53 protein-coding genes, 3 tRNA genes, 1 other RNA gene and 1 pseudogene (2 of these 58 only partly in view) are annotated in these 56,637 nt (G+C 64.0%); 23 read left to right on the top strand and 35 right to left on the bottom strand.

Annotation, left to right across the window (positions count from 1 at the left end; all coding sequences use genetic code 11):
* A protein-coding gene (gene def / locus IWX78_RS05865; protein WP_196832556.1) for a peptide deformylase crosses the window boundary here: on the bottom strand, positions 1–506 show its 5' portion. The gene continues 61 nt to the left of window position 1, outside the view; 506 of the gene's 567 nt are visible here — the first part of the coding sequence; the start codon lies at positions 504–506; its stop codon lies beyond the left edge, outside the window.
* 45 nt (positions 507–551) lie between these two features.
* On the opposite strand from def, the gene IWX78_RS05860 reads away from it, so the two are divergent.
* The 3 genes from IWX78_RS05860 (at position 552) to IWX78_RS05850 (ending at position 2,965) form a co-directional block, all read left to right on the top strand.
* The gene (locus IWX78_RS05860; protein ID WP_196832746.1) at positions 552–1,472 is read left to right on the top strand and encodes a DMT family transporter; all 921 of its coding nucleotides are present in this window, start codon (positions 552–554) and stop codon (positions 1,470–1,472) included.
* A 222-nt stretch (positions 1,473–1,694) separates the two neighbouring features.
* The gene (locus tag IWX78_RS05855) at positions 1,695–2,879 is read left to right on the top strand and encodes a glycosyltransferase (RefSeq protein ID WP_196832745.1); all 1,185 of its coding nucleotides are present in this window, start codon (positions 1,695–1,697) and stop codon (positions 2,877–2,879) included.
* A 9-nt stretch (positions 2,880–2,888) separates the two neighbouring features.
* Positions 2,889–2,965, top strand: a tRNA-Ile gene (locus tag IWX78_RS05850).
* A 74-nt stretch (positions 2,966–3,039) separates the two neighbouring features.
* Here IWX78_RS05850 and IWX78_RS05845 read toward each other — a convergent pair.
* The 11 genes from IWX78_RS05845 to IWX78_RS05795 form a co-directional block, all read right to left on the bottom strand.
* Positions 3,040–3,669, bottom strand: coding sequence for a DUF4145 domain-containing protein (locus IWX78_RS05845; RefSeq protein ID WP_196832555.1), 630 nt, complete (start codon positions 3,667–3,669; stop codon positions 3,040–3,042).
* A gap of 664 nt (positions 3,670–4,333) precedes the next feature.
* Positions 4,334–5,467: a tyrosine-type recombinase/integrase gene (locus IWX78_RS05840; RefSeq protein ID WP_196832554.1), complete on the bottom strand. Its 1,134-nt coding sequence runs from the start codon at positions 5,465–5,467 to the stop codon at positions 4,334–4,336.
* Positions 5,467–5,700: a hypothetical protein gene (locus IWX78_RS05835; RefSeq protein WP_196832553.1), complete on the bottom strand. Its 234-nt coding sequence runs from the start codon at positions 5,698–5,700 to the stop codon at positions 5,467–5,469. The genes IWX78_RS05840 and IWX78_RS05835 overlap by 1 nt, the downstream gene beginning before the upstream one ends.
* Positions 5,697–6,389, bottom strand: coding sequence for a recombinase family protein (locus IWX78_RS05830; RefSeq protein WP_334684581.1), 693 nt, complete (start codon positions 6,387–6,389; stop codon positions 5,697–5,699). The genes IWX78_RS05835 and IWX78_RS05830 overlap by 4 nt, the downstream gene beginning before the upstream one ends.
* 93 nt (positions 6,390–6,482) lie before the next feature.
* On the bottom strand, positions 6,483–6,698 hold the full coding sequence (locus IWX78_RS05825) for a hypothetical protein (RefSeq protein WP_196832552.1): 216 nt from the start codon (positions 6,696–6,698) through the stop codon (positions 6,483–6,485).
* Between the two features lie 3 nt (positions 6,699–6,701).
* Positions 6,702–7,223, bottom strand: a complete 522-nt coding sequence (locus tag IWX78_RS05820; RefSeq protein ID WP_196832551.1) for a hypothetical protein — start codon at positions 7,221–7,223, stop codon at positions 6,702–6,704.
* Positions 7,224–7,544: 321 nt separating this feature from the next.
* Positions 7,545–9,647, bottom strand: a complete 2,103-nt coding sequence (locus IWX78_RS05815) for an AAA family ATPase (RefSeq protein WP_196832550.1) — start codon at positions 9,645–9,647, stop codon at positions 7,545–7,547.
* 14 nt (positions 9,648–9,661) lie between these two features.
* Entirely contained in the window at positions 9,662–9,871 is a 210-nt protein-coding gene (locus IWX78_RS05810; protein ID WP_196832549.1) for a helix-turn-helix domain-containing protein, read from the bottom strand.
* A 335-nt stretch (positions 9,872–10,206) separates the two neighbouring features.
* Positions 10,207–10,707 carry a hypothetical protein gene (locus tag IWX78_RS05805; RefSeq protein ID WP_196832548.1) on the bottom strand — a complete coding sequence of 167 codons (501 nt, stop codon included), beginning with the start codon at positions 10,705–10,707 and terminating at the stop codon, positions 10,207–10,209.
* Between the two features lie 64 nt (positions 10,708–10,771).
* Positions 10,772–11,224, bottom strand: coding sequence for a hypothetical protein (locus IWX78_RS05800; RefSeq protein WP_196832547.1), 453 nt, complete (start codon positions 11,222–11,224; stop codon positions 10,772–10,774).
* Between the two features lie 15 nt (positions 11,225–11,239).
* Complete coding sequence (locus tag IWX78_RS05795; protein ID WP_196832546.1) at positions 11,240–11,473, bottom strand: hypothetical protein; 234 nt, start codon at positions 11,471–11,473, stop codon at positions 11,240–11,242.
* A gap of 864 nt (positions 11,474–12,337) precedes the next feature.
* Between IWX78_RS05795 and IWX78_RS05790 the strand changes: the two genes are divergently transcribed.
* Positions 12,338–12,414 (top strand) — tRNA-Leu (locus IWX78_RS05790).
* Positions 12,415–12,533: 119 nt separating this feature from the next.
* Here the strand turns inward: IWX78_RS05790 and IWX78_RS05785 are convergent.
* The gene (locus IWX78_RS05785; RefSeq protein WP_196832545.1) at positions 12,534–12,860 is read right to left on the bottom strand and encodes a hypothetical protein; all 327 of its coding nucleotides are present in this window, start codon (positions 12,858–12,860) and stop codon (positions 12,534–12,536) included.
* Positions 12,861–13,039: 179 nt separating this feature from the next.
* Here IWX78_RS05785 and IWX78_RS05780 point away from each other — a divergent pair, with 179 nt between their 5' ends.
* A complete protein-coding gene (locus tag IWX78_RS05780) occupies positions 13,040–13,933 on the top strand; it encodes a DUF808 domain-containing protein (RefSeq protein ID WP_196832743.1) in 894 nt (297 codons plus the stop codon).
* 14 nt (positions 13,934–13,947) lie between these two features.
* Here IWX78_RS05780 and IWX78_RS05775 read toward each other — a convergent pair whose 3' ends face one another.
* Positions 13,948–14,979, bottom strand: a complete 1,032-nt coding sequence (locus tag IWX78_RS05775; protein WP_196832544.1) for a LacI family DNA-binding transcriptional regulator — start codon at positions 14,977–14,979, stop codon at positions 13,948–13,950.
* A 213-nt stretch (positions 14,980–15,192) separates the two neighbouring features.
* Between IWX78_RS05775 and IWX78_RS05770 the strand changes: the two genes are divergently transcribed.
* Positions 15,193–15,891: a ThuA domain-containing protein gene (locus IWX78_RS05770; RefSeq protein ID WP_196832543.1), complete on the top strand. Its 699-nt coding sequence runs from the start codon at positions 15,193–15,195 to the stop codon at positions 15,889–15,891.
* A complete protein-coding gene (locus IWX78_RS05765; RefSeq protein WP_196832542.1) occupies positions 15,876–16,982 on the top strand; it encodes a Gfo/Idh/MocA family protein in 1,107 nt (368 codons plus the stop codon). The genes IWX78_RS05770 and IWX78_RS05765 overlap by 16 nt, the downstream gene beginning before the upstream one ends.
* A gap of 3 nt (positions 16,983–16,985) precedes the next feature.
* On the opposite strand, the gene IWX78_RS05760 is transcribed toward IWX78_RS05765, so the two are convergent.
* The 5 genes from IWX78_RS05760 to IWX78_RS05740 all read right to left on the bottom strand — a co-directional run bounded on the left by IWX78_RS05760 (position 16,986) and on the right by IWX78_RS05740 (position 21,972).
* On the bottom strand, positions 16,986–17,546 hold the full coding sequence (locus tag IWX78_RS05760) for a GIY-YIG nuclease family protein (protein ID WP_196832541.1): 561 nt from the start codon (positions 17,544–17,546) through the stop codon (positions 16,986–16,988).
* 42 nt (positions 17,547–17,588) lie between these two features.
* Positions 17,589–17,774, bottom strand: a complete 186-nt coding sequence (locus IWX78_RS05755) for a hypothetical protein (RefSeq protein ID WP_196832540.1) — start codon at positions 17,772–17,774, stop codon at positions 17,589–17,591.
* A 127-nt stretch (positions 17,775–17,901) separates the two neighbouring features.
* The gene (locus IWX78_RS05750; RefSeq protein ID WP_196832539.1) at positions 17,902–18,753 is read right to left on the bottom strand and encodes a DNA/RNA non-specific endonuclease; all 852 of its coding nucleotides are present in this window, start codon (positions 18,751–18,753) and stop codon (positions 17,902–17,904) included.
* A gap of 67 nt (positions 18,754–18,820) precedes the next feature.
* A complete protein-coding gene (locus IWX78_RS05745) occupies positions 18,821–21,316 on the bottom strand; it encodes an ATP-dependent DNA ligase (RefSeq protein WP_196832538.1) in 2,496 nt (831 codons plus the stop codon).
* 86 nt (positions 21,317–21,402) lie between these two features.
* A complete protein-coding gene (locus IWX78_RS05740) occupies positions 21,403–21,972 on the bottom strand; it encodes a PadR family transcriptional regulator (protein WP_196832537.1) in 570 nt (189 codons plus the stop codon).
* Positions 21,973–22,216: 244 nt separating this feature from the next.
* On the opposite strand from IWX78_RS05740, the gene IWX78_RS05735 reads away from it, so the two are divergent.
* Positions 22,217–22,720 carry a DUF3145 domain-containing protein gene (locus IWX78_RS05735; protein WP_196832536.1) on the top strand — a complete coding sequence of 168 codons (504 nt, stop codon included), beginning with the start codon at positions 22,217–22,219 and terminating at the stop codon, positions 22,718–22,720.
* A gap of 148 nt (positions 22,721–22,868) precedes the next feature.
* Here IWX78_RS05735 and IWX78_RS05730 read toward each other — a convergent pair whose 3' ends face one another.
* From IWX78_RS05730 to aceE, 6 genes are all read right to left on the bottom strand, one after another.
* Complete coding sequence (locus IWX78_RS05730) at positions 22,869–24,104, bottom strand: beta-ketoacyl-[acyl-carrier-protein] synthase family protein (RefSeq protein ID WP_196832535.1); 1,236 nt, start codon at positions 24,102–24,104, stop codon at positions 22,869–22,871.
* Between the two features lie 116 nt (positions 24,105–24,220).
* Positions 24,221–24,469: an acyl carrier protein gene (locus tag IWX78_RS05725; protein WP_090711896.1), complete on the bottom strand. Its 249-nt coding sequence runs from the start codon at positions 24,467–24,469 to the stop codon at positions 24,221–24,223.
* An 85-nt stretch (positions 24,470–24,554) separates the two neighbouring features.
* The gene (locus tag IWX78_RS05720; protein ID WP_196832534.1) at positions 24,555–25,559 is read right to left on the bottom strand and encodes a beta-ketoacyl-ACP synthase III; all 1,005 of its coding nucleotides are present in this window, start codon (positions 25,557–25,559) and stop codon (positions 24,555–24,557) included.
* Positions 25,560–25,603: 44 nt separating this feature from the next.
* On the bottom strand, positions 25,604–26,518 hold the full coding sequence (locus IWX78_RS05715) for an ACP S-malonyltransferase (RefSeq protein WP_196832533.1): 915 nt from the start codon (positions 26,516–26,518) through the stop codon (positions 25,604–25,606).
* A gap of 102 nt (positions 26,519–26,620) precedes the next feature.
* Complete coding sequence (locus IWX78_RS05710; RefSeq protein WP_196832532.1) at positions 26,621–27,820, bottom strand: PucR family transcriptional regulator; 1,200 nt, start codon at positions 27,818–27,820, stop codon at positions 26,621–26,623.
* Between the two features lie 18 nt (positions 27,821–27,838).
* A complete protein-coding gene (gene aceE, locus IWX78_RS05705) occupies positions 27,839–30,565 on the bottom strand; it encodes a pyruvate dehydrogenase (acetyl-transferring), homodimeric type (protein WP_196832531.1) in 2,727 nt (908 codons plus the stop codon).
* A gap of 236 nt (positions 30,566–30,801) precedes the next feature.
* On the opposite strand from aceE, the gene IWX78_RS05700 reads away from it, so the two are divergent.
* Together IWX78_RS05700 and IWX78_RS05695 are read left to right on the top strand one after the other, a co-directional pair.
* Positions 30,802–31,275: a peroxiredoxin gene (locus IWX78_RS05700; RefSeq protein ID WP_196832530.1), complete on the top strand. Its 474-nt coding sequence runs from the start codon at positions 30,802–30,804 to the stop codon at positions 31,273–31,275.
* Between the two features lie 64 nt (positions 31,276–31,339).
* Positions 31,340–31,415: transfer RNA gene (locus IWX78_RS05695), tRNA-Val, on the top strand.
* A 30-nt stretch (positions 31,416–31,445) separates the two neighbouring features.
* On the opposite strand, the gene IWX78_RS05690 is transcribed toward IWX78_RS05695, so the two are convergent.
* The gene (locus IWX78_RS05690) at positions 31,446–32,312 is read right to left on the bottom strand and encodes a hypothetical protein (RefSeq protein WP_196832529.1); all 867 of its coding nucleotides are present in this window, start codon (positions 32,310–32,312) and stop codon (positions 31,446–31,448) included.
* Between the two features lie 131 nt (positions 32,313–32,443).
* On the bottom strand, positions 32,444–33,403 hold the full coding sequence (locus tag IWX78_RS05685) for a manganese catalase family protein (RefSeq protein WP_196832528.1): 960 nt from the start codon (positions 33,401–33,403) through the stop codon (positions 32,444–32,446).
* Positions 33,404–33,528: 125 nt separating this feature from the next.
* Here IWX78_RS05685 and IWX78_RS05680 point away from each other — a divergent pair.
* The 6 genes and pseudogenes from IWX78_RS05680 to kynU form a co-directional block, all read left to right on the top strand.
* Positions 33,529–33,921 (top strand): annotated as a pseudogene (locus IWX78_RS05680) (DUF5997 family protein); the annotation flags it as partial.
* 312 nt (positions 33,922–34,233) lie between these two features.
* Positions 34,234–35,010, top strand: a complete 777-nt coding sequence (locus IWX78_RS05675; protein WP_196832526.1) for a hypothetical protein — start codon at positions 34,234–34,236, stop codon at positions 35,008–35,010.
* A gap of 37 nt (positions 35,011–35,047) precedes the next feature.
* Entirely contained in the window at positions 35,048–35,866 is an 819-nt protein-coding gene (locus tag IWX78_RS05670) for a Nif3-like dinuclear metal center hexameric protein (protein ID WP_196832525.1), read from the top strand.
* An 87-nt stretch (positions 35,867–35,953) separates the two neighbouring features.
* Positions 35,954–36,691, top strand: a complete 738-nt coding sequence (locus IWX78_RS05665) for a zinc ribbon domain-containing protein (RefSeq protein ID WP_196832524.1) — start codon at positions 35,954–35,956, stop codon at positions 36,689–36,691.
* Positions 36,692–36,743: 52 nt separating this feature from the next.
* An RNA gene (gene rnpB, locus IWX78_RS05660) (RNase P RNA component class A) lies at positions 36,744–37,107 on the top strand.
* Positions 37,108–37,132: 25 nt separating this feature from the next.
* Positions 37,133–38,380: a kynureninase gene (kynU, locus tag IWX78_RS05655; RefSeq protein WP_196832523.1), complete on the top strand. Its 1,248-nt coding sequence runs from the start codon at positions 37,133–37,135 to the stop codon at positions 38,378–38,380.
* A gap of 101 nt (positions 38,381–38,481) precedes the next feature.
* Here kynU and ppgK read toward each other — a convergent pair whose 3' ends face one another.
* Positions 38,482–39,243: a polyphosphate--glucose phosphotransferase gene (gene ppgK / locus IWX78_RS05650; RefSeq protein ID WP_196832742.1), complete on the bottom strand. Its 762-nt coding sequence runs from the start codon at positions 39,241–39,243 to the stop codon at positions 38,482–38,484.
* Complete coding sequence (map, locus tag IWX78_RS05645; RefSeq protein ID WP_196832522.1) at positions 39,243–40,127, bottom strand: type I methionyl aminopeptidase; 885 nt, start codon at positions 40,125–40,127, stop codon at positions 39,243–39,245. The genes ppgK and map overlap by 1 nt, the downstream gene beginning before the upstream one ends.
* Positions 40,128–40,165: 38 nt before the next feature.
* Between map and IWX78_RS05640 the strand changes: the two genes are divergently transcribed.
* Complete coding sequence (locus IWX78_RS05640) at positions 40,166–40,354, top strand: SPOR domain-containing protein (protein WP_196832521.1); 189 nt, start codon at positions 40,166–40,168, stop codon at positions 40,352–40,354.
* A gap of 5 nt (positions 40,355–40,359) precedes the next feature.
* Here IWX78_RS05640 and panB read toward each other — a convergent pair whose 3' ends face one another.
* Positions 40,360–41,190 (bottom strand): 3-methyl-2-oxobutanoate hydroxymethyltransferase, encoded by an 831-nt coding sequence (panB, locus tag IWX78_RS05635; RefSeq protein WP_196832519.1) that lies wholly within the window; start codon positions 41,188–41,190, stop codon positions 40,360–40,362.
* Between the two features lie 114 nt (positions 41,191–41,304).
* Between panB and IWX78_RS05630 the strand changes: the two genes are divergently transcribed.
* The gene (locus IWX78_RS05630; protein WP_196832517.1) at positions 41,305–42,660 is read left to right on the top strand and encodes a glutamine synthetase family protein; all 1,356 of its coding nucleotides are present in this window, start codon (positions 41,305–41,307) and stop codon (positions 42,658–42,660) included.
* An 11-nt stretch (positions 42,661–42,671) separates the two neighbouring features.
* Positions 42,672–45,689 (top strand): bifunctional [glutamine synthetase] adenylyltransferase/[glutamine synthetase]-adenylyl-L-tyrosine phosphorylase, encoded by a 3,018-nt coding sequence (locus IWX78_RS05625; protein WP_196832516.1) that lies wholly within the window; start codon positions 42,672–42,674, stop codon positions 45,687–45,689.
* A gap of 97 nt (positions 45,690–45,786) precedes the next feature.
* Here IWX78_RS05625 and glnA read toward each other — a convergent pair whose 3' ends face one another.
* A complete protein-coding gene (gene glnA / locus IWX78_RS05620; RefSeq protein ID WP_196832515.1) occupies positions 45,787–47,211 on the bottom strand; it encodes a type I glutamate--ammonia ligase in 1,425 nt (474 codons plus the stop codon).
* A 137-nt stretch (positions 47,212–47,348) separates the two neighbouring features.
* On the opposite strand from glnA, the gene IWX78_RS05615 reads away from it, so the two are divergent.
* Complete coding sequence (locus IWX78_RS05615; protein WP_196832514.1) at positions 47,349–47,792, top strand: RDD family protein; 444 nt, start codon at positions 47,349–47,351, stop codon at positions 47,790–47,792.
* A gap of 89 nt (positions 47,793–47,881) precedes the next feature.
* Here IWX78_RS05615 and IWX78_RS05610 read toward each other — a convergent pair whose 3' ends face one another.
* Positions 47,882–48,592 carry a DUF4191 domain-containing protein gene (locus tag IWX78_RS05610; protein ID WP_196832513.1) on the bottom strand — a complete coding sequence of 237 codons (711 nt, stop codon included), beginning with the start codon at positions 48,590–48,592 and terminating at the stop codon, positions 47,882–47,884.
* Positions 48,593–48,747: 155 nt separating this feature from the next.
* Here IWX78_RS05610 and IWX78_RS05605 point away from each other — a divergent pair, with 155 nt between their 5' ends.
* On the top strand, positions 48,748–50,196 hold the full coding sequence (locus IWX78_RS05605) for a hypothetical protein (RefSeq protein ID WP_196832512.1): 1,449 nt from the start codon (positions 48,748–48,750) through the stop codon (positions 50,194–50,196).
* Here IWX78_RS05605 and sucB read toward each other — a convergent pair.
* The 3 genes from sucB to IWX78_RS05590 form a co-directional block, all read right to left on the bottom strand.
* Positions 50,193–51,683 (bottom strand): 2-oxoglutarate dehydrogenase, E2 component, dihydrolipoamide succinyltransferase, encoded by a 1,491-nt coding sequence (sucB, locus tag IWX78_RS05600; RefSeq protein ID WP_196832511.1) that lies wholly within the window; start codon positions 51,681–51,683, stop codon positions 50,193–50,195. The two genes, IWX78_RS05605 and sucB, sit on opposite strands and share 4 nt — an antisense overlap.
* A gap of 69 nt (positions 51,684–51,752) precedes the next feature.
* The gene (lpdA, locus tag IWX78_RS05595; RefSeq protein ID WP_196832509.1) at positions 51,753–53,126 is read right to left on the bottom strand and encodes a dihydrolipoyl dehydrogenase; all 1,374 of its coding nucleotides are present in this window, start codon (positions 53,124–53,126) and stop codon (positions 51,753–51,755) included.
* 95 nt (positions 53,127–53,221) lie between these two features.
* Entirely contained in the window at positions 53,222–54,727 is a 1,506-nt protein-coding gene (locus IWX78_RS05590; RefSeq protein WP_196832507.1) for a leucyl aminopeptidase, read from the bottom strand.
* Positions 54,728–54,828: 101 nt separating this feature from the next.
* Between IWX78_RS05590 and IWX78_RS05585 the strand changes: the two genes are divergently transcribed.
* Complete coding sequence (locus tag IWX78_RS05585; RefSeq protein ID WP_196832505.1) at positions 54,829–55,767, top strand: proteasome assembly chaperone family protein; 939 nt, start codon at positions 54,829–54,831, stop codon at positions 55,765–55,767.
* 22 nt (positions 55,768–55,789) lie between these two features.
* On the top strand, positions 55,790–56,637 hold the 5' portion of the coding sequence (locus tag IWX78_RS05580; RefSeq protein WP_196832503.1) for an MFS transporter. It continues 472 nt past the right edge of the window; the window shows 848 of its 1,320 coding nt (coding positions 1–848); the start codon lies at positions 55,790–55,792; the stop codon falls past the right edge of the window.

The following is a 56,637-nucleotide window of genomic DNA, read 5'->3' as shown; positions in this document are numbered from 1 at the left end:
TTGCGCGTGACCTTGTGAACGATCTTGCGGTCGTGGCGGCCGAGACGGTCCAGGTAGAGGTAGCCGTCGAGGTGGTCGTACTCGTGCTGCAGTATCCGTGCCCGCCAGCCGTCGACGCGCAGTTCGACCGGGTTCCGGTCGAGGTCGACTCCCGTGATGATCGCCTCATCGGCGCGGCGCAGCGGGAATCGTTCTCCGGGGAAGGACAGGCAGCCCTCCGACTCGAGTTCCTCGTCGGGTTCTCCGGCAGGAGGAGGGGTGATCCACAGCTCGGGGTTGATCACGACGCCGCGCCACGGACCGTATTCGTCGGTGTCGTAGCCGTACACGAAGACCCGCAGTGGGACTCCGACCTGTGGGGCAGCGAGACCGACGCCCGGCGCAGCATCCATTGTGTCGAACAGGTCGGTCACCAACTGCCTGAGGGAGTCATCGAAGTCTGTCACCGGCTCAGCCGGGGAGTGGAGCACCGGGTCACCCGTGATGCGAATGGGGAGAATGGCCATTTCCTGAGCCTAACCAAGACGTGCCCGTTGTAGGCTCGCAAGGTGATGTTTGCGAGCAACGATTTCGGCGACCTGACGGCGGAGTTTGTTCGCAATCCCACCCAGCTGATCGGCATCCCTCTTGCCATCGTCGGGGCGGTATTCCTGTCGCTCGGCGCGCAGTTCCAGCACCGTGGGGTCACCAAGGTCGAATCGTCCAGCGGAGTGGACGCGCGGAGCGGTCTCAACGTCGGTCAGATGAGGTTGCTGCTCGCCCGGCCGTCCTGGGTGCTCGGCACGCTGATGCTCGCTTTCGCCATCGCCTTCCAACTGACCGCTCTCATCTGGTCACCGCTGATCATCGTGCAGCCACTCGGCGCCATCGCCCTGGTCATCACGTCGGTTCTCAACGCCCGCATCAACAAGGTCACACCCAACCGGGCGTCGGTGATCGCGATCTCGGCCTGTGTGGGCGGTGTCGGTCTCTTCGTCACCATCGCGGCCCTGGTCGCAGGGGAGAAGGCCGTCACGACGACGGACCTCCTTACTGTCCTCGTCATGCTTGGCATCGTGCTCGTGATCTTCGCGGCCGGCTTCATCTTCTTCCGCAAACGCTCGAAGGCCCTGTTCTTCATCCTCGCGGCCGGAATCATCTACGGCTTCGTCGCGACACTTGCCAAGGTCGTCATCAACCGGATCGTCAACGAGAACTTCGACTGGCTGACCGTGCTCTGTGTCGTCGCGTTGCTCGTCGCCACCGGAATCGGTGCGTACTTCGTTCAGACGGCATACTCCTCTGGGCCACCGGACCTGGTGATCGCCGGGCTCACGGTGGTCGACCCGATGGTAGCCGTCGCGATCGGGATCGTCGTGCTCGACGAGGCCAGTGGTGCGCCATTGTGGGCGATGATCGGCTTCGTCGTCGCCGGGGTGATCGCGGTCTGGGGAGTGTTCCAACTCGCCCGGCACCACCCCCAGGCCCAGTAAACTGCCCCTCGGGCACGCCGCGATGGGTTCGCCGTGGAGCGGCGGCTGCCCCTTAGAATGGAGCGATCGATCCCCGGAGGCCACCAGCCAAGGGATGTGGCCGGCTGATTCAGCGCCGGCCGATGACGGAGGAAAACCCCCATCTTGCCAGACTCACTCAATTCGACCAGCAGCGGTTCGAACTCGACCCCGAACGATGGAAAGAAGCGGCTGCGCATCATCATCGGCGCTGACACCTTCTCACCGGATGTCAACGGTGCGGCGCGATTCGCCGAGCGCCTTGCGGCAGGAATGGTCGCACGCGGGCATGAGGTCCACGTCGTTGCTCCAGCCGCCTCACGCAAGCGCGGGACCTGGACCGAGACGCACGAAGGCCAGCAGATGACGGTGCACCGCCTGCGCTCCTGGCGCTGGTACCCGCATGACTGGCTGCGATTCGCCCTTCCCTGGACGATCAACCGCAACGCCGCCCGAATCATCGACGCTGTGAAGCCCGACGTGATCCACTCACAGTCCTACCTCGTCGTCGGACGCGGCCTCTCGAACGCCGCGACGAAGCGTGGCATCCGGATCGTCGCCACCAACCACCTGATGCCTGAGAATGCCCTCGAGTTCACGCTGCTTCCTGAGCGATTCCGCGAGCGGCTGGTCCGATTCGCCTGGAAGCTTGCCAGGGGCAACCTCGGCCTCGCCGAATCCGTCACGACGCCGACACGGCGGGCGGCCGACTTCCTCGAGAAGTACACCGGCCTCAACGGGGTCCACGCCATCTCTTGTGGAATCGACGCGCACATGTACACGCCGAGCTTCGAACCACGCACCGAAAACAGGATCATCTTCGTCGGACGGGTGACCGGTGAGAAGCAGATCGACGTGCTGATCAACGCATTCGCACGACTTGATCCGTCGCTCGACGCCAAGCTCGAGATCGTCGGAGGGGGCGACCAGAAGCGCAACCTCGAGAATCTCGCGGCCCAGCTCGGCCTCGGCGACCGCGTCACCTTTACCGGCTATGTGAGCGACGAGGAGTTGCGCGCGAGCTATACCCGTGCCACCCTGCTCGCCATGCCGTCGATCGCTGAGCTGCAGTCGATCGTCACGATGGAGGCGATGGCATCCGCTCTCCCCGTCGTCGCCGCCAACGCGATGGCGTTGCCGCACCTCGTTCACGACGACGCGAACGGCTACCTGTTCGAGCCGGGCAACGTCGATGAACTCGCCGCGCGGTTGACGGATGTTCTCACCGCGTCGCCGGAGAAGCTCACGGCCATGAAACGCGAGTCGCTCCAGATGATCAAGGCGCACGACATCCAGCGGACGCTCGCCATCTTCGAGAGCATGTATCGTGGGGAATCGGTGACGGATCCGGTCACCGAGGCGATTCCCATCCAGGTGTCAGACGATTAGACGCCGCTCGGGGCGGTAGCTCAGCTGGTTAGAGCAGCGGACTCATAATCCGTCGGTCACGGGTTCAAGTCCCGTCCGCCCTACCAAGTAAACAAAGGGATCGCGTTGTGCTCTCCCCAAGTGAGGACAGAGCAAACCCGTCCAAAACCCGCCGTCGAATCTATTTCGCATTTCGGCGCGCGCGCATCTTGGCAACCAGTGCTGGTCCCTGAAAGAGCTCATTTAGAAGCTGATCCATGAGTTGCAGTACGTCGGCCGCGTCGTCGCCGTTCGGGTTGTCTTCCAGATCGCCGTGCGCCATCTCGTTGCCAAGGTGGCGGATCTCGTGCGCGGCCTCTGCGATACCCGGGCGGATTAGGTTCAGATCCTTCAGGTTGTCTATTTTTTTGTACAGATCGCCCTTGGTTACGCCGTGGTGCTTCGCCGAAGCCTCCACGACCGTTCGAGCCATCAAAATCGCGGCCATGTGAGCATTGATGCTGGAAGTTTCGTGCGCTTCTTTTGCAGCGTGCGCAATCGTCTCGGGGACGTCCGGAAAATCGGGCGCAATGCCCGAGCGAGGGAGCCAACTCCAGTCCTCATCCTTTCGTTGATCGGTCGCTGAGTCGGGATAATCGAGCTTCTCCCCGGACCGGACTGGTGACGCCCCAATGCTTGCGCGGGTGCAGAAGTCACAGATGAAGGCAGCTTGCAAGTGACGACGGCCACCTTCCTGCGGCGCGGTATATGCCGCCCACCTTCGGGTCATGTTCGAATGGCGGTCGCAATAGGCACATGTGTGTGAAGGCATGGGCCAAGTGTGGCACCAAGAGCCGACACTTGACGCCGCGTCATGGGGTTCCCTCGATATGCCACGATGGGTCCGTGGATACTACTGGCGGGGCGTGGGACTGGGATGCGACTGCGACCATTATTCAGGCGGTCGCGACGCTCGTTGCACTTGGTGGTGTCGCGGCAACCGTAATCCTGACAAGGCGGGGCCACAAGCAAGATTTGGAGAATGCGAGGTCTGCAGAGAAGGCGGCTGAGGCAAGCGCTATACGCTCGGAGAACGCCGCCGCCCTCACAATTGACAACATGTCGCGCATCGCGGAGGCACTCGAAGACATGGCCGCTCGGGCCACACATGACAGTTCAGTTAGTTCGGTACTCGCCGCGCAGCCGCCCCGTAGAGTCTCCTGGTCGCTAAAGCACCATTCCGGGGACAAGTATCTTCTCGAAAACACGGGCGACGCCACTGCATACGGTGTGGCTGTTGGCGCGCACGAATCTTTGATCACACATGGTCTTCCCGAGCGGCAGAACGTGCAACCCGGTGAGGCACTTACCTTCATAGCCGCACGTACGATGGGCACATCCGACTCCACCATTACAGTCGAATGGTCGACGGAATCTGACGCCGAGTCCGAACGTGACACGTGGCGGTACCCGCTACCACCCCGCCCGCCGCGTCGTTAGCCCCGTTGAACAAACGCGTCGAACCGGGCGACGTGCTGTGAGTAGTCGCTTGGATACAGGTGTGCGTAGATACCGTCTGTTGTCGAGACGTTGGCATGTCCGAGCCATCGGCTGACCTCGTAGGGCTTGAAGCCGGCAGCGAGCCAGAGGGACGCGGCGGTGTGGCGGAAGTCGTGAAACCGCATTGCTGGCAACGCGGCGTTGGTGAGCGCGGTCTGTAGATAGTTCCGGCGGAAGCTGCCCATGTCGATAACGCGGCTGTAGTCCAACCGGTTCGACCCAACGTGCCGACCGGGCCAGAACAGCGCGTCCGGGTTGCCAGAGTTCGGGTGCTGCATCTTGTACCGGCGTAGCTCGGCAATCGTGCCGCTGTGCATCAGCGGCACGTCCCTCACCGACCGTCGAGACTTCGGTGTGCCGTACACCCACTCGCCGCCGATGCGCTGCGCGGTCTGACGGACAGAAACGTGACCAGCCACAAGGTCGAGGTCCCGCACTCGCAACCCGGCCATCTCTCCAGCCCGCAGCCCGGTGTACGCGGCGAACCGCACCAGCAGGTCGTACGGAGCGAAGGACGCCAGTTCACGCGCGACAGCCTCCACCTGTGTTGCGTTGAGAAACACTGACTGGAACTGTTCTGCATCGTGGTTCTTCGGCATCTTGATCCCGTCGCAGGGGTTGTAGGTAATCAGCCGGTCGTGCTGTGCATACCGAAACGCCTTCTTCAGCGCGACGTAGTGATGGTGCACCGTCGTCACCGACAGTCCTTCTCCGGCAAGCGCGGTGATCCACGTCTGCACATCGGCACGGGTCACGGTGCCGACGCGGCGGCTTCCGAACGTTGGCAAGATCCGGTTGGCGTAAAGCAACTCGTAAGAGTGGAATGTGCGCGGTTTCAACTCGGGCTTGCTCGCTGCCATCGACGCCGCGATGACCTGGGCGACGGTCTTCGCGTTCTTGACTAAGGGCTCGGTGCTGTTGCCCTCTGCAAGCTCGGTCTCGACCTTCATGGCGAAACGTTCGGCAGTGCGCTTGGCGGTGAAGGTGCGCTGCTTCTTGGTGGTGCCTGCGCGCCAGTGCACCTCGTAGGCGGTGCCGGTCTTGCGCTCTATGGTGCGGACGTGTGCCATCAGATTGCCCTTTCGAGAAGTGCTTCGGGGTGGAAGGTGCCGAGTCGCCATGGTGGCTCGCTGTCGCGTTGCCAGACGTACCGGGCGGAGATGATGCGGTACTTGCTGACGGGGTTGTCGTTGATCTCGACCACCTTGCAGGGGTGCTCGTAGGACTCCATGACGACCTGACCAACGCGGATCAAGCGAGCGGGAACGCCCTTCGTCTTCGGTCGGAAGTCGAGTTCATTCATGCTGCTATCTCCTGCCGCTTGAGGATGCGAGCCACGGTGGTCGGGTGCCACGCCTTCCCGCCATGAGCCGTCGGAACACCCTCGTTGTTGAGGTGAGCAGCCACCTTGGCGAAGGAGAGCCCAGAGGCGCGGAGTTCATGCAGACGTGACTCAGCGGACTTCGACAACGCGGCAGGTCTGCCAACGTGAACGCCGCGAGCTTGTGCCGCCTTCAACGCGACGGACGTGCGCTCACCGATGGTCCGGCGCTCCCACTGTGCAACAGCAGCCATGACGTTGGCGACAAGCTCACCACCACTCGTCGTCGTGTCCACACCAACGTCAAGCGCCGTGATCGACCAGCGTTGCTTCTTCGCTACCTCCAACAGCCCTGCAAAGTCCTGCACCGACCGGCTCAACCGGTCGAGCTTGGCCACGAGGATTGCGTCGGCTTCGTGCCGCTTGAGCATCCGAAGTGCATCCTGGAGTCCGGGTCTGTCGAGCGACTTGGCAGACATGCCCTCGTCCGTGACCCAGACCACCTCCCAGCCCTTGGCGTTGGCGTGTGCAGAGATGGTGGCGCGTTGTGCTTCGAGACCGAGGCCGCTCCGACCCTGTTCCTCAGTACTGACTCTGGTGTATCCGATCACCGTGTTCACGTTGCTGTCCTCCTGTTTGGCGTGCTTGTTCGAGGTCGAATCGAACGCCAAACCGGACGGTTTGGCAACTCCGCACAAAATTGGCGCCTCTGGCACTTTTACGGACCGACCCACACAGGGGTGAGGGGTTGGCCCTCTCTTCGGCTAGCCGCCAATATCTTGTGGCTCCGTGCCAGATGCGTCACGCAGTCCGAACCGTCGTTGATAACCGGCCTCAAAAGCACGCCGCTTTAGGTCTTCTGCCTCCAGCCAAAGGTCGGGATCCTGAGCGGAGTACAGCGCCACCGCGATCTGCGCGCCGAAGTGACAGTCGGGACCGGGACCGGGATGAGGACCGTTCGTGGGGTCGTAGGTGTCCATTGCTCAGCGCCCCCGACGGGCGACACGCTTCTGGCGGCGTTCCAGTTCAACGGCCTTGAGTTCGTCCTCACGGTCGCGTTGGGCGAGAGCCTCGGGATCGTCCTCGACAACCTCAACATCGACAATGCCTTGAGGGAAGAAGTTGTCATCGTCTTCTTCGATGTCAATGAGGATGTCCTCTGCCACCATTTCCCACTTGGGCTTCTCCGAGACACTGATGTCCAGAGCCTGCCTTCCGGAGATCCCAGCACGGTCCAGCAGGTCCTGAGCTACTTTGATCTTGAGCGCCGGTGCAGTCTTCTTGTCGCTCATCATCTCCACGAGGAGCGAGGCAGCCTTGTCAGATGCTTCAAGAATCCGTCTCTCAGCGCGCGCCCGCACCTGTGGAGCAGCACCTCCGTGGGATCGGCAGACGCGACCTCCTCGGATAGCGGACTTCTTGCACTGGTCACCATTCTTCTTATGTGCTGTGCACCTGTTGAAGGGTTCGACCCTCGATAGGTCTTTGCTGCTGTTACTCGACATTGCATTTCTCCTTGTTCTGTATGGGTGTATTCGGCTCTGCAGTTTTTGTGTCTTGGGCACTAGGTACAGCCATTTCCAAGTCGACCCGACTCCCTAAGGAAACCGAGTCGAGTCGGGTTGACCCTCCCGACCTCGGTTTCCCGTGTTCCGGCCTAGCAAGGCGACTCCTAGTCGACTCGGGTCGGAGTCGAGTTGCTTTCGCAGGTAAACACTGGGAAGCATGGGCATTCAGCCGGCAACCCGACTCCAAGTCGACCCCGCTCCGAGTCGGGTTGCGGAGGGCCAATTTCAAGTCGACCCGGCCCGGAGTCGGATTGCCGGTCATTTTGCGCTCCCGCCCGACACAGAAAGCGCCTCCCGGACCACGTCAGACCTGCGCCAGCGGTCGCGGTTTTTGCCCTCGTTGCCGGGTGCCTTCTCACTCACGATCCGGTTGTCCTTTACGAGTGCCTCCCATGCCGCGTTGAACGTTGCGACGCCGACCTGGGCCTGAGCCTTGACGGCTTCGCGGACTTCGGTCTTGGTGTAGACCAACGGTTCCGGTTCGATCAGATTGAGGATGGTCGAAGCGGTGACGTCGGACTTGTACGTGGAAGTCGAAGCCTTGGCACCCCATTCCGTTGCACGCACCGACACAGACAGGTCGCCGACGTGTTCGCCGGAGTCTTCGTCCATGTGACCGATGTTCCAATCCACGACGAACTGCCTCCCGCCCCACTGCCGTGAGCCGAACTGCATGCCAACCGAGAACTGCCCTTCGTCAACGCGGGGAGGGGTGTCGTGGTTTTGGAGAATCCAGCTGTCTGCCCACTGTGCAACGCCGGACTGTGCGATTGAGTCGAGGTCGAGGTCCTTACCACCGGTTTTGCGGAAGTGGTCAGCGAGGACGAACGCACAGCCGGGAGGGATCATCCGCTGCACCTCTGCGAGCATTGCGCCCCGGTCGTAGAGATTCTGAGCCTCTATCCCGGCAGGATGGAAAGCGTAGAACGGGTCCACGATCACCAGCCCCGGCATCTCCTCCTCGATGTGTCGCTTGAACGACGACAGGAACTCTTCGCCGGTGATGTCGCCAGCGTCGTAGACCATGCGCAACGGGAGCGTTGCAAGGTCGAGTTCCATGAACTCTGCGATGGTCTGGAGCCGACGCCGCGTTGGTCCGTCGCCACCTTCTCCGAGGTACATCAACACCGGGCGGGGTTCCGGGACAGGGAACTGTCCGAGGAATGGCTCTCCGCTCGCTACGGCCAACGCCAACGACAAACCGGTGTACGTCTTGAGCGTCTTCTTCTCGCCAGCGAGCGTCCCATAGGAGCCTTCCGGCCACACGCCCTTGACGAGCCACTTCATCGGAGGCACCGGTTCGGCAAGATCCGCAGCGGAGACCGCCTCGAACCGCAGACGTTGTCCCGACCGAAGGCGGTCCATTTCCTTGACGATCGCTTCCGCGGTACCGGCGTACTGCATGAAGCAGTCGGTGATGTCTTCCTTGTCACCCGTCACACCCAACTCACGGATGTCCAGCACGCGTGCCTTGGCCCCAGCGAGGTTGAGCTTGTCGACAATCTTTTGAGCGCCCTTGGCACCGGCGTCGTCGTTGTCGTAGGCCACGAACACTTCGCGATTCTGCAACGGCGAGAGATCGCGCGGTGCATTGCCAGCACCACCGGTGCCGCTAATGGCGACATACAGACCGTTGCTCTCCTGATTCGCGAGGGGCGCATCGAACTCTCCCTCGCACAGGAGGACCGGAGACCTGTCCTCCTTCAAAACCTCCAGAAGGTAGAACGTTATTCGGCCGTGTCCCGTCAGATTCAGGACCTTGTTCTGCTTGGCGTGCGGCTTGTAGCGGCGGACGTTGATCCACTCGCCATAGCTGGGACGGACCGGGATGGTGATCCGCTCGCCATAGCTGGGACGGACCGGGATGGTGATCCGCTCGCCGTCTGTGCCTATGGAGAACCGCTCCAACGTCTCCGTCGTGAGACCGCGCTCGTTGGTCAAGAACTCCAGGAACTTGGGAAACTTCCCGGCCATGAGCATGGCGTGCCACTCATGCGGCTGATCCTGATCTTCCAGCGGCACCTGCTCAACAGGCTTCGCCCGAGGGAGCTTCTTCATGACGGGCTTCTTGCGTCCGCGATGCAGGAGCTTCTGAGTTCCGCCGCCGAAGTACTCGGCAGGGATGTCCAGACCGCGCAGCGCAGGCGAAACGTCCTCCGCGAAGTCGCACTCGCCCATGCACTGGACGACGACGGGTTGTGCGTCGCCCTCCGAGATCTGGAAGGACGGGCGCGAATCGTTGTGGTCCGGCACCGGGCAACGGGCTGTCCATTGCGTCGGACCGGTCTGGGATGCATCATCGAGCACATCGAGGATGGCTTGTATCTCTGGCGTTGGCTCGGGCCAACTGTCCGTGTTCATTGGGTGAACCCGGCTTACTTCGTCGGTTCGACAGTTGAGTCGGCTATGAACTGCTCAAGCTGTTCCTGACTAAACAGCGTGCGCAGTCCGAGCTTCGTGTAGCCGATTTTGTGGTCTGCAACGAGACGCTGCATCGCGCGTCGCGAGATGCCGAGATACTCACTACCACTGTCGTAATCGAACCAGTTTCGCGTTGGGGTGGTCGTGGTCTCTGTGGTCGCCATGATGGCCTCTCTGACAGAGACCGTTAAATGCACAAAGGCGCACGATGAGGGGGTCTCTGTCCAATAAGAACTGGACAAGATGACCACGTCGCCGTACGCCTGGATTGCTAAGAATCGGCTGTAGGCCAGTCCAACTGCTGGTGATGCGGGTTCGCTACAGACCCGGTTCCGGCTTACTCATTGTCCGGAGGCCCACAACGCTTCTCACACCACGGGTGCGACCACAGTTGAATGGTGGTTTGTTGCTTCGTCGCTTCAGTTATGTATGGAGTTCACATCAGTTGCGTATCACCGGCTTGGCCGGGCGTTTCAAGTTTACCGTAATAGTCCGCTTGCTACGGCGTGCTGCCGAGTTGTGCCGCCGCGAGCTCTGCAAGACGCTTGTGCAGTCTTATCCGGCGGTAGTGATTCGGACCATCGGCGGACGGTTCCGCATCAATCCAGACCTCCACACCGTGCTCGTTGCTGGTCAGGTCGATAGCGCGGAGGAGGTCGAGACCGCGCCACGGCTCCCGCGCTGAGTGTGCGTAGGGCCAGTAGAACTCCTGGAGATCCTTCGCGAGTCTCCAGCCGCTCTTGTAGTTGAGCACGCCGCGCTCCTGCCAGATGGCGAGGCGCAACGCGGCTTCGTGCGGCATGCCGGAGCGCGTTGGCTCGGTCAGCCACAACGGACGGGGTCGTACCCGCACGGTGGCAAGCTCGACCTGACCGAGGTAACGCATCGGAGTGGTGTCCGGCGTTTCCATCGAGACTGTGGATTTCTCCATGTTGAGGACGCGTGCCCAGTAGTCGTAGAGCGGCGCAATCGGGTTCGGGGCTAAAGTTAGGGCGTTCATTGGGTTGCCTTTCGGGGTAAGACAGCGGTCTGGGTGGTGTTGACCTAGGCCGCTGTTCCATTGGTCACTGAAGTCGGATGGACGGGCGGAGCGTCGGGTACTTCGACACCAAGGACACATAGCTGCCGTAGGGGTCTTCCACCCGTTGGGCGTGCCAGGCGGCTTCACGGTCGAGCCGTTCGAGAGTCTTGGCCACACGCTCGGCCTGACCTCGCAGTTGCTCGTAGCGTCCGGCAATCGCGTCAACATCCGGGTTGCTGGTGTCGAGGGCATAGACAACGTCCTCCAGGATTGCGTCTGTGAACTCGGACGCGGCGGTCAGGTCGACGGCGCTGTTGGTAATGAATTCCGTCGCATTGGCGAGGATGCCATTCTCAAGAACGCGGACCTTCTCGAAGATCTCCTCGTCGATTCGCTTGATGTTCGCACGCTCCGTTTCGGTGTTGGGATAGGCAAGCGTCCTTGCGGCTGCTCGCATGTCGTCGATGGTCATACCTACGTTGCTCTGGTTGCTCATGGGTCGAGTTCCGTTCTACTTTTTGAGGTTGTCGGCGCGGTTCTTCCGCGCCATTGCTGCGAGTCGAGCTTTTGTCTGATCGCGCTGGTCTCGGTCGGCGAGCACGGCTGCGAATGCGTCTTCCGCCTTGGCGAGTTCCCGGCGCAGTGCGTCACCCGCGATGCGATAGCGCTTGCGCTGGCTCTCCAGCTGGAGCGCCGTGCCGTGTCCGCGCTTCGGGAACTCGGGGAGTTGAATCTGTGTTGCCATGGTCATTTCCTTCTCTGTGTTCTAGCGAGCGAGGTTCGCCCAGCTGTACGGGTTGGTTTCAGGGACTCTGCGACCTCGGGATAAACGAGACCCAACGTGCTGAGCATGTCCAGCAAGGCCTGTCGGACGAACGTTGCCTTTGCAACGCCGCTCAACTCGACAAGCTGGTCTAGCGCCCGGTCGACGTTGGACGAGACAGTGAGGTCAAGTCGTACATCGTTGCCCTGTGGTTGGGGTCCTCGTAGTCCCACGGTGTCCTGCTTCCTGTTGCTGATCGACCCCGGCAAGAAACATATACCGGGTAGATATTTGCCATCTGAATGAAATTTTACCGGGAAAGTTATCGCCGCCGCTTGAACGGTGCTCGAAAACAATTGGCATTAGGAATGCACTCCTGATCTGCACTTCTGTAACCGTGGCTGTCGAGCGCCGAGAGGGTGGGGGAGCGTAGCGTTGAAGGCAACCCCAAACCCAGGAGGACGCTATGTACACCCGAGACGATCTGCATAACCCGAGCAACCGCGACTACGGAGACCACAGCGAGTTCGGTGGTGGTCCGGGACGCAATCTGATCAAGCCGGACTACAGGCCGCGTGATCTGAGTGTGCAGGAGGCGGCTCAGGATCGAAGGCTGAGGAGACACTCATGTGTGCGTACTTCCTATCGCCTGAGGACATTGCGACAGTCGATACGGTTCGCCTTTCAAACTGACGGGGTCCCGGCAAAACCCGTCGAAAACCCGTCCAACCGCGCTGCTCCGGGGCAATCCGCCGCGCTCCATGCCGCTCCGAGTCGGGCTGTCGGGTCTCTGCAACTTCCGCGTAATACCGGGCCAAACCGGGTCATCGCGGAGCGCTCCGGAGTGAGGCGGTGCGCGGCGGAAAAGCTGGGGATACGGACTCATAATCCGTCGGTCACGGGTTCAAGTCCCGTCCGCCCTACTGTGTAAACACTGGGATCGCGACCTGATCTCCCGAGCCGGCGCGTCGGTCCCCGGGGCGGCGACGGCAGACGGAGGCCGATCGTGTGTCACCGTTTGCAGTGGTCATCGCGTACCCGCTCAGACCGGTCGACGGCGCACCGGATACCGCAGGTGAAGGACCCGGTTGCCCTGAACCACCGCGTCGGCATCCCCCAACAGGTGCTGTGCATGAACCGACCCGAAGTAGCGCTTGTCGAAGACGTGGCGGCCGACGGTTGTCACGCCGATCTGGTCCCAGTACGGGCGGGTGTAGTCGAAGGTGCTCTGCGAGACTTTGAGCTCGCCGCTCCCGTCCAATGGGACGTCACCGCTGGACAACCAGTCGAACAGAGGTCCGGGCTGGTCGTTCTCGTCCGCGACGAAGCCGTCCACAGACACCGAGCTGTACATGACCACCTTGCCCACGGGACTCTCCTTTGCTTGGGGTGCCCCATCGTGCCGAGTCGGAGAGCCGCGACCCGGAGTGACCATCCGCCCTACCATGTCCGTTCGCCGATCGCCCGCAGAACCAGACGTCCGCCGCCATCCGCTAGTTTTGTATGGGCACCGACACGACGTCGGCAGCCATGACCAAGGAGAAGCACATGTCTGTCGGCCTGCTCGCTGTCGTCGATGACATCCTCACCGCTGCGCTGAAAGCGAGCGCAAAGACCGCTGGCGTCGTCATCGATGACGCTGCCGTCACTCCGCAGTACGTCCAGGGGCTGACACCGGCCCGTGAGCTGCCCGTGGTATGGAGGATTGCCCTTGGCAGCCTCTTCAACAAGTTCATCATCATCATCCCTGTCGCGCTGTTGCTCTCGGCATTCGCACCGTGGGTGCTACCGTTCCTGCTCATCATCGGAGGCTCCTACCTGTGCTTCGAAGGCGCGGAAAAGGTCACCGAGTGGTTCGGCGTCCATCACGCTGCCGATGAGACAGAAGCACGCGACGAGAAGAAACTCGTGTCTGGCGCTATCCGGACCGACCTCATTCTGAGCACGGAGATCATGCTCATCGCGCTGGCCAGCCTCGATCCTGATTTCGGGATCTGGATGACGTTGGGCGCGCTGGCCGTCATCGGCCTGGCCATGACCGCTGTCGTTTACGGTGCCGTCGCGCTTCTGGTGAAGATCGATGACATCGGTTTGCGCCTGATGAAGAGCGCATCGAAGCAGGTACGACGTACGGGTGCGCGCATCGTGAAGTCGATGCCAGCAGTGTTCCGCGGAATCAGTATTCTGGGCACCGTGGCGATGCTCTGGGTGGGTGGACATCTCGTGATCGTCAACCTTGACGAGACGTTCTGGCACGTGCCTTACGATCTGCTGCACGTGGTGACCCACGCGGTCGAGGCGGCTGGACCCGTCATCGTCTGGCTGGTCGACACCGCGCTGTCCGCAATCTTCGGTCTCGTTCTCGGGCTTCTCATCGCCGGAGTCGTGTTGTTCGTGTCACGCTTTTCCAAGAAGGGCCAGCCGGTCACCGCAGCTCACTAGCGGAGTAGTGGCTGTCAGCGAAGCAATGGGGCGGTCGAATCCCTGACGATGAGTTCGGTCGCAAGCTCGGTGCGGGCTGAGTCGAGCCTTTCGCCACGCGAGAGCGCAAGGACGGCGCGGAGCGCGGCACGCCCCATCTCCTGCAACGGTTGAGCGACCGAGGTCAGCCGGGGGAGCGTCTGGTCGGCGAGCGGTGTCCCGTCGAAACCGACCACGCTGAGATCATCGGGAACCCGGAGTCCGCGCTCCCGTGCCACTTCGAGCACGCCGAGGGCGATGGTGTCACTCGCGGCAAAGATCGCCGTCGGCGGGTTCTCGAGGTCCAGGGCCTGTCGGGCGCAGATGGCTCCGGATCGTTGCGAGAACGGACCGTCGAAAACGTACGGCTGGCGTGCAGGGATTCCCCGACCAGCCAGTGCGGCCAGGTAGCCGTGAAGTCGTGCGACGCTGCACTCCGCAGCCGCAGGGCCCCCGATGAACGCGATGCGGTCATGCCCGAGCCCGAGCAGGTGCTCCGTCGCTGATTTTCCGCCCGCCCAGTTGGTGGCACCGACGCTCGCGTAGCCACCTGGAGGCGGATTGAGCGGGTCGATCACCAGCACGGCAATGTCTCGCTGCTGAAAGGCGCGCAGCTGACCTGCGGTCATTTCGGATGTCACGAAGATCACGCCGCTGCGGCCAGAGTCCGTCATGCGCTGCGCCCAGTCGTGATGGTCGACCCTGGCGAGCTTGTTCGGGGTGTGACTGCTCACGACGATGTCGACCCCCACGGTCTCCGCGTGGTCGAGGATGCCCCGCAGTACCTCCATCGAATACGCGCCGTCGTGATCGGCGATCACGAGGTCGACCATTGCCGGGCCGCCCGAGCGCATCCGGCGTTGCATCGGCGAGGTGTATCCCAGTTCGTCGAGTGCAGCCTGCACGCGTAGCCGAGTCGTCGCGGAGACGTCAGCCCGACCGTTGACCACCTTCGAGACGGTGGGTGCGCTCACCCCGGCCAGTGCGGCGACGGTCGTGAGCAATGGTTTGCTCTTCGGGGCTTTCATGGTCGTGGCGCTCTCCTCGGCATCGAAATATTTCGACTCAGCCTCTAGTGTCGTGTACGGGCGACCAAAAAGCCAGCCGCGCGATGGCATTGCCTTGACAGTGTTTGTCGCCTGCAACTACATTCGACCGAGAGGTGCGAACGCGTCGAAAACTTTCGACAGTGGTTCCCCTCTGAGACCGACAACCCGGCTCTGATCAATGGAGAGAAGCGCATGACACACGACCGAATCGCCCTGGTGGTCCGCGGCGGATGGGACGGGCATCAGCCGGTCGAAGCCACCGAGCTCTTCATCCCGTTCCTAGAAGCGAGCGGTTTCAGCGTTCGGGTCGAAGAGGGTCCGGCTGTCTACGCTGACGCCGAGGTGATGGGAACCGTCGATCTCATCGTGCAGTGCAACACGATGAACACGATTGAGAAAGACGAATTTCTCGGCCTGCGCACGGCGATCGAGGCGGGCACGGGAATGGCGGGATGGCACGGCGGCATCGCCGACTCGTATCGCAACAATTCCGACTACCTGCACCTCATCGGCGGACAGTTCGCCTGCCACCCGGGCAAACATCCTGACGAACGTGTGGGAGATGCGACCGACAACTTCATCGACTACCGGGTCGAGATGACGGATGCAGGCGCCGGCCACCCGATCACCGCAGGCATCGACGACTTCGACCTGACCACCGAGCAGTACTGGGTACTCAACGACGACTACATCGACGTGCTCGCGACGACGACGTTGGCCGCGCGCGACTGGGATGCCTGGACGCGTCCGGTCGTCGCCCCGGCCATCTGGACCCGACAGTGGGGTGCAGGCCGCATCTTCGTGGCGACGCCCGGCCATTCCGTCGACGTGCTCCGAAACGAGAACGTCAAGACCATCATCGAGAGGGGCATGCTGTGGGCAAGCCGCTAGTACCACTGAACATCGGAATCGTCGGGTGCGGCAACATCATCGCTGCTTATCTCGAGACCTTCCCGAAGCTCGACGCCGTTCGGCTCGTCGCGGTCGCCGACCTGGATCGGGCCCGCGCTGAAGCCGTTGCGGCTGAGCACCCTGGAGTTCGGGCGCTCAGCGTCGATGAGCTGATGGCGGATGCCGACGTGCAGCTCGTTCTGAATCTCACCATCCCGGCCGCGCACGCCCCGGTTGCGCTGCAAGCCCTTGCTGCAGGCAAGCACGTTTACGGAGAGAAGCCGCTTGCCGCGAACTCCGAGCAGGCGGCGGCGGTCCTTGAGGCGGCGGCCGAAACCGGCCTCACAGTGGGTTGCGCACCCGACACAGTCCTCGGCACGGGCACGCAGACCGCCCGCCGTGCGATCGACGACGGCCTCATCGGAACCCCGATCTCTGCTACGGCGACGATGGTGACACCCGGGCACGAGCGGTGGCACCCTCACCCCGACTTCTACTATGTCCCCGGTGGTGGACCACTCCTCGACATGGGCCCGTACTATGTCTCGGCTCTCGTCACCCTCCTCGGTCCGGTCGCGTCGGTCATCGGAGCGGCAAGTCATACCCGGGCGTCCCGCACGATAGGTTCGGGGCCGCGCGCTGGGGAGTCCATTCCGGTGACGACGGACACCCACGTCACCGGCGTGCTCGTGCACGAGTCAGGAGCGCTGTCGACGCTTGTGATGAGCTTTGACGCCGTCGCAACGCAGTCGGCGAACATCGAGGTTCATGGCGAGACCGGCTCCCTGATCGTTCCTGACCCCAATCACTTCGCCGGAGACGTCAAATTGCGGTCACTCGGCTCCAGCGACTGGGAGACTCTGCCCGTGTCTGCGGGTTACGTCGGTGCAAGCCGCGGAATCGGCCTGCAGGATTTCGCGCTCACCGGTTCGGATGCGGAGCCTCGGGCAGGGGCCCACCTTGCCTTCCATGCGCTCGACGTGATGGAGTCCATCCTGAAGTCGGCTCACACGGGGCAGGCGGTCGAGATCTCAAGCACCTGCGAGCGCCCAGCAGCAGTGCCGCTGACGGAACTCGTCATTCGGGCCTGACGGTCAGCCGCGCAGTGCCGCCTCCTGGCTCAGCCAGAGGGCGTACTGAGCCCACGGATCGCCGACACCTGCACGCAGGCTCTCCGCGTGCGCGAGGAGCTCATCTGACATGGCGAACCATTCGGTCCGGGCGAATCGTGTGCTCGCGAACTGAACGTGCCGCCGTTGTTCGGTCAGGCGATTGCCGCGCTCGAACGCGAGCAACTCGTCATGACGGATGCTCGCGAGCCGCTGGCGTGGGTTCGCCGAGGTTCCGATTTTGATTCGGTCAGCGAACCGGAGGTAGTAGATGACGTCGACCCTGTTGCGAGCGATCTCCCCATCGGGGATGTCACCAACCCGCCACTCGCAGACGGCGCACAGCCAGCCGGAGGGGTAGCGAACGCCGAGTCGGGATCCACAGGCGAGGCACGCGGACGGAAGCAGATCGGTGACGCCCACGCGGCCGCTCACCCACTCGTATGCGCTGAGAAGGTGGCTCTCGCACAGCGGAAGCGGTGACTCTGCGCCGACGGCCCCGCCACAGGCTGCTCCCGAGTCGAGTGTGATCGAGCATCCGGTCATGCTGCAACGGTACGGCCTACGACCGACACCGCTGCCAGCAGGCTATTGGCGATCCTTATTCTCATCGAGAAGCAGGTTCCGTCCGAGTCCCCAGACGCCGCCCATCGAGTCGAGAACCTTCATTCGACCGCACCGCTTGCACCCGACGTATCGGGGAGCATCCGAGGCGTCCTGCATCACGACCCATTTGTGCATGAGAAGTCGGCATCTGAGAGGGAGTTTCTTCATCACAGAGCCTCCTTTCGCGAAGGCGTCGTAGGGGGGCTCACGCGACTGGTTGCGGCGCCGTTCCTCGTCACCGTACTCCGGCCGTACGGAAGTGACAACGGGGTTTCGCGCCGCCGAGGAGGAGCACTCACAATCGGATGTCGTCGACGGTAGCCAGAGCGATCCAGCCGGTCGACGGCGGACGGATTCCCTGCGTACGCTCCAGTCGGTCTGCGGCCACGAGCGGGCCGAGACCTAATCCGGTCATCCTCGCTATGTCGCGCACCGGAACCTGGAACGTCCGAAAAGGACCCAGGGCCGGGGGAGCGCCGACCGTGCTCAGGCGCTGTCGTGCTCCGGGGAGATCGATCTCGTCGAGTTGGGGGCTCTGGTCGAGGAGATAGGCGGTGGAAGCCAATTCAGGCCCATCGGCTCGTTCGACAATCCACGCTGCGACCTTCCAGAACGCCTGCGGAATACCGACGCCGCGATAGACCGGATCGGCGGTGTCAAGCACGGGACCGGTCAGAACGGTGAGTCGCTGATCGGTCGTCGCGGCGTAGTCGAGGAGATAGTCCTCGAGCCCGAGCCAGAGTTCTTTGGACTGGTTGAAGTCGGCAGCCTGCGGCGCCGCGTTGGTGTACGCGAACGTATCGGCGTTAGCCCGGGAAGCCAGTGCGGTTTCTCCCCAGACGGGGTCTCGCCTGCGCACGAGATGACCACGATCAAGGTCGTTGCCGCGGTAGAGGTCTGGTCCGGCCTGCTCATCGGGAGAGACTCGCGAATCGAGATGCCAGTCGTCTCCCCGACCGAGGTCCACGAGCGCCGCGCCGTCGATATTCACAGCGGTGGCCGCCGCGAGCCGTCGCTTCGCGTCGAGAAGCACCGTGAAATGCACGTAACCGAGTTCGACGAGATCGCGCGTGGCGGTCGGCAGGGGAACGGAGACCGCGAGGAATTCGACGTGATAACCGAGTGGGAGCTCTGTGGACGACTGCATCCCATCAGTCAAGCACCCGCAACCGACAGCCAGGCGAACGCGGAAGAAACGGTATCCCGACCACGGGCTACTCGATGCTGACGTCCTCCGGTGATTTATCCGGTCGCCACCCCTTCCAGGATGAATGCCGCAGCGACCCTGCGCTCGTCCACTCCATGAACGTGACCTCCCCGACGAGGAGAGGGTCGATCCAGTGCACGTGCAGTAGCTCGTCACGCGGTGCATCGTGAATCGGGGGTGAGGTTCGCGCCATGGTACGAAAGCGGGTGACCATAGCGCGCCGCTCAGAATCGGAGAACCCGGTGCCGACCCGCCCGGCATAGCGGATGCCGTCGGCATCCGGGATACCGAGCACGAGTGACCCGATGCCGCCGGCAGCGCTTCCCGCGCCAGGCCGCCAGCCGACGACGACGACCTCCTGCGACTTCTGGTGCTTGAGTTTGATCCACGCCCGAGACCGTCGACCTTCTGCGTATCGGCTGTCTCTGACCTTCGCGATCACCCCTTCCAGACCGAGGCTCGTGCTCGAGGCGAGTGCAGCGTCGAGGTCTCCGTCGAATTCCTCCGGCACCTGGATCGCCCCCGTGGGTGTGACGCTCGCGACGAGTGCCGCCCGGCGCACGTCGTAGTCATCGCCGGCGATGTCGTGATTGTCGAGTTCGATCAGGTCGAACAGCATCATCTCGATTGTGGCGGACCGCGCTGCGGACTGCTCCTCGGTCAGTCCGGCGCGCGACTGGAGATATCCGAAGTTGGGCCTCCCCTTGCGGTCGAGCGCGACGATCTCGCCATCGAGAACAGCAGAGCGTGGTGTGACCGCTTCTCGGAGCGGGCGCACCAGCTCCGGGAATGTGGACGTGAGGTCCTTGCCGTTTCGGCTGACCAGCCTCACGTCGGTGCCGTCGAGGTAGGCGATGGCCCGGTAGCCATCCCACTTCATCTCGAACGCCCAGTCTTCATCGGCATCGATGTCGGCCTGCACTCCGTTCGTCGCAAGCATGGGGGAGCGCAACGGACGTGAAATCGGAGCGACATCGTCAGCAGCAGCAGCAGCAGCAGCGAGCGTCCGGGTAGTGACCCCTGATCTCAGTGCTCGACTGCCGCGGCCCGCCGGGTGTTTTGACCCGTCCATGAGATGGATGAGCCAGTTGTTCTCCGCGCCGGGGCGCGATGTATGGATGAGTGCGTATTTCCTGGCGACACCGCCGAGACCACCGTCCGGTGCGCCGGTGAGGGTCGCGATGACCTCCTTCCCTTCGCGCCATTTCTCGAGCTCGAACGTGCCGTGATCCCAGATCGATACGTTTCCCGCGCCGTATTCGCCCGCAGGGATCACACCCTCGAACGTCCCGTACTCGAGCGGGTGGTCTTCGGTCTGAACCGCGAGGTGATTGCTTGCGCCGTCCAGCGGTGGGCCTTTCGGCACGGCCCACGAAACGAGCACACCCTCGTACTCGAGCCGGAAGTCGTAGTGCAGGCGCCGGGCGTGGTGTTCCTGGATGACGAACGAATTTCCGCTGGTGACCTGCGCCGCGGCATCCGGTACCGGCTCGGGCGTCCTGCTGCCGTCGCGCATGCTCCGGTACTTCGCCAGTCTGTCGAGTGATTCGGGAGTGGCATCGAACGTCGCCTGGTGGGCGGGAGTCGGTCCGAGCCCGGCGTCGCGGGATGCGAGGAGGGGCGCGAGCAGATCTCCTCGCTTGTCGACCCGCTCGAGAACCTCCTCGAAGTCGAGTTGTGCCAGTGACGGCGACGACAGTTCCCGCCAGGTCCGGGGAGCGGCCACCATCGGATGGAGCCTGCCACGCAACGAGTACGGTGCAATCGTCGTCTTGGCCTGATTGTTCTGGCTCCAATCGACGAGAACCTTGCCGGTGCGCAGCGTCTTCTTCATGTCGCTGACGACCAGTTCCCGATGATCGGCTTCCAATGCGCGGGCGAGTTCGTGGGCAACGGTCGAGACCTGGTCAGAGGTCCATCGCCCGTCGAGGGGAGCGTAGAGGTGGATACCTTTGCTGCCGCTCGTCACCGGGTACGGCTCGAGTCCCATGTCGACGAGGATCTCCCGCGCCCAGCGTGCGACCTCGGCGCACTCGACCAGGCCGACGCCGTCTCCTGGGTCGAGGTCGAGCACGAGACGGTCGGGGTTGCGCCGTCCTCCTGTGCGTTCGAACTGCCACTGAGGCACGTGGATCTCGAGCACCGACATCTGTGCGAGCCAGGTGAGCGTCGCCCGGTCGTTGACGAGTGGATACTCGTTGGGCCCTGCACTGTGCTCGATCGACCGGCGCGACACCCATCCCGGCGTCGATTCATCGAGGTTCTTCTGGTAGAACACTTCACCAGGCCGTTCAGTGGTTCCCACTCCGTGCACCCATCGCTTGCGTGTCGCCGGCCTGTTGGCCGTGTACGGCACCAGCACATCGGCGATCTCGGCGTAGTACCGCAACACGTCGGCCTTTGTCGTTCCGGTCTCCGGGTACATCACCTTGTCGAGATTGGTGACGGTGATCCGGCGGCCGTCGACGATCACGGCCTGGCGGTCTCCTCCGCGCGCGACCATGACTCAGGCAGCCTTTCCGCCTGGCGGGACCGCTACGGTGAAGTGGTAAGTCATGCCGGGCAGCGTATCGCCGCCGGGGGACTCACTCAAGGGTGTGCCTCTGGTGTGTGCTGTGGTCTACGGCCACGCAACGGACGGATGCCTCGGAGCGGCAAGGCAGGATCGGAGCGACCGAAAGCGACGCGCGCGTCATCGAGCCAGGCCAGGGCGGCCTGTGCCCAGTGCAGCATTGCCGACTCCGCGAGGAGATGTGCCGGCCGGACAGCATCCGGCTTCGGCGCCGCCAGTGCCGCCCGCCAGGCCACGTCATGCCGGTCGAGTAGCTCTTCCCAGTCCCGACCGGGCAGGCTCGAGCCGATCAGGACCTGGTCCATCAGGTCGGACCACGACCGGGGATCAGGAGCCGCGGGGAGCGAAAGCCACCGCGCGACGGCCTCCAAGCCCTCTGGCGTGATCGTGTAGAGGGGAAGGTTGTCGTCCGTCAACGTGCCGGTGTCGACCAGCCCGTCGCGTACGAGGCGGTCGAGGGTGCTGTACACCTGACCGACGTTGAGATCGGTACGGTGCGGGGCACGGGCGAGAAGTTCGTCGCGCACAGCGAGACCATAGCCGGGGCCGAGAGAAAGAACTGCCAGGATTCCGTCGCGTATAGCCATGACTCACCTTGCCTTTCACCCGGCGAGAGGCCAGGAGCACCTCAAAACTCTACCGGGTATAGCTCAGGTTTGTGGCGTTCGGGGCAACGAGGAGTGCCTCACTGAATGACATCGTTGTGATTTCGCGGTCGGGTAAGGCATAATGACTGCAACGGCCTCGAGCCGACAATTTCATAGGATGCTGCACCACTCAGGCATTTCCACGGTCGTTGGGGAAGACGTACCACAGGAAATGGAGGAGATCATGGTGGCATCTGTCGCACGAGGGGTGATTTTAGTTCACTCCTCTCCGCGCGCGCTCTGCCCGCATGTCGAATGGGCAGCTGGGCGCGCTCTAGGTCGCGCCGTGAATTTCTCCTGGGAGGATCAGCCGGTTCTCACAGGAGCCCAGCGCACCGAGTTCTACTGGGAGGGTTACCAGGGAATGGGCGCCGCTCTCGCCTCATCGCTGCGCGGGTGGGAACACCTTCGGTTCGAAGTGACCGAGGATCCCACTCCAGGGTCGGACGGCGGCCGCTGGTTGCACACTCCTGACCTCGGTATCTTCTTCGCCCAGACCGATACCGCCGGCAACGTCGTGATCCCTGAGGATCGCGTGCGCTACGCCATGGAGGTCGCCGGGTCGAACGCCGCCGAACTGCAGCGCGAACTGCGCGTCGCACTCGGCCAGGCCTGGGACGATGAGCTCGAACCGTTCAGGCACGCCTCCGACGACTCCTCGGTCGTCTGGCTCCATAAAGTCGGCTGATCACGAGAACAAGCTACAGATGAGTGCCAGTGGCCTCAGATGTTCCGGTTGGTGATTTCCTGGCCGGTTCGTCGTTGAAACGGCGCGATCCTGTTTACAGAAGAACCCCCGGCGAATGTCTTCGCCGGGGGTTCTGTGCTGTGACGGTTCAGACGCTCCTGAATGCGACGACCGCGTTGTGGCCGCCGAACCCGAAGGAATTACTGATCGCGAGCAGGTCGCCCGAACCGAGGTTTCTGGGTGAGGTGACGACGTCGAGCGGAATAGCGGGGTCCTGATCCGAGAGGTTGATCGTCGGCGGTGCTGTGCGCTCATGCAGAGCGAGAATCGTGAAGATCGCTTCGAGAGCGCCGGTGCCGCCGAGCAGGTGGCCAGTTGCCGCCTTCGTCGCCGAAACGGCGATGTTGGGCAGGTGGTCACCGAAGACCCTCAGCAGAGCGTTGTACTCGGCGATGTCTCCGACCGGCGTGCTTGTGGCGTGCGCGTTGACGTGCACAACGTCGCTGAGACGTGCTCCCGAGCTTTCGACGGCAGCGAGCATGGCTCGCGCAGCGGCCGATCCCTCGGGGTCAGGGGCCGTGATGTGGTACGAGTCGCTGGTCACCGAACCACCGGCGAGTTCGGCGTAGATCCGGGCCCCGCGGGCGAGGGCGTGCTCTTCGGTCTCGAGGACGATCGACGCGGCACCTTCACCGAGCACGAATCCGTCGCGGGAGACGTCGTAGGGGCGGGATGCCGTCTCGGGGGAATCATTCCGGCGGGACAGCGCCTGCATGGCGGCGAACGCGGCGATCGGAAGCGGGTGGACGACGGATTCGGTGCCGCCGGCGATCACGACATCCGCCAGACCGGACTGCAGGTGCTCGTAGGCGTTCGCGATCGCCTCGGTGCTCGACGCGCAGGCGGAGACGTCGGTCCGCGAATAAGCGCGAGAAGGGATTGCCATGCTGATCGCGGCAGAGGCGGCGTTGGGCATGAGCATCGGGATGGTCATCGGGAGGACCCGGCGCGGGCCCTTCTCCTTGAGCGTGTCCCAGGCGTCGAGGAGTGTCCACAGTCCACCGATGCCGGTGGAGTAGTCGACACCGACGCGCAGCGGGTCGACGTCGGGGGAACCGGCGTCTGCCCAGGCTTCGCGGGCGGAGACGAGAGCGAACTGACTCGATGGGTCGAGACGCTTCACCTCCTGGCGTTCGAGGATCTCCGACGGACGCACCTTGGCTTCGCCGGCGAAGGTGACGGGAAGGTTGTGTTCGGCTACCCAGTCGTACTCGAGGGTGCGGATGCCGGATTCACCGGCCAGCAGTGCGTTCCAGGATTCCCTGGCCGTTCCGCCGAGGGGCGAGCTGGCGCCGATGCCGGTGACGACGATCTTCTTGGACATGCGTGGAACTCTCCTGGTGCGTGGTCAGCGATACGAAGGGGAAAGGCGGGTCCTCGGCGGGCGGGAGACGGTCCGAATGCTCGGTCCGTCTCCCACACGCCGCTGGGACGGGGTTGTTAGGCCTGCGCCTTGACGATGAAGTCGACGGCATCGCCGACGGTCTTCAGGTTCTTTACCTCTTCGTCGGGGATCTTGACGTCGAACTTCTCTTCGGCGTTGACGACGATGGTCATCATCGAGATCGAGTCGATGTCGAGGTCGTCGGTGAACGACTTGTCGAGTTCGACGGTGTCGGCTGCGATGCCCGTCTCATCGTTGACGAGTTCCGCCAGGCCGGCGAGGACTTCTTCGGTGGACAGTGCCATTGTTTTTCTCCTTGGGTATCGATTGACCGTGAAACAGTCTATTCGGGTGATGGCGCGAGGGACTCGCGCGGGGGAACAGAGAGTTCTAGGGAAGGACGACGACCTGCGCGGCGAACACCAGGCCGGCTCCGAATCCGATCTGCAGGGCGAGACCGCCGCTGAGCTCAGGGTTCTCGGCGAGCAGACGGTGCGCGGCCAGCGGGATGGATGCCGCCGACGTGTTTCCGGTCGTGGCGATGTCACGTGCGATGACGACGCTCTCCGGCAGCTTCAGCTGTTTGGCGAACTCGTCGACGATACGCATGTTCGCCTGGTGGGGAATGAAGGCTGCGAGCTGGTCTGCGGTGACGCCTGCGGCATCCAGCGCCTGCTTGGCGACCTTCGCCATGTCCCAGACGGCCCAGCGGAAGACGGTCTGCCCTTCCTGGCGCAGCGTCGGCCACTCGGCCTCGCCGCGGCGGTACTGCTGGAGGGTGGCATTCATGCCGACCGCTCCCGCCTTCGACCCGTCCGAGCCCCAGACGGTCTGCGAGATCCCGGGGAATTCGCTCGGTCCAACGACCGCTGCCCCTGCCCCGTCGCCCAGGAGGAACGAGATGGACCGGTCGGCGGGGTCGACGACGTCTGAGAGCTTCTCTGCCCCGATGACGAGAACGTAGTGAGCTGCGCCCGACCGGATCAGGGCGTCTGCCTGGGCGATCGCGTATGGGTAGCCGGCGCACGCCGCATTGAGGTCGTATGCGGCTGCCGGGTTCGAACCGACACGGTCGGCGACGACGGCTGCCATCGACGGCGTCTGCTGGATGTTGCTGATGGTCGCGATGATGACCGCATCGATCTGGCTCGGGTCAACGCCGGAGACGGTGATGGCCTCCCTGGCGGCGTCTGTGGCGAGGTCGACCGCGAGGACGTCCTCACTTGCACGGGTACGGGTGATGATGCCCGTGCGCTGGCGGATCCATTCATCCGACGAGTCGATCGGACCGACGAGATCGTCGTTGGGAACAGAGATGTCCCCGCGCGCCGCACCGAGTCCAAGGATTCGGGTGAACGCAGGGCCCTGGGACTGTTTCAGAATGGGTGTGGTCATGCGTCTTCCTCGTCTGATCCGAATTCGGGTAGAAGCTCTGCCGCTCAGGCGGCAAGCAGATCGTGTGCGGCCTGGATGTCGTCCGGGGTCTTGATCGCCACGGCTGGAGTTCCCTTGAGGCCGCGACGCGCCAGCCCGGTGAGTGCGCCGGCTGGGGCCAGTTCGATGATGCCGGTCACTCCTGCGGACTGCATCGACTCCATGGTGAGGTCCCAGCGCACAGGAGACGCGACCTGCCCGACGAGCAGGTCGACGAATCGCGCACCAGACGCAACGAGTGAGCCGTCGGCGTTCGTCCACAGCGGTCGCGCCGGATCGACGGGAGTGAGTGCCGCTGCCGCCGGAGCGAGTGCCTCTCGGGCGTGTTCCATGTAGCGGGTGTGGAACGCCCCGGCGACCTGCAGGGGGATGACTCGGGTGCCCGGCAGGGGGGCGGAACTCAAATCGGCCAGTGCGTCGAGTGCTCCGGCCACGACGATCTGCCCACCTCCGTTGAAATTCGCGGGCTGAAGGTCGAGTTCCTCGAGCCGGGCGAGAAGTGCGTCAACGTCCCCACCGAGGACCGCACTCATCCCTGTGGGAGTCGCCGCGGCAGCGGCGGCCATTTCCGTGGCCCTGGCCGCGACGAAGCGCATCGCATCGAGGTCGTCGAGGACACCGGCACCGGCGGCTGCGGTGATCTCCCCGACCGAGTGGCCGGCGATCCCGACGTCAGCGGGGATGGCGCCGGTCCGGGCGAGAGCACGAAGCGTGAGCAGGCCGGCGGCGACGATGAGCGGCTGGGCCACGCGGGTGTCGCGGATCGTGTCGGCATCCGACTCGGTGCCGTGGAGGACCAGATCGAGCCCGGCCGCTTCCGAGTACTGGTCGACCAGCGTGCGGTTGGCGGGGTCTTCGAGCCACGGGATGAGGAAGCCGGGGGTCTGGGAGCCCTGACCTGGGCAGACAAGAACGATCACGATACCAGTCTGTCAATCGCCGACCACGAGAGTGTGTTGATCATCACACAAGAATGGCAGGATCGTTTGTGCATGTCACACATAGCCACGCCGGGATGTCTCTCAGCGCCGACGCTTGACGGCATCGGGTTCCGCGATCGAACCGAGAATGAGCGCCGCCTGCAGGATCAGGGCCTCGCGTGCGCCTGTTGCATCCCAGCCGATGACATCGGACACCCGCTTGAGGCGGTAGCGAACAGTGTTCGGGTGCACGAAGAGCTCACGGGCCGTTGCTTCGAGCGAGCGGCCGTTGTCGAGGTAACACCAGAGGGTGGTGACCAGTTCGGTGGAGTGGGCGTGGAGAGGACGGTAGATCCGCTCGACCAGGGTCGTCCGGGCGAGGGCGTCGCCAGCGAGGGCCCGCTCGGGGAGGAGGTCGTCTGCCTGCACCGGCCGGGGTGCGTTCCGCCAGGCACGTGCGACGGCGAATCCGGCCAGGGCAGCGCGGGCGCTCCTGGATGCTTCAACAAGTGTGGGAACCGCGTGGCCAAGTACGAGGTGACCGGCGCCGAAACCAGGCTCGAGCTGCGTGGCGATCTCGACGAAACTGAGCGACGCCGCCGTTCCGATCTCTTCGTCGTCGACGCCGTGTGAGGTCTCGGCCCGACCGATCACCAGCACAAGCCTGCCGCCCTGAACGCCGATGAGGACATCAGCGGCCATGTGCCTCGCCGTCCGGCGGAGCTGGTCGACATCGAGCTGTGGGGGAGTGGTGCCCACAAGCACGGCGACTTCGCCGTGACCATGCCAGCCGAGCGCTGCGATCCTGCTCGGAAGTTCGTCGTCGGCCTCACCCGACAGGATCGAATCGACAACGAGGGCCTCGAGCCTGGCGTCCCACAGGCCGCGGGCCTCAGCGGCCCGCGCGTACACGTCTGCTGCGGCAAAGGCGATTTCCCGCGAGTACAGCAGGATTCCCTCACGGAGATCCTCGGCGCCGCCGTCCTTCAGCCGGGCCTCGACGACCTCGACCGTGACGCGGATCAGCTGGAGTGTTTGTTGCAGGCTGACCGATCTCAGCAACTCCCGCGGAGCCGCCCCGAAGACATCCGCCGCGATCCACGGCGTCGACTTGGGGTCGTCGAACCAGGCGATGAAGGAGGCGATGCCTGCCTGGGCGACGAGCCCGACCGCGGACCGCCGCCCTGGCGGCATTTCTGCGTACCAGGGCAGCGTGTCTTCGAGTTTCTTCAGAGTGGTCGTTGCCAGTTCGCCTGACAACCGGCGCAGCCAGGCGAGCGTCTCGCTTTTCGAACGCGGCACGAGCGGGGAACTGATGGTCTAGCTCTCACCACCGGCGTTGCCGGTGGTTCCCGCGTTGACGTCGTGCAGCTTGTACTTCTCGATTGCCTGTGCGGGCACCGACCGGTCGATCTCTCCGCGGTCGGCGAGCAGTTCGAGAGCACGGACCACCATCGACGGTCCGTCGATCTTGAAGTACCGGCGAGCGGCGGCGCGGGTATCCGAGAACCCGAAATTGTCTGCACCGAGCGTCGCGAAGTCACCAGGAACGAACTGACGGATCTGATCGGGAACTGCGTGCATGAAGTCTGAGACCGCGATGTACGGGCCATTCGCCTCCTGCAGCTTCGACGTGACGTATGCGACCTTCTTCTCAGCATCCGGGTTGAGGAAGTTGTGTTCCTCGGCCTTGATACCGTCGCGGCGCAGCTCGGTCCAGGAGGTGACGGACCAAACGTCGGCGGAAACGCCCCAGTCCTTCTCGAGCAGCTCCTGGGCTTCGAGTGCCCATGGAACGGCAACACCCGACGCGAGCAGCTGAGCCTTCGGCCCGTCGGCGGACGAGTCCTTGAGCTTGTAAATGCCCTTGATCACGCCGTCCACGTCGAGGTTCTCCGGTTCGGCCGGCTGCACGATCGGCTCGTTGTACACGGTGACGTAGTACATCACGTTGGGGTCTTCGTGCTCGCCGCCGTACATGCGCTCGAGTCCCGAGCGCATGATGTGCCCGATCTCGTAGCCGTATGCGGGGTCGTAGCTCACGGTGGCCGGGTTCGTCGACGCGAGGAGCGGCGAGTGGCCGTCGGCGTGCTGGAGACCTTCACCGGTGAGGGTGGTGCGTCCTGCGGTCGCACCGATGATGAACCCACGGGTCATCTGGTCTCCGGCGGCCCAGAAGGCGTCGCCGGTGCGCTGGTACCCGAACATCGAGTAGAACACGTAGATCGGAATGAGCGGTTCGCCCTGGGTGGAGTACGACGTTCCGACGTTGGTGAACGCCGCAGCGCCACCCGCCTCGTTGATGCCGACGTGAAGGATCTGACCCTGCGGGCTTTCCTTGTAGGCGAGAAGCAGCTCACGGTCGACCGAGGTGTAGTGCTGGCCATTCGGGTTGTAGATCTTCGCGGTCGGGAAGAACGCGTCGATTCCGAAGGTGCGAGCCTCGTCCGGGATGATCGGGACGATCCGGTTGCCGAAGTCCTTCGACCGGATGAGGTCCTTGAGCAGCCGGACGAACGCCATCGTCGTGGCGATCTCCTGCGTGCCTGAACCCTTCTTCGCGATCGCGTAGGTCGAAGCATCCGGCAGGGAGAGCTGGGTGTACTTCGAGCGGCGCTCCGGTACGTATCCGCCGAGCGCGCGACGACGCTCGTGGAGGTACTGGATTGCTTCGTCCTGGTCGCCCGGGTGGTAGTACGGCGGAAGATACGGGTTCTCTTCGAGCTGAGCGTCGGTGAACGGGATGCGCATCTCGTCACGGAAGGTCTTCAGGTTGTCGAGCGTCATCTTCTTCATCTGGTGGGTCGCGTTGCGCCCCTCGAATGACGGGCCGAGGCCGTAGCCCTTCACTGTCTTCGCCAGAATGACGGTTGGCTGCCCCTTGTGCTCGGCTGCTGCCTTGAACGCCGCGAACACCTTGCGGTAGTCGTGGCCACCGCGCTTGAGGTTCCAGATCTGCTCGTCGGTGTAGTTCTCGACCAGCTTGCGCGTGCGCTCGTCGCGACCGAAGAAGTGTTCACGGACGAACGCGCCGCTTTCGGCTTTGTAGGTCTGGTAGTCACCGTCGGGGGTGGCGTTCATCAGGTTGAGCAGGGCGCCGCTGTCGTCGCGGGAGAGAAGGTCATCCCACTCGCGGCCCCAGACGACCTTGATGACGTTCCAGCCGGCACCGCGGAAGAAGCTCTCCAGTTCCTGGATGATCTTTCCGTTGCCGCGCACAGGACCGTCGAGGCGCTGGAGGTTGCAGTTGATGATGAAGTTGAGGTTGTCCAGGCCTTCGTTGGCAGCGACCTGCAGCTGGCCGCGGCTCTCCACCTCGTCCATTTCACCGTCGCCGAGGAATGCCCAGACCTGCTGGTCCGATGCGTCCTTGATCCCGCGGTTGGTCAGGTAGCGGTTGACCTGCGCCTGGTAAATGGCGTTGATCGGACCGAGTCCCATAGAGACGGTCGGGAACTGCCAGAATTCCGGCATGAGGCGCGGGTGCGGGTACGACGAGATACCGTTCGGACCGTGGGACTTCTCCTGGCGGAATCCGTCGAGCTGTTCGGTCGACAGGCGGCCTTCGAGGAAGGCGCGGGCGTACGTGCCGGGGGAAGCGTGGCCCTGGATGAAGATCTGGTCCCCACCGCCCTCGTGGTCCTGGCCGCGGAAGAAGTGGTTGAAGCCGACCTCGTAGAGTGCAGCGGATGACGCATACGTGGAGATGTGTCCGCCGACCCCGATCCCGGGGCGCTGGCTGCGGTGCACGGTGACCGCTGCGTTCCAGCGGATCCAGGCGCGGTAGCGACGCTCGATGTCTTCGTTGCCGGGGAACTCGGGTTCGTTCTCCGGGGCGATGGTGTTGATGTAGTCCGTCGTCGGCACCATCGGAACACCGAGGTGCAGTTCACGCGAGCGCTTCAAGAGGCTCAGCATGATCTCGCGGGCACGGCCGTGACCGTGGGTCGCTACGAGCTGGTCAAGTGACTCCTGCCACTCCGCGGTCTCTTCGGGATCAGCGTCGAAGTTGTCAACCGAGTAGGGGTCCTGGTCGTTTACAGTCACCGTCGACCTTTCTGTATGGGCAGATCGTGCCTGGTTCTCACGGTGCAAATTGTCAGTGAAGGTCAGGTTTTGACCCGCGCGGGCACCACTGATCAGCCTAGCGACTTGCGCACGACTTGGGTGACATAGCGGTCGCCTTGGACCACACCGGCGGCGGGGTTAGCATGTGTAGCTGCACAATGCGGCGGTCTCCGTCGCATCCGTATCCAGGCGCTCCGCCTGAAAGGATGTACCTCATGGCTCTCGAGAATGACACTCGAGCCCCCGATTTCGTTCTACCGAACCAGTTCGGTGAGCTGGTCCAGCTGGGCAGTTTCCGCGGCAAGCGGGCCGTCGCGCTGGTCTTTTTCCCGCTGGCGTTCTCCGGGCGCTGTACGAGCGAACTGTGCGAGTTGCGCGACAACCTCGCTCTGTTCCAGGAGTCGGGAATCGAGTTGATCGGCATCTCCGTCGACTCCAAGTTCACGCTGAGGGCGTGGGCGGAGGAAGAGGGGTACGACTTCACCCTCCTCGCGGACTTCTGGCCGCACGGGCAGGTCAGCAAGGAGTACGGCGTCTTCCTGCAGGACAAGGGTTTCGCCAACCGGGCGACCTTCCTCATCGACACTGACGGCATCATCCGGGCGAGTTTCATCACAGCACCGGGGGAGGTTCGCTCGCTGGCCGCCTACCGCGCAGCGGTCGACAGCCTGCAACGGCAGCCTGCCTGATCAGCACGGTCTTTCCGCGCCGGTCAGAACCTGTGTAACATGAATTCGCTGCATCACGCAGTGAGGGCCTTTAGCTCAGCTGGTAGAGCGCCACGTTTACACCGTGGATGTCATCGGTTCGATCCCGGTAGGGCCCACCACCTATCGACTGTGAGGGGCGACGGTCGTCGCTAGAGCTTCTGCCACCCGCAGAAGAGCCTCACGGCTCCGGTATCCACCTCGCCCTGGACGAAGCCGACAAGCCCCCAACCGTCGATTGCGGTGATGTGGGATTGGTACAACTCAAAGACCCCGACCTGCTGGTCAGCGGACGTTGCGACCGGTGCCCCGTCAACCGGGGCGCTGAGGAGCGTCAGCTGTTCCCCCGGCCCATCCAGCCAGGGCGAGCCAGGGCAGATTCCGCCGTACGCGGGAATGGGGGACGTCTGAACCGGCCAGAGCGTTCCGTCCTCCGAACGATGAAGAGCGACCGTCCGTGTCAGTTCGCCGGTGCCGGGCTCCGAGCACGGCACCGTGTCGTCCGTCCCCGTCAGTCTCAAGAACTCATGCACCACAAACCCGCCATCAGCCGCAGTGACGGACTCCACGAATCTCCCGCAACGGGACTGCTGGGCGATCGGGAACTCGATCTGACGGATGCCGACGCCATCGTCGTCCCCACTGTCGTACCAGAGATACCAGACCGTGTCTGATCCGTTGCCATCCAGTCGACTGATCGGCACGATGGCATCCGTGCGTCCATCCGAGTCCGCATCGCCGAAGACGGGATCGCCGACTTCGTACTGGAACACATCGACCGTCGACGCACCGTCGACGAGTGAAACGTCGATCGGAAGGTCGCTCCCGCCTGAGGAGAACCTCCAGTCGGTGGTTCCGAAGTCGAAATCTTCGATTGTCGTTTCCACCGGAGGGGGAGTCGAGACGTCGTCGACACCCTCTTCATCTGCGCCGCTTGATGCCGGGGTCGTAGCAGCGCACCCGGCCAGGCCGATCGAGGCGGCGACGATCAACGCAAACGACGTCGTTCTGCGGATCATGAAGCCCCCAGGATATGTACGGATGCTCACGTTACCGCGAAGCGCAGTTCGACCGCCAGCGTCCGGCACGGATGCACAAAGCCGATTCGACGCATCAGGCGGTTGGCGCATCGAATCGGCTTTGGCTCCGGCTACTTTTTACTGGCGACCGGACCGAACATCGCGTCGATCTCCTGCAACTCGAGATCTGCTGTCGCCTGGATGAGCTTCAGCAACTCGGGGTCCAGCCCCGGCGCAAACTCCTCGAAGCGCTCAGGCGCGATGGTGATCGGAACCCCGACGGGTGCCTGCTCGCTCGCATCCAGCTGCGTACCGTCGTTCGATGGTGACATCCCGCGGAAGATCTTGCCCGCCTCGGACTGCCCGGCGAGGTCGAAACTGTACTGCTTGCTCTGCAGCCCCAGGTCAAGGAGCTTCTTCACCTCGGGGAACTTCTCTGCGTTGGTCTTCGGTATCGGCAGCAGGGTATTCCAGTTCACTCCGAGGCTCTCGAGGGCCTTGGCGTATGCATTCTCGTGGGCCTGATCACGCACGATGAGATAGGAGAGGGTGGAGCGCGCCGTCTTGTTGTCGGTCATTTCGTAGATTCGGCACTTCTGCAGCCTCCCGGTCGACTCGAGCATGAGGTTGTACAGCAGGTCGAGGACAAGGTTTCCCGAGTTGTAGACGTAACTGCCGAGCCACGGGTTCCCCGCTGCATCCACAGGCAATGCTCCCTGCGCTCCGACGAGATAGTGGTGGATGTTGCTGGTGTCGAGGGCGATGCTCAGCGGTGTCGCTCCTCCTGCACCCGGTTTGTCCAGCGGATCGGTGGGCTTGCCCTGGTAGCGCGGCGACCCGTCGAGGAGGCGTGAGATCGTCGTTCCGATGAGTTCGACGTGGCTGATCTCTTCGGTACCGACGCCCTGGATGAGGTCCCGGTACGGTTTCGCGGCCGCTCCGCGGAAGTTCATGCTCTGGAAGAGGTATTGCATCATGGTGCGCATCTCGCCGAACTGTCCGCCGAGCCCCTCCTGCAACGCGTTCGCCGCTGCGGGATCCGGTTCGTCCTGTGTGATCTCATGAATGAGCTGTTGCACGTGGAAATACATCGAAATCCTCCCGAGGTGATGTCAGGCGAACGGTCGCCGCCCTTTTCTCGAGCCTCCGGCACCAGCTGGTTTTGCGGGAGGCACTGGACCGGGACCTGACGCAGGTCTAGACTCGCCCGCCGGTCGGGCTGTGTGACCTACGATGGGAGCACATGATTACTCGACGAGAAGCTGCCCTGCGCCTGGATATTCCGCTGGAGATGGCGGTGCGTCACGGCATTCCGTCGCGGCTCACCGACGCGGATGTCACGCATCTCGACGAGAATCCGCCCGCGTGGCTCGTCCAGTCGCGGGCGAACCGCACCGGCAAGAAAAAGGTGTGGGTGGAGCTCACCTGCGACATCTGCGGCTTCAGCGAAGCGGTCCGCCCCAAGAAGTGGTGGCCTGAGTTCGCCTATCTCTCGTGTGAACACCACGGGTCCGACGAACTGCCCGCACTGTTACCTGGACACATCCGTTCCGAGGTCGATGGAATTGGGAGTCGCTTCATCGGGATCGTGGACGAGAAGCCGTCCTGAACTCGCTCGAAATTCGAGTAGACACACGGGTTACACAGGTTCGGTGGAGGGGTCTCCCAGCGGCGTCATGAAGACTGGGCGCTTCAGCCGCCTGTGCACACCCGATTTCGCACAGGCGAACAGCGAGCCAACAGAGCCGCTGCACGACCGACACCGCCCGTCACCCCACACAGCCGCTGAGTGAGCGCCGGCCCCGCCCGCGCACCTCACGATGGTGGAGGACGCTCCCGCCGGAAGCAAAACCACGGAGCGCCTCGCCGAGGCTCTGTTCCCGCCTGCGCTGAAGGCAGAGGAACGCAACCCCGGAGATACATGCTCACGTCAAGACACACCATCACCCGCTCGACGAAAATTGCGGCCGCTGTTGCCGCGGCCGGCATCCTTGTCGCCGGACTGTTCACCGCTCAGGCCAACGCCGTTCACGCGGAGACCGGCGCACAACTCTCCGAGACGCTGACCGGCATCAACGGCACGCTGTCTGAGAAGACCGGCGCCATCACCGAGGCGCACGCTGACCAGCTCGCAGAAAGCACCATCGCCGAGGCGAATGCTGTCGTTGCTGCGACGAAGGAGAAGGTCGACACCACTCCGCTGTCGGCATCCGTTGCCTCCCTCGCCGACTACCGCACGCTCGAACCCGAAACGGTGGTCGTGCTCGCGTCGTACACCGGAGCCAAGGCCGAGAAGATCACTGCCGAAGCGGCAGAAGCAGACCGGATCGCCGCGGTGAAAGCCGCCGAGCGGGCTGCAGCCGCTGCCGAGAAGCTCCGCGCAGGCAACACGCCGGACGGCGCGCGTGCGACAGCCGCGTCGCTGGCATCGTCTGGTTATGGCTGGGGCTCCGGCGAGTTCTCCTGCCTCAATCAGCTGTGGCAGAAGGAATCCGGCTGGTCGTACACCGCATACAACGCATCGAGCGGTGCAACGGGTATCCCGCAGGCTCTTCCTGGCAGCAAGATGGCCACAGCCGGTTCGGACTGGAAGACCAACGCCGCAACGCAGATCGCCTGGGGGCTCGACTACATCGACCGTGTCTATGGCAGCCCCTGCTCGGCCTGGTCCCACTCGCAGGCCGTGAACTGGTACTGAACCGACCCGGGTTTCCCACGCTCGATAGGCTGAGCGGATGTCGTACACACTCTCTGACGTCTGCTCAGCCGTCGAACGTCTCTGGCCGATGTCTGGCTCGGAGTCGTGGGACGCGTCCGGTCTGATCGCCGGGCATCCAGACGACGCTGTGACACGTGTGCTCCTTGCCGTGGACGCTGTCGACCTGGTCGTTCGCGAAGCTCTCGAGACTGGCGCAGACCTGCTTCTCGTTCACCACCCGTTGCTGCTTCGCGGGGTGACGAGCGTTGCTGCCGACCACTACAAGGGTGCGGTGCTCACCGCGCTCATCCGGGCTCGCTGTGCGCTGCTTGCTGCGCACACGAACGCCGATGTGGTCGACGAAGGGACGTCTGGCGTGTTCGCGGAGCTCCTTGACCTCACCGATGTCGAGCCGCTCGTTCCGGCGGCAGACGGCACCACCGGACTCGGACGCGTCGGTGTTCTCGAGCAGCCCACCACGCTCGGGCATCTCGCCCACCGGCTGGCGTCGATCCTGCCAGCAACGGCGACCGGCATCCGGGTCTCTGGGGATTACGATCGTGTGATCGAGCGCATCGCGCTATGTGGCGGTGCCGGGGATTCGCTGCTCGGCTCGCCTGCCGTGCACTCCGCCGACGTCTACATCACAAGCGATCTGCGCCATCACCCGGCGTCCGAAGCGATCGAGCAGTTCCGCACAGGCGGCGGACCTGCACTGATCGACGTCTCGCACTGGGCAAGCGAGTGGCTCTGGCTGGATCGCGCGGCCTCACAGCTCGGCGAGGCGTTGCCCGGCCTCGATATCCGGGTCAGTGACCTGCGCACCGACCCCTGGGAGTTCGTCGTCACGCAGTAGCCGGTGCCCGACGGGTTCGAACCCAGTAATCTGGCAGAAGACGAACCAGCCATCCCGGAACCATCGCGCCACTCAGAGAGATCTCACGTGAAATCCAGCCACGCAGAGCAGAAGAAACTGCTCGACCTGCAGAACATCGACTCAGGACTGGCCCGTGTCGCACACCGCGAACGCAGTCTGCCTGAGATCGCTGAGCACATCCAGGTGTCGGGGGAGCGGACCGCTCTCAGCGCGCGACTTGCGGCCGAAAGCGGTGTGCTCGAAGACGCGAAGACGGAACTCGGTCGTCTGGAGTCGGATGCGGCTGTTGTCGATGCCCGGATCGCTCGCGACACTGATCGGGTCACCCACTCCTCGTCGGTGAAGGATGTCACAGCGCTCGAGAGCGAACTCGAATCACTGTATCGCCGCAAGAACAACCTCGAAGACATGGAACTCGTTGTGATGGAGCGGGTCGAGCAGGCCGAATCCCAGCTCGCGTCGACGCAGCTTCTTGACGACGAACTGCAGGCGAAACTGGCGGATGTGGCCGAGCGACGATCCACAGCGCTCGACGCTCTCGCTCAGGAACGCGCGCATCTGTCTGCCGAACGCGGACTCCTGGAGGACTCCGTCGCGACGGACCTGCTCGCGCTGTACGAAAAACTCAGGACACGCGGGGGAACGGGCGCAGCGCTTTTCCGCGCCGGAACCTGTGGAGCCTGCACAATCACGCTGACCGGAAACGAACTGCAGAAGGTTCGTGCGGCCGAAATCGATGAGGTTCTGCAGTGCCCTGAGTGCTCGGCCATCATGGTGCGCACGGAGGAATCCGGGCTCTGGTGACGCCGTCGCAGCGAAGCCCGCTGCCGGCTGCCCGGTAAGCTCGTCCTGTGAATGGGTCGGCAAGACGGCCGCGTCGCCAGGAATGGTGCCGAGGAACGTCCGGGCTCCACAGAGCAGGGCGGTGGGTAACACCCACCCGGGGTAACCCGCGAGACAGTGCAACAGAAAACAGACCGCCCGGCGCGCAAGCGTCAGGTAAGGGTGAAACGGTGGTGTAAGAGACCACCAGCGGCCGGGGTGACCCGGCCGGCTCGGTAAACCTCGCCCGGAGCAAGGTCAGACAGAGGACTATGGGGCTGCTCGTCCCGTCCTCGGGTAGACCGCTGGAAGGCTGCGGTAACGCAGTCTCGAGAGAGATGGTCGTCCAGGGTGCGCAAGCGCCTGAACAGAACCCGGCGTATCAGCCGGCCCATTCACCCCGCTGACCTGACGGATGCCATCATGAACCGAGAATCCTGCGTCGCGGCCGACCGCCGCGACCCCCTGTCGGCGTTCCGTGCCGAGTTCGTGCTGCCGGAGGGCATCCTGTATTTCGACGGCAACTCGCTGGGGCCTCGACCGGTGAGATCCCTCGAGCGGGCAAGATCCGTCGTCGCGGACGAGTGGGGATCCGGTCTGATCCGGAGCTGGAATGACGCCGACTGGTTCACACTGCCTTCCCGCCTCGGCGACAAGGTGTCGCGGCTGATCGGTGCAGCCGATGGCGAGACAGTCGTCACCGACACGACCACACTCAATATCTTCAAGACGTTGGCCGCCGCCATCCGCATCCAGGACGTGCGCGACCCGTCGAGGCGCGTTCTCCTGTCTGAACGCGACAACTTCCCCACCGACCTGTACATCGCTGAGGGATTGATCGAGTTCATCGACCGTGGCTATGAACTGCGGCTGGTCGACGGACCGGACGACCTCGCCGGGGCGCTCGGTCCCGACGTCGCCGTTGTCCTGCTCTCGCACGTGAACTATCGCACCGGGGCGATGTTCGACCTGGCCGCATCGACCAGCGTCATCCACGAGGCAGGCTCCCTTGTCGTCTGGGACCTCGCACACTCCGCCGGAGCGGTCCCGCTCGATCTCACAGGAGCGGATGCCGATTTCGCCGTGGGCTGCACCTACAAGTACCTCAACGGAGGCCCGGGGTCTCCTGCCTTCCTCTGGGTGAACCCCCGCCATCACGACGACTTCCGGCAGCCGCTCTCCGGATGGTGGGGCCACGCCAGGCCGTTCGCGATGGAACCGTCTTTCGAGCCCCACGTCGGCATCCAGCGGTTCCTCTGCGGCACACAACCGGTGGTGTCGATGTCGCTCGCGGAGTGCGGGCTCGACATCGCGCTTCGCGCTGATCCACTGGTCATCCGGCACAAGTCGATCGAACTCAGCAACCTCTTCATCGCGCTTGTCGAGGAACGGTGTGGTTCGCATCCGCTGACGTTGATCACGCCACGGGACCCGGCGGCACGGGGCAGCCACGTGAGCTTCCGGCACCCGGAGGGGTACGCGGTGATGCAGGCCCTCATCGCGCACGGGGTGATCGGCGACTACCGCGAGCCCGAAGTGCTGCGGTTCGGCATCACGCCTCTCTACCTCGGCTACACCGACGTCTGGGACGCGGTGGAGATCCTGCGTGACCTGCTCGACACCGGCGCATGGGACCGGCCCGAGTTTTACGCCAGAACGGCGGTCACCTAGCCGTCCAGATCATCGCTTCGCGCGAGTGCCGCACGTCCATTCGAGTGCCGCTGTTGCAACTGCAGCACTCGAATGGAACTGCAGCATCCGTACCCGGCAGCTCAGCTGAGCGGCGGAATGGTGCGGACGGCGAGAGCAGCGGCCCCGAGGATGCCGGCATTGTTGCGGTGCACAGCGGGAACGATCGGTGCGTTCAGCGTGAGCAGCGGCAGGAAGTGCTCGTGCTGTTTCGACACGCCTCCTCCGACGACGAAGAGGTCAGGGGACAGGTAGACCTCGAGCGCGCTGTAGAACTTCTGGAGCCGTTTGGCCCACTGCGTCCACGACAGGTCCTCGCGTTCACGAGCAGCGTTCGACGCGCGTGTCTCGATGTCGTGCCCATCGATCTCGAGGTGTCCGAATTCGGCATTCGGAACCAGCACACCGTTGTGAAGGATGGCGGTGCCGATGCCGGTGCCGAGTGTGGTCATGATCGCGACCCCGTCGATACCGCGGGCGGCTCCGAACGACGCTTCGGCGTACCCGGCTGCATCGGCGTCGTTGGCAAACGTGATGTTGCGCCCGAGCGCCTCTTCGAACATCTTCTCGGCGTGCAGGCCGATCCATTTCTTCGAGATGTTCGCTGCAGACAGCGTGACGCCATGCTTGACCACGGCAGGGAAGCAGACGCCGACCGGAGCATCCGGGTCGTGAACCTGCAACTGGGTGACGAGCTCGACTGTCGTGGCGAGGATGCCGTCGGGCGTTCCGCCGGCAGGGGTCGGGATCTTGATGCGATCGGTCAGCAGCTCACCGGTGGCGAGATCGACAAGCGCCCCTTTGATGCCCGTGCCGCCGATGTCGATCCCTACCGCTGTTCCCATCATGCTGTCACCTTAGAGGAGGGCAGGGTGAGGATGTCGGCACCGCGCTCGGTGACGACGAGGGTGTGCTCGAACTGAGCGGTGACGCTCTTGTCCTTCGTGGTGACGGTCCAGTCGTCTGGCCACATGTCCCATTCGTGCGTGCCAAGCGTGAGCATGGGCTCGATGGTGAACACCATGCCGACCTCCATCACGGTGTCGTACTGCGGAGCCGAATCGTAATGAGGAATGATCAGGCCCGAGTGGAACGCTTCGCCGACCCCGTGCCCGGTGAAGTCCCGGACGACGCCGTACCCGAACCGTTTGGCGTACGACTCGATCGCGCGTCCGATGACGTTGACCTGGCGACCGGGAGCGACAGCCTTGATACCCCGGCGGAGCGACTCTTCGGTGCGTTCAACGAGCAGACGGACGTCATCGGTGGGTGTTCCCGCGAGAAAGGTCCTGTTGCTGTCGCCGTGCATGCCGTCGACGAACGCCGTGATGTCGATGTTCACGATGTCTCCGTCCTCGAGCACGGTGTCGTCAGGGATGCCGTGACAGACCACCTCGTTGACGGAGCTGCAGAGTGACTTCGGATATCCGCGGTAGCCGAGCGTCGACGGGTATGCGCCGTTCTCGACGAGGAAGCGGTGGCCGATCTCATCGAGTTCGTCTGTCGTCACGCCTGCTCGCACGTTCTCACCGACCAGGGAGATGGCGTCTGCTGCGATCCTCCCGGCCAGGCGGATGCGCTCGACGGCGTCGGGCGAATACACGTCGGAACCGGTGAACGGGCGGGGTGCCCGCCGGCCGACATACTCCGGGCGAGGGATGCCAGGAGGCACGTTTCTGGGAGCGGAGACGGCTCCGGCGATCAGGTGTCCGTGAGGGTCCTTGGGCATAGGATCAAGCCTAAGCCACCTCAGCGAAGGGCACTCTCATGACAGAAGATCCGTCGAAGCAGTACTGGTACAACCTGAAAACCGGGCAGGTCGAACACGGCTACGAGTCACCGTCTGCCGACCGGGCAGGGCCGTTCGCCACGGCCGACGAGGCAGCTCGAGCTCCCCAGGTCCTCCGCGAACGCAGCGCGAAATGGGCAGAAGAGGAAGCAGCGGAAGACCGCTGACCCCACTAGCTGTAGCTGTGCTCTTCTCCGGGGTACACACCGTCGGCGACTTCGGAGCGGAACGTCGTGACGGCATCCGTCAGCGCTCCACGCAGGTCGGCGTACTTCTTGACGAACGACGGGATGCGTCCGGTCGTGAGACCGGCGAAGTCGGTCCAGACGAGCAACTGTCCTGAGACGTCAGGGCCGGCACCGACCCCGATGGTGGGGATATCGAGTTCGGCCGTGACCCTGGCCGCAGCCTCGGCTGGAACCATTTCGAGGACGACAGCGAATGCTCCAGCATCCTGCACCGCCCGCGCGTCGCGGAGCAACTGCTCCACTGCCTGGCCGCGGCCCTGGATGATGTGACCGCCGAGACCGTGTTCGCTCTGCGGAGTGAACCCGATGTGACCCATCACCGGGATGCCGGCGGAAACGATGCGACGGATCTGTTCGTGGCTGCGTTCACCACCTTCGAGCTTCACCGCCTGGCTTCCGGTCTCCTTCATGAACCGGAACGCCGTCTTCAACGCGTCTTCCGGGCCGTTCTCGTACGACCCGAACGGCATGTCGGCGATGACAAGTGCGCGCTGTGCCGCCCCTGCGACGGCGCGGGTCAACGGGATGAGTTCGTCGACGGTCACCGGAAGCGTCGTATCGAACCCCAGCACGGTGTTGCCGGCGGAATCACCGACGAGAAGGAAATCAATACCGGCCTCGTCGAAAATCGTCGCAGTGAGCATGTCGTAGCTCGTGAGGCCGGTGATCTTGATGCCCTGTTCCTTCGCCCTCTGGAAGTGGCGGATCCGGACGCGGGCCGGGCTGGACGCTGCGGGCTTCGATGGCTCAGACATGGCGCAAGTCTAGCGATCAGCCGAACGCGAAGATCGGCACGGCAGCCCACGCGACGAGCGTGAAACGGATAGCCTGTAACCGCAGCAGCGAGACGGACTTTTCGAGGGGATCAGATGGATAAGCAGCGCGACTTCGTTCTTCGTACGATCGAGGAACGGGGAGTCAAGTTCGTCCGCCTCTGGTTCACCGATGTCGTCGGCACCCTCAAGTCCGTTGCGATCGCCCCTGCAGAGGTCGAAGGCGCATTCGCCGAAGGCCTGGGCTTCGACGGTTCAGCGATCGAAGGTCTCAGCAGGTCCTATGAATCCGACCTGCTGGCGGTCCCTGACCCGACGACGTTCCAGTTGCTGCCCTGGCGCGGTGAGATCGATCCGACCGCGCGCATGTTCTGCGACATCACGACGCCTGACGGGTTACCGGCTCTGTCAGATCCGCGCAACGTTCTCAAACGCACACTGGCGAAGGCCGCCGATCACGGATTCACCTTCTACACCCACCCCGAGATCGAGTTCTACCTGCTGAAATCGGCTCAGATCGGCCCGGAGGGCCCGATTCCCGTCGACTCCGCCGGCTACTTCGACAACGTTCCAGGCGGCACCGCCCACGACTTCCGTCGCCGGTCGGTCCGCATGCTCGAAGACCTCGGAATCTCCGTGGAGTTCAGTCACCACGAAGCCGGGCCCGGCCAGAACGAGATCGACCTTCGCTACGCGGACGCGCTGACCACCGCAGATAACATCATGACCTTCCGCACCGTGATCAAAGAGGTGGCGATCGAGCAGGGCGTCTACGCGACGTTCATGCCGAAGCCGCTCTCCGACAAACCGGGTTCCGGCATGCACACCCACATGTCGCTCTTCGAGGGCGACGCGAATGCGTTCTACGAGGCCGGCGCGCAGTACCAGCTCTCGAAGATCGGTCGTCAGTTCATCGCCGGCCTGCTCCAGCACGCACCGGAGATCACGGCGGTCACCAACCAGTTCGTCAACTCGTACAAGCGGCTCTGGGGCACGGTCGGCAACAACGGCCTGGCCGAGGCGCCGAGTTTTGTCACCTGGGGCCACAACAACCGGTCAGCATTGGTGCGTGTGCCGCTGTACAAGCCCAACAAGGGTGGAAGTGCGCGGGTCGAATACCGCGCGATCGACTCGGCGGCGAACCCGTACCTGGCTTACTCGCTGCTCCTCGCTGCAGGGCTCAAGGGCATCGAGGAAGGTTACGAGCTGCCACCCGAGGCCGAAGACAACGTCTGGAGTCTCAGCGACTCGGAGCGCCGTGCGCTCGGCTACTCGGCACTGCCTGCCAGCCTCGATCACGCCATCCAGTTGATGGAGGAATCGGAACTCGTCGCCGAGACTCTCGGGGAGCAGGTGTTCAACTACGTCCTGCTCAACAAGCGTCAGGAGTGGCAGGAGTACCGGGCCCAGGTGACTCCGTTCGAACTCTCCAAGAACATCGAGATCCTCTAGAACGTTCCAGGATGCGACGCGACCAGGCCACCCTCACCGAACTCGCACGACTCGGCTTCGCTTCGCTCAGCGGTGTCCGTGCACAGCTCGACGAGCTCTACGATGCTGTGCCGTTCGAGGCGGACGCCGTGCTGCCCGTGTTCTCGAGGGCGGCCGACCCTGACCAGGCGCTCAGCCGTCTGGTCGATCTGGCTCGGTCGCACCCGGGCACCGTGGGGGAAGCGCTGAACTCAGAGGACGACGCACTCCGCCTGATTCGCCTGCTCGGTGCATCCGCCGGACTCGCTGACTTCTTCCACCGTCACCCGGCAGAGGTCGCGTTCGTGACCGGGTGGTCCGACGGCCTGCCGGGCCGCGACGAGCTCGTTGCCGACCTGCTCGATGCCGTCGGTGCCGAGCACGGTGTCGCGGAGTGCATCGACAGCGAGGCGTACACCCGGCTGCGGGTCCGCTACCGACGGTGGCTCGCCCGGATCGCTTCGTACGATCTCAGCGCACCTGACCCGCGCGATGTGCTCGATGACGTCGCGCGCGCGCTGTCGGATGTCGCCGCTGCAGCGCTGGAAGCAGCGATCGCTGTCGCGAGGGCCGAGGTGAGCGTCGCAGGCTCAGGTCCGGGACAGTTCCAGCCCGACGAGGTGAAAGCGACCCGGTTCGCCGTGATCGGTATGGGCAAGGCCGGTGCCGGTGAACTCAACTACGTCAGCGACGTCGACGTCATCTTCGTGGCCGAGGGCGACGAAGCATCCGGGCTGACGAACGCGCGCGCCGTCGACGTCGCCACCAGGCTCGCGGTCGTGTCGATGCGGGTCATCAGCCAGCCGGACATCGAACCGGAACTGTGGGAGGTCGATCCCAACCTCCGCCCCGAAGGCAAACAGGGTGCGCTCGTTCGTACCCTCGAGTCACACCTCGCCTATTACGATCGCTGGGCCAAGAGCTGGGAGTTCCAGGCTCTGCTCAAGGCCCGGGCCTTCGCCGGTGACCTCGAGCTGGGCCAACGGTACGTCGACGCCGTATCACCTCTCGTGTGGTCGAGCGCAGGACGGGAGAACTTCGTCGAATCCGTGCAGCGGATGCGTGAAAGAGTCACCGAGAACATTCCGACGAACGAGGTGCATTTCCAGCTCAAACTCGGTCCTGGGGGACTGCGTGACGTCGAGTTCACCGTGCAGCTCCTGCAACTCGTCCACGGTTCCGCCGACGCTGAGGTACGGAAACGGGGCACAATTCATGCGCTGAACGCGCTCTCCGACCACGGGTACATCGGCAGGGAGGAAGCGGCGGAGTTCGCGGGCGACTACCGTCTGCTCCGGGTTCTCGAACACCGGCTGCAGCTGACCCGTCTCCGCCGGACCCACCTCATGCCTCAGGACCCCGATGCATTGCGGGTGCTCGCACGGGCTTCGACGTTCGCGCCGAACGGCGAGGCACTCGTCACCCTGTGGGAAAAGACCAAGCACGAGGTCAGAGGGCTCCACGAGCGCTTGTTCTACCGGCCGCTGCTCTCGGCTGTCGCCGGTCTCCCTGAGGAAGAGGTCCTGCTCAGCCCCGCCCAGGCCGGCGCCCGCCTCGCCGCCATCGGCTTCCGTGACCCGCAGGGCGCGCTCACCCACATCGGAGCGTTGACGTCGGGGGTCTCTCGACGCGCGATCATCCAGCGCAACCTCCTGCCCGTGATGTTGCGCTGGCTCGCCGACGGAGCCGACCCCGATTATGGTCTCCTCGCCTTCCGCCGGTTGAGCGAATCTCTCGGTGGGACCCACTGGTTCCTGAGGATGCTCCGCGACTCATCCGGTGTGGCCGAGAAGCTCACCCGCGTGCTGAGCGGGTCGCGCTTCATCGGCGAACTCCTCGACCAGATCCCCGAGGCCGCGGCCTGGCTTGAACACGACAGCGAGTTGACGCCCCGTTCGCTCGATGCCCTGACCGAGGAGATCTCCTCGATCCTCGGCCGCCACGAATCCGACGAGCCCGCTGCGACGGCCATCCGCCGGCTGAGGCGTCGGGAGATCCTCCGACTCGCCCTGGGTTCGGTGACGGGCACACTGGCCCTCTCGGACCTGGCCGGGGGGCTCACCGACGTCACCACCGCAACGATCGACGGCATCCTGCGGACGATCCGTCGCGCTGACGGCCTCGGCCCGGATGCCCTGGAATTCGCGGTGATCGGAATGGGACGCTACGGCGGTGCCGAGCTCGGCTTCGGGTCTGACGCCGACCTCATGTATGTCTACCGAGCGACGGCGCTGGAGCCGGAAAAGACCCATCTCGCCGCAAACCGGATCATCTCCGAACTGAACAGGCTCAGCGAGGACCACCGACTCCCGCTCGACCTCGATGTAGGACTTCGCCCTGAGGGAAAGAACGGGCCGGTCGCCCGCTCACTCGACTCCTACCGGGCGTACTACTCACGCTGGTCGCTGACCTGGGAAGCGCAGGCTCTGCTGCGTGCCAGGGGAGTCGCAGGCGACGCCCGGCTGTGGGCCGACTTCGAGGCGATGGCCGACGGCATCCGGTATCCCGCCGAGATCACCGAGAACGCGGTCCGCGAGGTGAAGCGCATCAAGGCGCGCGTCGAGAACGAGAGACTCCCGCAGGGTGCAGACCCGTCCAGGCACGTCAAACTCGGCAGGGGATCGCTCAGCGACGTCGAGTGGTTCGTGCAACTGCTTCAACTCGAGCACGCAGGCGAGATCGGCGGCCTGAGGACGACGAGCACGCTCGGTGCTCTCGCCGTCGCCACCGAAACGGGGCTGGTCGAACCAGATACCGCCGATCGATTGCGTGCTGCGTGGATCTTCGCGTCGCGCCTGAGGTCGGCCATGACGCTGTGGCTCAACAAGACCACCGATGTTCTCCCCAGCGACCGGATGCAGCTCGACGGCATCGCCCGGGTGCTCGAGTATCCGCCCGGATCAGCTGCGCAGCTCGAGGAGGACTACCTCCAGGTCACGAGGCGAGCACGCAGCGTCTTCGAGAAGGCGTTCTACGGGGCGCAGACCCGTCCTGACCCGACACCGCGCTGAATCCACGCACCGCTGGCGCGGCCGAGCCGCTGGCCGTTTCAACGACGCCGGGCCGCCCACCTCGAAAGGTGGACGGCCCGGTGTGGAATCGGTCGAATCAGACGCCGTAATAGAGCTCGAACTCGAACGGGTGCGGGCGCTGGGCCAGCGGCTTGATCTCGTGTTCGCGCTTGAAGTCGATCCAGGTCTCGATGAGCTCACGCGTGAACACGTTGCCCTGGAGCAGGAACTCGTGGTCGGCTTCGAGTGCCTGAAGTGCACCCTCAAGCGACGACGGAACCTGGGGGATGCTCTTGGCTTCCTCCGGGGGCAGCTCGTAGAGGTCCTTGTCGACCGGCTCGTGCGGCTCGATACGGTTCTTGATTCCGTCGAGACCGGCCATCAGCTGAGCGGCGAATGCGAGGTACGGGTTACCGGATGCGTCAGGCGCACGGAACTCGATGCGCTTGGCCTTGGGGTTCGTTCCCGTGATCGGGATACGGATCGAGGCCGAACGGTTACCAGCCGAGTACACCAGGTTGACCGGGGCTTCGAAACCGGGAACCAGACGGTGGTAGCTGTTGACGGTGGGGTTCGTGAAGGCGAGAACAGCGGGGGCGTGCTTGAGCAGGCCACCGATGTACCAGCGGGCGACGTCGGACAGTCCGCCATAACCCGCCTCGTCGTAGAACAATGGTGTGCTGCCGTTCCAGAGCGACTGGTGGGTGTGCATACCCGAACCGTTGTCTCCGAAGAGAGGTTTCGGCATGAACGTCGCGGTCTTGCCCCACTGCTGGGCCGTGTTCTTCACGATGTACTTGAACTTGAGGATGTCGTCTGCCGAGTGCACCATCGTGTCGAAGCGGTAGTTGATCTCGCCCTGTCCTGCAGTGCCGACCTCGTGGTGGCTGCGTTCGAGGATGAGACCGGCGTCGATGAGCTTGAGGCAGATGTCGTCGCGCAGGTCGGCGTGCTGGTCGACCGGGCTGACCGGGAAGTAGCCGCCCTTGTACGGGGTCTTGTTGGCGAGGTTTCCGCCGGGCTCTTCGCGGCCGGAGTTCCAGGCGCCTTCGCTGGAGTCGACCGAGTAGGAGCTCGAGTGCTGGTTGATCTCGTAGCGCACGTCGTCGAATATGTAGAACTCTGCCTCCGGGGCGAAGTAGGCCGTGTCGGCGATGCCGGTCGATGCGAGGTACTTCTCAGCCTTCTTGGCGACCTGACGCGGGTCCTTGGAGTAGATCTCGCCGTTGCGCGGGTTGTAGATGTCGAAGACGACGATGAGGGTCCGCTCGATGCGGAACGGGTCGATGTACGCCGTCGTCACATCGGGGATGAGCTGCATGTCCGACTCGTGGATGCTCGCGAATCCCCGGATGGACGAGCCGTCGAACAGCTGGCCGACGGTGAAGAATTCCTCGTCGACGGTCGATGCCGGGATGTTGAAGTGCTGCTGCACACCAGGGAGATCGGTGAAGCGGATGTCGACAAACTTGACATCCGTATCCTTGATGAACTTGAGCACCTCGGAAGAATCGCTGAACATATGGAGAACTCCAAAAGGGTTGGTACCGAGAAGGATGCAACGTGCAACCTCTTGAGAGGGTAATGACAGGGGATTACCCCGGGGTCACACCCATGTTTCTGGCATGTTACACGTCCGGCGGCACGTAGGATCTGACTGTGACGAGTGTTCCGAATTCCCCTCCGCAATCCGGTGGGCTCACTCCGAGTCGATATCCGGGCGAGCGACTCGGTCTTCCTGAGCACGGGCCTCGCAGCATCGGCCGCGCTGGCCGGCGACTTCTGGCTCTCGCCATCGACTGGACTTCTGCTCTCCTCATCGTCGCGGCGTTCTTCCCTGGTGCGACCGGCATCGGCAATGGTTGGGCCAACAGCCTGGTCTTCGCTGCCCTTCAGATTCTCTTTCTCATCACGACAGGCGCGAGTGTCGGCCATCGCATCGTCGGGCTGCGAGTGGTTCCGCTCGGTGGCGGATACGTCGGTCTCTGGCGGCCCGTCGTCCGCAGCCTGTTGCTCGTCGTGATCCTTCCTGCCCTGGTCTGGGATTCTGACCAGCGCGGCTTCCACGACAAGATCGCCGGTACCGTTCTCATCCGCGTGTGATGTCTGGTCCGTGCGCTGATACCCGGCAGTGAAGACAGAAACCCGCCAGGACATCGAGGTCCTGGCGGGTTTCTGTCTCTGCAGTCCGACTAGCGTGCGCGCTGGGGGCGCACCTTGAACGGGTCGACGCCCTTCGGGATCGGAAGCGATCCGGCGCTGAGCGAGGCCAGGCGGTTCACGACGGCGAGTACCTCAGGCTTCGTGAGGGTCTTTTTCACGGACCGGAATGATTTGGTGAGCTTGTACAGCGGAACAGAGGCTTCGTCCGGGCCGACATAGAAGATGGTGACGGGAACGTTGGGGACGATCCGGTTCACCTTGCGCTTCTCTTCTTCGACGAGGCGGGTCGAACGTGACCGGGGACCTTCTCCGACGAGAACGACGCCACCCCGCCCCACGGCACGGTAGACGGCATCCTGGGTCTTCGCGTTGGCGTTGACGGGCATCTCGCTGCCCTGCCAGCCACGAGGGAGTGAACTGCGGAATACCGCGCCGACTGCTCCCGGCTGGCCGGCGATCTGACCGTATGCCGCTCGCTCGGCGCGACGGCCGAGGATGATCATGGCGGCGAGCACGCCCGCGAGAACACCGGCGATGATCCAAAGGACCAGACCGAAAACGTTGCCACCGGTGAGGAACAGGGCGGCGAGGACGCCGAGCGCGATGGGACCGAGGAATCCGAGAAGCATCCACCAGACAACGCTCTTGTCGTAGCGGCGGGTCATCTGGAACACCTGCCCCATTTGCTTCAGCCGACCGGGTTCCTTCGCAGCCTTGACGGGCTTTTCTTTGCGTGCCATGACATAAGGATACCGGCAATATCGACCCTGCACGGCGCGGTTCGGGGACCTCCGCCCTGCCCGCCGTCCCTTCACACCCGGTCGCATCCCTGGAGGTCGTCCACAGCTTCCTCCCGGGCGCCGACCAGCCGGCCGGCGCCGATGACGATGGCCGGATGACCCAGATCTTTCCGGCCCCTGGCACCGCCGTGGGCGGCTACCGTCTCCTGCGCCAGGTCGCCCGCAGCGACGGCAATATCACCTGGCTTGCCAGGAGCGAGAACGACTCGACCGCCGAGACAGCACTGCTGACGATCGCCACGACCGGCGATGCCCTCACCAGGCGAATCGACGCCCACTCCCGAATCCGGTCGTCCCATGTCGTCGAATTGTGGGATGTCGCGACTCTGGCAGACGGGCGAATTCTCCTCGTGACCGAGGCAACCGACTGGACCCTGGCCACCCTTCTCGCCTCCCGGGCCTCGATCTCGGCGGGCGAAGCGGTCACCATCCTTGCCCCGTTCGTCGCCGGCGTCGCCGCCATTCACGCGGCAGGGCGCGTCCACGGCAGGCTGACTGCAGCGACGATCCATTTCACGTCGGATGGTCGCCCGGTGATCGGTGGGCTGGAAAGCAGCCGTGTCGATCCGGTCGACCGGCCACGCGGAGACGGCGGAGTGAGGCTGTCTTCCGGAGCAGAGGACGACTTCCGTGCCATCGGGGCCGTCTTGCGGGCAGTTTCCGAGGTTGTGAACGACGCAACCGCTCAGTCGGCTCTCGCAGAGATCGCGACCTGGCTCGATCCAGCTGGAGAACACGGTTCCGCCACTGCGCTTGCGATGGAGTTGGAGTGCCGCATCTTCGCAATCGCCCCTGCCCTTCCTGTGGTCCTCGTGGCTGATCGGCACGCCTCGGCACTGCCTGGCGATGTGACCTCAGCCCGCACGGAGGCGAGCCGTGGCCTGACCGCGCTGTGGAGGGCGGTAGCCACACTGCCGCTGACGGCCAGACGGCGGCGCCCTCTGAAGAGTTACGGCCTCGGAGATTTTCTTCGACGCGTCGCCCGCGGCAGGGCGCTGATGATCGGTGTCGGTGTCGGTGTCCTGGTCCTGGTGCTCTGTGCAGGGTTGTGGGTGATTCCACCGATGGGTTCGTCGACCACGGGCGAGACGACGAGATCGACCGGCAGCGAGTCGAGCCCGCCGCCTGCCACGGACACGCCGACATCGACATCGACATCGACACCATCGGTCGGTGCCGACGAGGCGACCGCTCTCTCCACAGACGATCCGGTGGCCGCTACGGTTGCGCTGCTGGCGATTCGCGCGCAGTGTGTGGCGTCCGCGAGCAACAAGGAATCAACAACGACCGTGTGTGTGAGCGGCTATGCAGAAAGAGAATCAGCAGTCGACGTCATGGATCGGCACACGCTCACCAACGGCACCGATGACCGTGCGCTGCTCGTCTCGGTTGGCTCGCGAAAGACTATCGAGCTGGTCCAGGCCCATGGCGATGCGGTCCTCCTCCGAGCTGTCCCCGACACAGCGAAACGCCAGCCGGTGCTCGTTCTCGTGGTGAGAACGGACACCGGCTGGCGTCTGCGTGATCTGTTCGAGGCGGACTAGATTCCGAGGTCGGCCTCGAAGTTGCCCTCTTCGAGCCGGTTCTTCACCGCGACGAGGAACCGTGAGGCATCGGCCCCGTCGACGATCCTGTGGTCGTACGACAGTGCGAGGTAGACCATGGAACGGATCGCGATGGCTTCCTGCCCTGCAGCCTTGACGACGACGGGTCGCTTCGTGACGATCCCCGTGCCGAGAATCGCGACCTGGGGCAGGAAGACGACAGGAGTGTCGAACAGCGCGCCACGCGAGCCCGTGTTCGTGAGGGTGAAGGTGCCACCGGCCAATTCGTCTGGCTTGAGCTTGTTGTCGCGCGTCCGCTCGGCAAGATCGGCGATCTGACCGGCCAGCTCGGCGAGGTTCAGGTCGCTGGCGTTGCGGACGACTGGCGTGAGGAGTCCGCGCTCGGTGTCGACTGCGATGCTCATGTTCTCGTGCTCGGGGTAGACGATCGAGTCGCCGTCGATGGTCGCGTTGACCACCGGGTACGCCTTCAGCGCCTCAGCGGCGGCAAGAGCAAAGAACGGCAGGAACGACAGCTTGGAGCCGGTCTTCGAGTGGAAGTCAGCCTTGACCCGGTCGCGCAGGGTGGCGATATTCGTGACATCCACCTCGACGACGCTGGTCAGCTGCGCCGAAGTCTGCATCGAGATGACCGCTCGCTCAGCGACGACCTTACGGAGGCGAGACATCGGCTGTGTGGTTCCGCGCAACGGCGACACCTCGAGCGGGGCGGCCTTGGCGGGCGCGCTCGACGAGGCTGCTGCTTCGCCTGCCTGGAGAACGTCTTCCTTGCGGATGCGTCCGCCGACTCCGGTTCCGGTGATCGTCGACAGGTCGACGCCCTGCTGGTTGGCCAGTCGACGGACCAGCGGAGTCACGTACCCGCTGCCGAGAGATTCTCCTGACGGGGCGGGAGCTGCGGGTGCAGCAGGAGCAGCAGCCGGTGCCGGAGCCGACGGCGCTGCCGGGGCAGGCGCAGGTGCAGACGAAGCTGCGGGAGCAGGCGCTGGCGCAGCCGGCGCAGGGGGAGCGGGGGCGTCTGCCGGAGCGCTGTCGCCCTCCGCAGGTGCTTCGGCTTCTTCAGGGACCTCGGTCGACGGCTCGACGGCGGGGGCCGCTTCTTCCTGCGACTCTGCCGCTGGCTGCTCGGCGGGGGTTTCGTCGGCCGGGGCCTCTTCCGCAGGAGCTTCCTCGGTGGGAGCTTCTTCGGCGGGAGCCTCATCCGCCGGCTCGTCGCCACCTGACGACGAACCGTCGCCGATCTTCACGAGCGCGGTGCCGACCTCGACGGTTTCGTCTTCCTGAACGAGGATCTCTTCGATCACACCAGCGACCGGCGAGGGGATCTCGGTGTCGACCTTGTCGGTTGATACCTCGAGCAACGGCTCGTCGACCTCCACCCGATCTCCCACGTTCTTCAGCCAGCGGGTGACCGTACCCTCGGTAACACTCTCGCCGAGCGCCGGAAGGCTTACGGATTCTGCCATGACCTTGTCTCCTTTGAAACCAGTTCTTACGTATGTAGCTTAGTTCGATCGCACCCGGGCGGGCGCGACCTACAGTGCGTGGAGCGGCTTGCCCGCCAGATGAAGGAACGCTTCGCCGAGAGCTTCGCTCTGCGTCGGGTGTGCGTGGATCAGAGGAGCGAGGTCCTCGGGGTATGCCTCCCAGTTCACCGCCAGCTGTCCTTCGGTGATCAGTTCGCCCACGCGGGCGCCGATCATGTGCACGCCGATGACGGGGCCGTCGTTGACCCGGATGACCTTCACGTTTCCGCTGGTCCCGATGATCTCGCTCTTGCCGTTGCCGGCGAGGTTGAACTCATACGCGGTGATCTTGTCAGCGCCGTACTGTTCAGCGGCCTTCGCCTCGGTGAGGCCCACCGACGCGACCTCGGGGTCGCAGTAGGTGATCTTCGGGATATTCACGTCGGGAATGAGCACCGGCTTGAGGCCGGCGATCTCTTCGACCGCGAAGATTCCCTGCTGGAATCCGCGGTGAGCGAGCTGAAGGCCGGGGACGATGTCGCCGACGGCGTACAGGCCGGGGATGTTGGTTTCGAGGCGGTCGTTCGTGATCACGAATCCGCGGTCGATGGTGACGCCGACTTCTTCGTAGCCGAGGTTGGCCGTCGACGGACCACGACCGACGGCAACGAGCAGAAGCTCGGCGTCGATGGTCTTGCCGTCTTCGAGCGTGATCACAACGCCGTTCTCATCCTGGGTCACGCCCTTGAAACGGACGCCGAGCGAGTAGTTGATCCCGCGCTTGCGGAATGCACGCTCGAGACCCTTCGACATGGCTTCGTCTTCGTTCGGGACGAGGTGGGGGAGTGCCTCGATGATGGTGACGTCCGAGCCGAACGACTTCCAGACGCTCGCGAACTCGACACCGATCACGCCGCCGCCGAGGACGGCGACCTTCTTCGGGATGAAGTCCAGCTGGAGTGCCTGCTCGCTCGTGATGACGCGCCCGCCGATCTCCAGGCCGGGGAGGGATCGGCTGTACGAGCCGGTGGCCAGGATGACGTTCTTACCGGTGACGGTCGTGTCTCCGACCTGGACCGTCGTCGGGGAGGTCAGTCGACCTTCGCCTTCGACGACGGTGATTCCTCGAGCCTTGATCAGTCCCTGAAGGCCCTTGTACTTCTTCGCGACGATGCCCTCGCGGTAGGCGGTCACACCGGCGATGTCGATTCCGTCGAAGGTGGTGTTCACTCCGTACTTGGACGACTCGCGTGACACATCCGCTACCTCTGCTGAGTGCAGGAGCGCTTTCGTCGGGATGCAGCCGCGGTGCAGGCAGGTGCCCCCGAGCTTGTCCTTCTCTACAAGTCCGACGGTGAAACCAAGCTCTGACGCGCGCAATGCTGCTGCGTATCCGCCACTTCCACCACCGAGAATAACGATGTCAAAATTCTGCTCCGACACTGAGCTTCTCCCTCGTGCATCTGGGTTCGTGCTGATGCCGCCGACACGGGTTCGAGCTGGCGACGGTTGGGGGCTGACTAGCCCATACGACCTTACTACGGGCGACCAATCTGTTCGGCCACCTTGACGAGCGTGCGCACGCCCACCCCACTCGGCCCACCTGCGGTGAAGCCGTAGGGGCTATCCGGGTTGTTTGCGGGGCCGGCGATGTCGAGGTGTGCCCACGGAATCGTGGGTGCGCCGTCTGCGTCACTCTGCTTGCCGATGAACTCGCGCAGGAACACTCCGGCGACGAGCATCCCGCCTGCGGTGTTGCCGAGCTTCGCATTCGCGAGGTCGGCGACGTCAGAGCGCAGCACGGAGGTGAGCTCTTCGGCGAACGGCATCGCCCACATCGGCTCGCCGGCGCCACGGGCAGCGTCGAGGACCTGGTCGACGACGACGTCGTCACCCATCACCCCGGTGTAGCGCTTGCCCAGTGCGACGACGGCCGCGCCGGTGAGGGTGGCGATGTCGATGATGACATCGGGATGCTCTTCGCTCGCAGCAACGAGACCGTCCGCCATGACCAGCCGGCCCTCGGCATCCGTATTGGTCACCTCGACGGTCTTGCCGCCCCGAATTCGGAGGACGTCGTTCGGGCGAAGCGCCGATCCCGACGGCATGTTCTCGGCGATGCACAGCCACGCCGTGACCCGCACGGGCAGCTCGAGTCGCGCCACCGCTGCGACGACGGCGAGCACGGATGCTGCACCGGTCATGTCGTATTTCATGCCAACCATGGATGCCGGCGGCTTGAGCGACAGTCCACCGGTGTCGAAAGTGATGCCCTTACCGACGAGAGCGAGGTGCTTCGTTGCGCCGGACGGGTCGTAGGCGAGCTTCACGAGACGCGGTCCGCGGTCGGACCCCTGGCCGACGCCGAGAATCCCGCCGAATCCATCGGCGGCGAGTGCGTCGTCATCCCACGTTGTGACCTCGATCGGCAGTTCGGCGACGGCATCGGCTGCCGCTGCGGCGAGCGTCTCGGGGTAGAGATCGCTCGGAGGGGTGTTCACGAGATCCTTGACCCTGGCGACTTCCTCCGCGACGATGACCGACCGGCTGACAGCGGCGGCGAAGGAGTCCGCGTCACCGACCGTGTCAGCGAGGTGAACGGTGACGGCCGTGACACCGGGCTTCACCGAGTCGAGCGTCGACGAGCGATAGGCACTGAACGTGTAGCCGCCGAGAGCGGCGCCCTCGAGGATCGCCTCGACGTCGCTCGCAGACGACGTCGGGAACGCGAATGCAACGGTGCCCGCCCCGGCGAGCTGACGCACGGCCGATCCCGCGGCGTTGCGCAAACTGTTCTCGTCTGCCTGACGGCCGATGCCGATGACGGCGATGCTTCCCGCAGAACCGACGGATCCGGGAACGCGGACCAACTGGTCTGCGGCTCCGGTTACCCCGATCGAGGCGAAGTGGTCGCCGAGTGATTCGAACCCGGACACCGCGTGGAGCACAGCGGCCGAGCCGGAGCTCAGTGCGCCGACGACGAGCACGTCGGCCGAGGATTCGATGGCGGGGGAGGAGGACACGGAGAGCGCGGGGACAGACATGCCTCCCATGGTAGACGCGCGCCTCAGAGCACCTTCCCCTGTTCGCTGAGCGCGTGCGCCGGCACGGCTCGGGTGTTCCCGTCGCCGATTAGAGTGGATGTATGAGTGTTACCGACGATCTGTTCGAGCTGACGGCAGCGGCATCCGACGTTCCTGACGGTCTCGACCTCGTCGTGTCTCTCACCGGATTTTCGGATGCCGGTGGGGCCGCTGGCCAGTTCAATGAGTATTCGCAGGGCGCATTCGAGAGTGAACCCGTCGCGATCTTCGACAACGATCTCCTCCTCGACTACCGGGCTCGACGCCCGATCATCTACTTCGACCAGGACCATCTGACCGAGTACACGCCGCCGCGGCTCCAGATCTCGCTGGCCTATGACGACCTGCATCATCCCTTCCTGCTCCTCACCGGATACGAACCCGATTTTCTCTGGGAACGATTCGTTCGCGACGTGCTGGGCCTCGTCGACCGTTTCCGCGTCGCGAGGACCACGTGGGTCCACGCGATTCCGATGCCGGTCCCGCACACCCGACCGATCGGGGTCACCGTAAGCGGAACGCGTGAGGAGCTCATCGAGTCGATGAGCGTCTGGCGGCCGCACACCCAGGTGCCGTCGAACGTGCTTCACCTTCTCGAATACCGGCTCGCCGAACGGGGTTCAGGGGTTGCCGGCTTTGCTCTGCTCATCCCGCACTACCTTGCAGACACCGAATACCCGACGGCCGCGATCGCCGCCATCGACAGCATCAGCGCCGCAACCGGGCTGATCCTGCCCACGGACGAGCTCCGCGAAGAAGGAAGGGAGTTCGTCTCCCGCATCGATGAGCAGGTCGGCGGAAACGACGAGCTGAAGCGCCTGGTCGGCACGCTGGAAGAGCGCTATGACACCTACATGGAGGGAAGCGCGCTGAAGTCGCCCCTCACCGACTCCGACGGTTCGCTGCCGTCCGCTGACGAGATCGCCGCCGAACTCGAGAAGTTCCTCGCCGGTCGCAAAGGACCTGACGAACGGAATGCGCCCGGCGGCCTGCCCGCCTGATGGGTGGGCGTAGGCTGGTCAGGTGAATTCCGCGAAATCCTGGCTCGTCTTCTGGGTTGGGGTCTTCGCCTACATCACCGCAGTCATGCAGCGGTCCACCCTCGGCGTGGCAGGGGTCTCAGCGGTCGAACGGTTCGATGCATCCGCGTCGGCGTTCTCCTCTCTTGCTGTGCTGCAGCTCGTCGTCTACGCAGCGCTTCAGGTCCCGGTCGGCGTGCTGATCGACCGGCTCGGACCTCGCGTTCTGATCGCTGCCGGCCTCAGCTTCCTCGTCGTCGGCCAGGTGGTCCTGGCATTCGCGCCGACCATTTCCGTCGCGGTGATCGGGCGGGTTCTGGTCGGAGCAGGAGACGCGGCCATCTTCGTGTCTGTCATGCGCCTGGTGACGTCGTGGTTCTCAGGACCGGTCGTTCCGCAGTTGTCGCAGTGGATGGGGAACCTCGGCCAGGCCGGACAGATCCTGTCGGCGATCCCGTTCGCGTGGCTTCTGCACTCAGCAGGCTGGACCCCTGCGTTCCTCGCCGCAGCTTCCCTCGTCGCACTGGGCCTGGTTCTCGCCCTCGCCGTGATCAGGGACAGCCCCGCCGGTTCGACCGAAGCCCATCGCGCGTCGAGCCTTCGTGAGGCGTTGACCCAGCTGGCCGCAAGCTTCCGGAGACCCGGCACCCAACTGGGTTTCTGGGCGCACTACGTCACGCAGTCATCCGGAACCGTGTTCTCGCTCCTGTGGGGATATCCGTTCATGGTCTACGGACTGGGGCTCAGCGAACCGCTGGCCGCATCGATGTTGCTCGTCGTCGTGGCATCCGGGGTGCTGATCGGTCCGTTGCTCGGCCTGCTCTGCGCCCGGTACCCCTACCGCAGGAGCAA

This window comes from Mycetocola sp. CAN_C7 (assembly GCF_015752285.1).
In the GTDB taxonomy this organism is placed as follows: Bacteria; Actinomycetota; Actinomycetes; order Actinomycetales; family Microbacteriaceae; genus Mycetocola_A.
The sequence above is the reverse complement of the archived record's forward strand: the minus strand, read 5'-3'. Positions and strand labels throughout refer to the sequence as shown.

Bases quoted from the DNA above. Each gene is read 5' to 3' on its own strand.
- IWX78_RS05815 (WP_196832550.1), bottom strand. From the start codon at position 9,647: ATGAACACGGACAGTTGGCCCGAGCCAACGCCAGAGATACAAGCCATC.
- IWX78_RS05820 (WP_196832551.1), bottom strand. From the start codon at position 7,223: ATGTCGAGTAACAGCAGCAAAGACCTATCGAGGGTCGAACCCTTCAAC.
- IWX78_RS05845 (WP_196832555.1), bottom strand. From the start codon at position 3,669: ATGCCTTCACACACATGTGCCTATTGCGACCGCCATTCGAACATGACC.
- IWX78_RS05805 (WP_196832548.1), bottom strand. From the start codon at position 10,707: ATGAACGCCCTAACTTTAGCCCCGAACCCGATTGCGCCGCTCTACGAC.
- glnA (WP_196832515.1), bottom strand. From the start codon at position 47,211: ATGTTCAGCGATTCTTCCGAGGTGCTCAAGTTCATCAAGGATACGGAT.
- IWX78_RS05675 (WP_196832526.1), top strand. From the start codon at position 34,234: ATGCTCACGTCAAGACACACCATCACCCGCTCGACGAAAATTGCGGCC.
- kynU (WP_196832523.1), top strand. From the start codon at position 37,133: ATGAACCGAGAATCCTGCGTCGCGGCCGACCGCCGCGACCCCCTGTCG.
- IWX78_RS05625 (WP_196832516.1), top strand. From the start codon at position 42,672: ATGCGACGCGACCAGGCCACCCTCACCGAACTCGCACGACTCGGCTTC.
- IWX78_RS05835 (WP_196832553.1), bottom strand. From the start codon at position 5,700: ATGAATGAACTCGACTTCCGACCGAAGACGAAGGGCGTTCCCGCTCGC.
- IWX78_RS05630 (WP_196832517.1), top strand. From the start codon at position 41,305: ATGGATAAGCAGCGCGACTTCGTTCTTCGTACGATCGAGGAACGGGGA.
- IWX78_RS05590 (WP_196832507.1), bottom strand. From the start codon at position 54,727: ATGTCTGTCCCCGCGCTCTCCGTGTCCTCCTCCCCCGCCATCGAATCC.
- IWX78_RS05775 (WP_196832544.1), bottom strand. From the start codon at position 14,979: ATGAAAGCCCCGAAGAGCAAACCATTGCTCACGACCGTCGCCGCACTG.
- IWX78_RS05745 (WP_196832538.1), bottom strand. From the start codon at position 21,316: ATGGTCGCGCGCGGAGGAGACCGCCAGGCCGTGATCGTCGACGGCCGC.
- map (WP_196832522.1), bottom strand. From the start codon at position 40,127: ATGCCCAAGGACCCTCACGGACACCTGATCGCCGGAGCCGTCTCCGCT.
- ppgK (WP_196832742.1), bottom strand. From the start codon at position 39,243: ATGGGAACAGCGGTAGGGATCGACATCGGCGGCACGGGCATCAAAGGG.
- IWX78_RS05770 (WP_196832543.1), top strand. From the start codon at position 15,193: ATGACACACGACCGAATCGCCCTGGTGGTCCGCGGCGGATGGGACGGG.
- IWX78_RS05670 (WP_196832525.1), top strand. From the start codon at position 35,048: ATGTCGTACACACTCTCTGACGTCTGCTCAGCCGTCGAACGTCTCTGG.
- IWX78_RS05795 (WP_196832546.1), bottom strand. From the start codon at position 11,473: ATGGCAACACAGATTCAACTCCCCGAGTTCCCGAAGCGCGGACACGGC.
- IWX78_RS05700 (WP_196832530.1), top strand. From the start codon at position 30,802: ATGGCTCTCGAGAATGACACTCGAGCCCCCGATTTCGTTCTACCGAAC.
- IWX78_RS05740 (WP_196832537.1), bottom strand. From the start codon at position 21,972: ATGGCTATACGCGACGGAATCCTGGCAGTTCTTTCTCTCGGCCCCGGC.
- IWX78_RS05685 (WP_196832528.1), bottom strand. From the start codon at position 33,403: ATGTATTTCCACGTGCAACAGCTCATTCATGAGATCACACAGGACGAA.
- IWX78_RS05690 (WP_196832529.1), bottom strand. From the start codon at position 32,312: ATGATCCGCAGAACGACGTCGTTTGCGTTGATCGTCGCCGCCTCGATC.
- IWX78_RS05755 (WP_196832540.1), bottom strand. From the start codon at position 17,774: ATGAAGAAACTCCCTCTCAGATGCCGACTTCTCATGCACAAATGGGTC.
- IWX78_RS05825 (WP_196832552.1), bottom strand. From the start codon at position 6,698: ATGGACACCTACGACCCCACGAACGGTCCTCATCCCGGTCCCGGTCCC.
- IWX78_RS05760 (WP_196832541.1), bottom strand. From the start codon at position 17,546: ATGACCGGATGCTCGATCACACTCGACTCGGGAGCAGCCTGTGGCGGG.
- panB (WP_196832519.1), bottom strand. From the start codon at position 41,190: ATGTCTGAGCCATCGAAGCCCGCAGCGTCCAGCCCGGCCCGCGTCCGG.
- IWX78_RS05585 (WP_196832505.1), top strand. From the start codon at position 54,829: ATGAGTGTTACCGACGATCTGTTCGAGCTGACGGCAGCGGCATCCGAC.
- IWX78_RS05800 (WP_196832547.1), bottom strand. From the start codon at position 11,224: ATGAGCAACCAGAGCAACGTAGGTATGACCATCGACGACATGCGAGCA.
- IWX78_RS05730 (WP_196832535.1), bottom strand. From the start codon at position 24,104: ATGTCCAAGAAGATCGTCGTCACCGGCATCGGCGCCAGCTCGCCCCTC.
- IWX78_RS05735 (WP_196832536.1), top strand. From the start codon at position 22,217: ATGGTGGCATCTGTCGCACGAGGGGTGATTTTAGTTCACTCCTCTCCG.
- IWX78_RS05610 (WP_196832513.1), bottom strand. From the start codon at position 48,592: ATGGCACGCAAAGAAAAGCCCGTCAAGGCTGCGAAGGAACCCGGTCGG.
- IWX78_RS05750 (WP_196832539.1), bottom strand. From the start codon at position 18,753: ATGCAGTCGTCCACAGAGCTCCCACTCGGTTATCACGTCGAATTCCTC.
- IWX78_RS05860 (WP_196832746.1), top strand. From the start codon at position 552: ATGTTTGCGAGCAACGATTTCGGCGACCTGACGGCGGAGTTTGTTCGC.
- IWX78_RS05840 (WP_196832554.1), bottom strand. From the start codon at position 5,467: ATGGCACACGTCCGCACCATAGAGCGCAAGACCGGCACCGCCTACGAG.
- sucB (WP_196832511.1), bottom strand. From the start codon at position 51,683: ATGGCAGAATCCGTAAGCCTTCCGGCGCTCGGCGAGAGTGTTACCGAG.
- IWX78_RS05720 (WP_196832534.1), bottom strand. From the start codon at position 25,559: ATGACCACACCCATTCTGAAACAGTCCCAGGGCCCTGCGTTCACCCGA.
- IWX78_RS05780 (WP_196832743.1), top strand. From the start codon at position 13,040: ATGTCTGTCGGCCTGCTCGCTGTCGTCGATGACATCCTCACCGCTGCG.
- IWX78_RS05810 (WP_196832549.1), bottom strand. From the start codon at position 9,871: ATGGCGACCACAGAGACCACGACCACCCCAACGCGAAACTGGTTCGAT.
- IWX78_RS05725 (WP_090711896.1), bottom strand. From the start codon at position 24,469: ATGGCACTGTCCACCGAAGAAGTCCTCGCCGGCCTGGCGGAACTCGTC.
- IWX78_RS05640 (WP_196832521.1), top strand. From the start codon at position 40,166: ATGACAGAAGATCCGTCGAAGCAGTACTGGTACAACCTGAAAACCGGG.
- IWX78_RS05605 (WP_196832512.1), top strand. From the start codon at position 48,748: ATGACCCAGATCTTTCCGGCCCCTGGCACCGCCGTGGGCGGCTACCGT.